Source organism: Spirillospora sp. NPDC047418, from assembly GCF_040643275.1.
Taxonomy (GTDB): domain Bacteria; phylum Actinomycetota; class Actinomycetes; order Streptosporangiales; family Streptosporangiaceae; genus Spirillospora.
Window position 1 is genome coordinate 16,989 of record NZ_JBEYTW010000031.1, and the last position, 55,457, is coordinate 72,445.

A 55,457-nucleotide genomic window follows, 5' to 3' on the forward strand; every position below is an offset into this window, starting at 1 on the left:
ACGGGTCACCGAACAGCCCTGGCTGGACGAGCATCTTCGGCGCGTCGATGGCCCCGAACACGATCTTCGTCTCGAAGGTCGTGGTGTTGAGAGTGGTCGCGTAGGTGATCCTGAGCGGCTCTTCGATCTGCTGGTTGAAGTTTCCGATCTGGAAGCTGCCGCTGGTGACGACGCCCACGTAGCACTGCGAGAAGTGCGGGTTCGCCCCCTCCGGCAACGGCGGGCAGTCGGAGAAGTCGAAACTCCCCGGAATCGGGTCCGGGTTGGCCGCCGCAGCCGGCGACACCAGACCGACAGTGAGCAGCGCCGCGGCAGCAGCCGTGACTGGAAGCGAGAGCCAAGAACTCCGTCTCCGCAAACGGGTGAACTTCACCGGCTTGTCCCTTCTTCGTACCAGGCGAAATGAACACGGAACGCCGACCGGACACCAGGTGACCCACCGACGCGGAACCATCACTCAGATCCCCAGAAGGAGAACTCCTTGATTCCAACTGGAGATTAATCCCACCACAATGAGAACTCAATACGCCGCAACGCCGAAATGTGAAGATCTTTTTGGCCTTGTTACCGACTGCTAATATCGGACCTCTGGACAGGGGCGATATTTTCACCGGACACATATAACCCGCGCGATAGAAGCGCGAGCCGAGCTTGTGCAGTCCCCGTCTGAAACACGGCCGGGAGGCAGAGACGCGGTAAAGCCGTTCATGTGGTTTGACGCAGCGTGGCGGTGCGTTGCGGTTCGCAGGCGCGGCGCCGGCCGGTGGTGGCGAAGCCCGGTATGCCCGGACAGGCAATCGGCGGGTGGGTCCTCGCGACGGCGATGGTGAGCGTGATGACTTCCATCCAACCGCGCGTGGCCCACCCGCCACTTGCGAGTGGCGGGTGGGCCACGCACCGGACCACCGAACCCGCAGTTCACGCCGTCATTTCACGACGTTGGCGGGCAACTGAGTCAGGACCTGGGCCGGTCCCAGATGATCTGCTGCGCCGGAGAGAAGGTGAATTCCTTCCCCACGAGATCGAAGGTAATACGGGTGGTGGGAGTTCTCCTCTCGAAGCCTGGCAAATTGCAGGTCGATTCGGAGGCGACTTCCAGATTGTGGTCTATTACACTGAACTTGCCATCGACGTATTGCCCGCGTATCCGCCCTGGTGACGCGCCTAGTTGACGCTCGATGGGGCTGTACTGGAGTGGACTGTTGATCTGGAACGAGCAGTCAGCGGAGCCATCGCCGTCGGTATCGACGCCGGTGCTGAACATAAACCCATTGATCTCTAGGCGCATCGGATCTTCAAAGATCCGTACCAACAGCCAGATCGGGCCATCCTGCGAGGCTTCCACCACTGGATACTCCGTGCCATCAGATGCCTTGACCTTGCAGTCCTTAAAGGACATCCCGCCCTTGGCCAACATGAAGCGCGACTGCCAGTGCCCGGAGTCGAAGTGGAATCGCATAGTCGCAGATTCGCACCTGAACTGGGCTTGCTCCGGCGAAGTCGCAGGCATCCTGTTGAGAACGAACGGATGCATGGTCGCAGTCGTGTCCCCGGCCGGAATAACGGTGAGGTTCGGAGGTGGCGTGCCCGCCCCATCCACACAATTTGCCCCACCGGCGACGGTGCACCAATGCCCGGTTTCCACACTCGCGTAATTTCCCGACCCGGAAACACTCGCGGTAAGAATCGGGCTCAGGTCCTCCGTGACCCCGCAACCAGAGAATGAAGGAATTTCCAGGCCATCGACAGTGAGAGTCTCCCCCTCATCGAAGTTCAAAATCCCTGTTCGCAAATTACCCAGGAACGCCGAGGCCTTGAACAGGGTCGAACTCGTCATGCACTCATCGCCGAGATCGAGCGGAACCCCGTTGACCTGGGCCTCGACAGCTTTGATCCGAACGTACGAACTGGCTCTGAGCTGATCGGGGGCGATGCCTGGCATCAACTTAGCATGGTCGAACTGCTGAATCAGTCGAAGATTTCCAGTGATCGGGTTCTCTTTCCCAGGCGCACCGACCTGGACGGCCTCGGCCACCGCACGTGTCGGCATGAATCCGAAACCCAAGACCGTAGCGGGAGTGGGGTAGGTACGGTTGACACTGTACCCACGAAGCTCGCGGTAGTTCGGCCCCAGAACTGGGCTGCTAAAGAAATTGGCAGTTGAGAACCTCGCACTGCTCTCCACGGAGATCGGGACAGCATTCCCGACCTTCTTCGCGTTGACGAATCCAGCGCCCTTGATGCAGTACATGGTTCCAGGTTGGTACAGTTCAATGGGCTTAGGGTTTTTCGGAGGTTCTGGAGACTGATAGATCTGCTCGAGTCCGGCATCTTCATGATTGACGGCGTACCGTGGATCCTCCCCGGGAGCGGGGGTAGGGGTGCACAGGTTCTCCTGGGATGCGGCCGGCTGGCTGGACGGTGCGCTCAACGCAGATGGGACCGCCGCCTCGTTCCCACGTCCCACCCGCACAGTCCCGAGCCCGAACTCCTTTTCCGCCGCGCAGTGCAGCGCCGTCTGCACCGCGCCCTGCTCCGCGGCGGTGCCGCCTGTCACCAACGACAGGTCCATCTCCCTGGCCGACCACGACAGACCGCCGGGCGACTGCGGAACCACCGGCGGCGCCACCCCGCTGCCGGTCAAGTGCACGACGCCGTCACCGCGTGACGGTGCGGTCGCCAGCGCGAATGCCGGCCATCCAGCGTGCTGATCGCGACCAGGCTCATGAATGGCGACTCGCATCTCGGCGACTCCGCTGAGCGCGGGTGGGGCTGTGGGCGAGGGTGTGGCACTTGTCATCGGCGGTGCCGCAGACCCACCCAGTGAATCCGTTCGAACTACCTTCACCAGTTCGGGCGGAAGAGCGACGTCGACCTTGACCGTACCCAGTTGGATTGGCTGCCCGGCGATGCCGGACGACGGTGCCGTCGTCTCGATCCGCAGCCCCACTTGGTGTGCTCCAGACTCATCCGAGCACACGAGTCGCATGTCTGCGCCGATGTCGGCTATCGCCGGCGGGATGGCGGCCACCGCTCCGCTGCCCACGATCACGATCGCGAGCGCCGCGACCCGCGCGGCGTTCCTGAACAATCGGTGCATGTCACATCCTTGAATTGACTGGGAGCCGCACCCAGGTGCCAAGCACCCGGGTGCGGCTCAGGCCACGACCGTGCCTCACATCATGGGATGTAGGTGATCGTCGGGCTGATTCCGGCCGCCGGCGGAACAGGCCCGGTCCGCTGCAGCGTGTACGTGGCGACGAGCGCGACCGTTTCGCCCTCCTGGATCAGGCCGGCGCAGTTGTCGGTGCCGTCGCTGGGGTTGTCGTCGTGGACGTCGATTGCCCTCAGGTTGTTGCCGGCGCCGAAGGACACCGAGAGCTCGGCGTCGTTACCCGTGAGCGTCGAGGGGTTGAGGTACTCTCCGTCGATGTAGCCGCCCGTACCGTTGGTACCCGGTCCGCCGATGGTCGCGTAGCACGGAGCTGAAGGCGCGCTCAGCGTGAACTTGACGTTGTTCAGCTTGCCGAGCGTCGTGGCCCCCGTGCCCCCGGGCAGGGCGTCGAAGGTCCACGGCAGGTTCTCCGCCGTCACCTGGGTCGGGAGGAAACCGTTGGTCAGGCACCAGTCGTTCGCGTTGGCGCCAGGCGAGGAGAAGGACACGGAGTCCAGCGTGGCGGCACCGACGGCCGACACGGTGCTGTCCAGGTAGGGCGAGGATGCCGACGAATCGATCGCGGTCTCGCCGGTGGCCACCGACTGCGTGCACTGCAGGCTGGACCCATAGGTCATGCCGTAACCGGTGACGACACCCGAGTTGGTTCCCTGGATGTCGCCGCCGTACTGGATTCTGACCTGGTTCGCCGCCAGGGCCGGCGTGGCCGTCAGGGCGACGGTAGTGGCCGCGACCGCGGTCGCGGCGAGGGCCTTTCGGGTGATCTTTCGCATGCCAGTCTGCTTCCCTTCTGGGAGGTGTAATCAGCTGCTCGTAGGGATACCGACCGCGTTTCTAAGGGACAGGCTCCTTCAAGTCGAAGGGAGCAGAACCCCGAGAGTCGAACTCCTTCAACTCCCGCGCAAGACCACCCAGTCCTGCCGTACTCATATCGAAATATACTTGCTAGTAGTGCACTCTACAAGAGCAGATCGGAAAATCTCCCATTCCGTTCCGCCAATCGTCACGCAATTATCACCGACTTAGTTTCCGATCAAGAATATTTGTCACTTGATTAGTGTCGGCCCCCGGCATCTCTTGCGCTAGGTGATCGTCGGGCTTATTCCGGCTGCCGGCGGGACGGGCCCGGTCCGCTTCAGGTTGTACTGGCCGATGAGCGATACCGGTTCACCCGGCATGTACAAAGCTTCGCAGGAGGGGCCCGAGATGCTGAGTACCGTAAGGTTGCTGACGCCCTGGAAGTCTATGAAGAGGATGGCGTCTCCGCTCGTGAGGGTCGAGGGGTTGAGGTACATGGCCTCGTAGTAGCCGCCCGAACCACCTACGCCTGGTCCACCGATGATCACGTCACACGGGGAGGACTGCATGTGCAACTTGAACTGAATACCAGTCAGTCGGCCGTCCGTCGTCCCTCCCGGGCCCGAGCCCGTGGCGACGAACTTCCACGGCAGGCCCAGCGTCGTCACCTGGGCGTAGACACCATTGCTCCAACACCAGTCGTTCGCGTTGGCACCAGGCGAGGAGAAGGACACGTCGTCCAATGTGGCGATGTTCTCGCCGTCCACGATGCCATCCACCACCGGGCTGCCACTCGTATCCTTCTGGGTCCAGCCGCTGAACGTCGAGGAAGTGCAATTCATGGCGAACCCGCTCCGCGAGCCGTAGGCGCTGATGGGTCCCATGTTGGTTCCCGTGAGATAGCCGCCGTTCTGAATGGTGTAGGTGAGCGGTCCCGCTTCGGCCGGAGCTGTTGCCAAGGCAGCGGTAGTCGCCGTAGCCACGATGGCGGTCACGGCCCTTCGGGAGAGTTTTCGCATGTTAGTTAGGCTCCGAGGGTGTCGATGTTGGCGATCTTCCACTTGCCCTTGGTGTGGATGGCATCGACGGCGAACACTGCCGCTGAGTAACTCGTCTTGTTCTTGTCGGTGCGGGTGTTGCGCTGGTCGGCGAAGACCAGGAGGCGGGCGCGGTCGCCGGTCAGGGACTTCACCGCCGAGTCGGTGACCGCCGTGGTGAGTACCTGCTTCTGCTGCGGCGCCTGCTTGCGCACCAGAGCGAAAAGCTGGTTGTACTGCTGGACGGCCTTTCCGGTGAGCAGTTCCTGTGCCGCCTTCTCCGTCTTGGCCGTGTCGGCGTAGTTGTAGGAGAACACCGTGTTGACGACCGTCGTCACCTGGCCCTTGACCTCGGCGGTGCGGCCGTTGTCGCTGAGGGCGTCGTTCTGCGCGGAGGCCGCGCCGGTCAGGTCGCCTTCCTGGGCGTTGGACCAGGCGGCGACACCGCCGAGCGCTATCGTCAGCGCGCCGAGGAGGACGGCCAGGCGAGTGCGCGCGGTGCCGGGGACGAACCGGCCGACTGAAGTGATCCCTGCCATTCGCTTTCTCCTCCCCGCTCAGGGCGTTCCGGTCGGGGCCTGGCCGAGCATCGACAGTTTCCAGCCGTCCGAGGTCCGGGTGAGCTGGCCGGCCATGCGGCGGGTGTTGTCGACCGGTTTGCCGTCGGCGCCGGTGATGGTGATGCGGACGGCGGCGATCACGGCCGCCTTGCCCGCGCGGGTGTCGAGTTCGGTGAGCCCGGATTCGAGGATCTTCGCGGTGCTGGTCGTCTTCGCCTTCTGCACCTCGGACTTGAGCCGATCGCGGCCCTGCACGATCTGGTCGTAGAGCTGCGCGGTCGCCGAGTCCTGCCACACCTTGAGGCCCGCGTCCACCTGGCGGTAGTCGAGCGTGTTGAGGTTGACGATCTCCTGCCCGGCGACGGCGAGCACCCGGTCCCGCTCGGCGGCGTAGGCCAGCGAATCGTCGCCGGACGCCGCGTGGTACGACCAGCCGAACCAGGCGGCGGCGCCCGCCGCGATCAGTGTCACGAGTGACGCGATCCGGATCAGCGGGTCCTTGGACAGGCGGCGCCGGGGCTTCTCGTCCGTCTTCTCCGCGGACGACTCCGACTCCGGCGCGTCCTCGGGCTTCTTCTCAGAGGACTCGGATTCCGGGGCCTCGGCAGGCGTTTCCGCCTTGCCGGTCTCCTTCGGGGACGGCTCCGGTTCGGGCTGCTCGTCGGCCGGGGCCTCGGGCTCGTCCGCCCGGACCTCGGGCTCCTCCGCCACCGATTCGGCGGTCTTGGTCCTGGTCTTGGTCACCTGAAATCCACCCTTTCCTTTCAGGCGGCCCGGAGGTCGCTGATGCGCCAGCCGTGGTCGTCGCGTGCCGTGACTATGAGCTGGGCCGCGACCGGCGCACCGGTCGGCTTCCCCGCCCGGGTGGTGGTCTGGTCCAGCAGGACCAGCAGGACCGCCGTCCCGTCACGGTTGAGCTTGATCAGTCCGGCCTTCGCCACCTTCGTCGTGAGGGCGAGTTTCATGACCGGAGCGTTCTGCTTGACGAGGCCGAAGAGTTCGCGGTAGTCACGAACGGCGCGGCCGGTGAGGACGGCGTTCGCGGCCCGTTCGGTGGCCGCGGGGTCGGCATAGCTGTAGGTGAAGATCCGCGCGACCTTCGTTGAGACGTCCGCAATGATCTTCTCCGTGCGGGTCTTGTCCACGAGCGCCCGGTTGGCGGCCGGTGACCTCTCGCTTCGCCTGTCGGCCCAGCCGTCGACGGCGAAGGCGGACAGGCACAGCGCCAGGGCGAGGGCCACCGGCCACCCCAGCCCGGCGGCCCGCTCGAGTCGGGAGACAAGCGAGCGCCGGGCGGTCTTTTTCTTCTTCCGCGGGACGGGACGGCGTGGGGGGCTCTCCTCGGTGATGCTCACGACCCGCTCCCTCCGGGTGCCAGCGGTTTCAGCGAGCTGATCTTCCAGATGCCGCCGACCCGCTGCATCCCGACCTCGTAGCGCTTGCGCTGCTCGGTGCCCTGGACCGCGTCGCCGGCCGGTTCGGTGAAGACCCGCACGGAGGCGATGAGAGTGGCGCTGCCCCCCGACCTGTCGAGGTCGGTGACGGCGAGTGCCGTGACCCGCCCCTGCGAGGAGCTCTTCTGCTTCGCGAACCTCGCCTGCGCTTCGGGCATGTCGCGTTTCAGCGCCTCGGCGAACGGACCGGTGGCGACGTCCTGCCAGTGCTGCAGGTCGAGTTCGGCCACCTTCGGGTCGATGCTGTTGACCAGCGCAAGGTCGCGGACGGCGGTCGTGGCCACCTCGTCCCGCGCGGCGGCGAGATCGTGGTCGGCGCCCCGCTGCGACTGGAACAGCGACCACAGCGACAGGCACAGGAAGACCGTGGCGGCGGCCGTGAGGACGTAACCGGCCGGGCGTATCCACCGGATCGCCCAGGCCGGCCGGCGCAGCACGGCCGCCACGCCCGCCACCACGCCCGTCACCGCGTGCCTCCAAGGCCAAGGAGGGTGGCGAGGTCGCCGGACGACGGCGGGCGCGCTCCTGCGGACAGCCCGAGCGATGCGAGCAGGTCGGTCGGCCGTGAGCCGCTCGACGCGCCCGGCTTGACCGCCGCCGGGACGCCCTTGCGGGGCGCGTTCGCGGTGCCGCGCACGTTGATGCCGGTGCGCGGGTCCTCCGCGCAGTGCGCGTCGGTGTTGAACGGCGGTGCGGGCCTCAGGTCGAGGCCGTCGCGGTACCGGGTCTTGCCGTAGCCGCGGGTGCAGGGCTGCGGGTTGAAGAACGTGGTGGCCAGGCCCATCCGGAGCTTGTCGCCGTCCACGATGCTCGGGCCGATGCTCGCGATCATCGGGAGGTTCGCCAGCATCTCCTCGATGGCGCCCTGGCGAGGCTCGGCCACGCGGGCGGTGGTGAGGAGGTTCGCCAGCAGGACGCTGAGGCTCGGGTCCAGGTCGTCGAGCAGACCGGACAGCTCGCTCGCCGCCCCGGGCCCGGACTGGATGACCTCGCGCAGGTCGGTGTCGGAGTCGCGGAGCTGCCGCGCCAGCAGGCTCGAGTTGGACGCGAACGACTTGAACGCCGTCGACATCTCGTTCTGCGTCCGCAGCACCGCCTCCCCGTTGTGGATCAGCGCGCGCGAGTCGGGGAACGCCGCGTCGGACGCCGACACGAACCGGGCGCTGGTGTCGAGGAGCTGCTGCAGGTGCGGTCCCTGCCCGGAGAATGCCAGCCCCATCTCGTCGATGAGGATCTTCGTGTCGTTCAGCGGCAGCGAGGCGGCGAGGTCGTTGACGCTCTTGAGCGTCTCGTTCACCGGCGTCGGCGTGGTGGTCACGCTCCGCGGGATCGTGCTGCCCTGCGCCAGGTACGGCCCTGAGTCGGCGCGCGGTCGGAGGTCGACGTACTGCTCTCCGACGGCGGAGCGGTTCGCGACCACCGCCTGCAGATCCTTTGGGATGTCCGGCGACGAGTTGTCGATCCAGAGTTCGGCGACGACGCCGTCACGGGTGAGGTCGAGCTTGCCGACCTTGCCGATGCTCACGCCCCGGTACGACACCGCCGACCCCTCGAAGAGGCCGCCGGTGCTCGGCAGGTCGAGCCGGACGGTGTAGTACCCGCGCAGCCCGACATAGCGGCCAAGGTCGGCGTAGTTGGTTCCGATGTAGGCGAGGACCACCACCGCGATGACGGCGAAGATGACGATCTTGATGCGGGTGACCGCGGTCAGCATGTCAGTCCTCCCCCAGTGTCGGCAGCGGGAGGGCCGGCTCGCTGCTCGGGCTCTCGTTCCGGGGCGCCCGGCTCGGCGCGACCGGTTGGGGTGCCTGCGGCGTGGGCGTCCCCGCGTCCGGGGCCTCCGCACCGGGCACTGCGGCCTGGGTGCCGGCGCGGGCCGCCGTGTCCGGGCACGGCTTCGGCAACGGGCCGTGATAGTCGGATGTCCCGGCGAGCGGGCCGGTCTTCGCATCCGCCGGGTCGTCGTCCTGCTTCGCGGTCTTCCGCAGGCCGCTGTCCTCCTCGCCGCGCTTGAAGAGGTCGACCTCTTCCACCGGTGGGATGACGCAGTCGAAGCCCTTGGCGGCGATGACGGTGATGTAGCCGTTGAGGTAGTCGCCCTTGACCGCCTTCAGCACCTCGTCCGTGAACGGGTACGTCAGCAGGATCTCCAGCGACTTCGGCAGGTCGCGGCCGGAGTCGGCGAGCTTGCGCAGGATGACCGACAGCGACCGCAGGTCCGCGGCCGTGTCGTCCTTGCTGGCGTTGATCGTCTTGACGGCGACGTCGGACAGCTTGTCCAGCCTGCGCAGCATCTCGACGAGCTGGCCGCGCTGCTCGTCCAGCACCTTCAGGCCGGGCGACAGGTCGCCCAGGACGGTCTCGACCTGCCCGTTGCGGGACGCGACCGTGGACGACAGCCGGTTGAGGCCGTCGAGCGCGTCCACGATCGACTGCCGGTTGCGGTCGAGCGTCGACGTCAGCTTGTTCAGGTTCTCCAGCGCCGACCGGACCTTGTCCTCCCGCCCGTTGAGCGCCTTGTTCAGCTCCGTGTTGATCGTCCGGATCTGCGGGAGCCCGCCGCCCGACAGCAGCAGCGACAGGGCGCCGAAGACCTCTTCGACGTCGGCGTTCTTCGTCGTCCGGGACACCGGGATCACGGCGCCGTCGGTGAGCCGCTGCGGGGACGGGGCCGTCGCGGGGGCGGCGAGCTTGATGTACTTCTCCCCCAGCAGGCTCGACTGCTCCAGGTTCGCGGTCGCGTTCGCGGGCAGGTGCACGTCGCCGTTGACGATGAGCGTCACCTCCGCCTGCCACGCCCCCTTCGGCAGCGACACCTTCTTCACCCGGCCGACCGGGACGTCGTTGACCCGGACGGCGGCCTGCGGGACGAGGTTCAGCACGTCCTCGAACTGCACCTTGACCGTGTAGGGGTGGTCGCCGAGGTCGGCGCCGCCGGGCAGCGGGATGTCCTCGATCTGAGTCGAGCAGCCCGCCGCCAGCACGGCGCCGGCGGTGAGGGCCGCGACGAGCTTGGGCACCCGCATCAGCGGTCTCCCTTCCCGGCCGTGCCGGTGTAGATCTTTCCGGCGGGCGGCAGCGGCAGCGCCGGGGCACCGGTCTCCCGCGCCGGCGAGGCGGCGACCAGGCCGCCCTTGCTGAGGCGGTCGCACTGCTCGCGGAGCATCCGCGTCGCGGACGCCGCCGCCGCGCACACCGGCTGCAGGTTCGCGGCGGGCGGGTCGACGCCCGGCTGGTCGAGGCTGCCGAACGCCTTGGTGATCTCCAGGAGGTTGCCGCGCGCCATCAGCGTGCGGGTCTTCGGGTCGTAGGCGTTCAGCGCGTTCTGCGTCACCAGCGGCGCGGTGTCGAGGAGCTCCGACAGGGACGCCCGCTGGTCGACGAGGATCTGCGTGACGTCGGCGAGCTTGCCGACGTTCTTCTTCAGCGCCGCCCGGTTGTCCTGGATGAACCCCTTCACCTCGGCGAGCGCCCGCGCGAGGCTCCGCAGCGCCGCGCCGAGCTCGTCGCGGTCGGCGGCGAGGAACCGGCTCACCTCGGCGAGCTGGTTCTCCGCCAGCCGGATCTGCCCGTCGTTGGCGCGGAGCATCTCGCTGAACTTGTTGAGGTTGCTGACCGTGGCGTACAGGTCGCCGCTGTTGTCGTCGAGCGTCTGGGACGCCTTGCCGAGGTCGGCGATCATGTTGTTGAGCGCCTTGCCGTTGCCGCCGAGGTTGGCGGCGCCGACGTGGATGACGTCCGACAGCGCGCCCTGCGCGTTCAGCCCCTGCGGGCCGAGGTCGCCGGAGATCTTCCGGACGGCGTCGTAGAGCTGGTCGAGCTCCAGCGGCGTCGCGGTGTGCTGCGTGTCGATCGACGCGCCGTCGGCCATCTTCGCGCCGCCGCTGTAGGCGGGGTCGAGCTGGACGTACCGGTCCGACACCAGGTTCGGCGCGATGACGATGGCGCGGGCGGCGGCGGGGACGTCGACGTCGTCGTCCACGCGCATCTCGACCTTGACCTTGTCGCCGAGCGGTTCGATCGAGTCGATCGACCCGACCTTCACGCCGAGGACGCGGACGTCGGAGCCCGGGTAGACGCCGATCGCGGTGGTGAAGTACGCGGTGATCTTGTGCGTGGGCCCGCCGCTCAGCAGCGGGACCAGCGCGATCGCGATCAGCAGCACGAACACCGCGATCAGCGCCTGCACGACCCGCGTCCGGTGGTCGCGGATCGGCGAGCCGAGCTTCGGCAGCTTCACCGTGCGCGTCGTGGGGGACGCCATGTCACCGTCCTCCCGTCAGGTGCGGCGGTTCGCAGGCTTTCCCGGACGGCTGCCAGCGGCCGTTCTCCAGGTACTCCCTGGGGACGGTGCCGCACAGGTAGCCGTCCACCCAGCGGCCGTTGCCGGTCGCGTTGCCGAGGACCCGGATGTAGGGGACGGCGGTCTCCAGCACGCGCTCCAGGCTCTTCTGGTTGCGCTGCAGGATGTCGGTGACCCGCCCCAGTGACTCGAGCGTCGGGCCGAGCGTGCGGCGGTTGTCGTTGACGAGGCCGACCAGCTCGTTCGAGAGCCGGGTGGTGCCGACGAGCAGCGCGTGGATGGAGTCGCGCCGCCGGCGCAGCTCGCCGAGCAGCAGGTTGCCGTCCTTGAACAGCGTCTCGAACTGGCCGTTCTGCGCGGCGATCGTGCCGGACAGCTGCTTGGTCCCGGCGAGCAGCCGGGACAGCTCGGCGTCCCGCGACGCGATCGTGTTCGACAGCGCCGACAGGCCGTGCAGCGCGACCTTGACGCTCGCCGGGGTGTCCTCGAACGTCGTGGAGATCGTCTCCAGGCTCTGCGCGAGCTTGGCGGTGTCGAGGTCCTGGAACGTCCGGCCGAGGTCCTGGAAGGCGGTCGTGACGTCGTAGGGGGCGATGGTCCGGTCGAGCGGGATCGGCTTGTCCGGGTCCTGCTTGCGGTAGCCGAGCGGGTCGAGCTGGAGGTACTTCGACCCCAGCAGCGTCTTGATCATGATCATGGCGCGGGTGGAGTTGCCGACCCAGGTGTCCTTGACCCGGAACGTCACCTCGACCTTGTCGCCCTTGAGCTCGACGGCGGTGACCTTGCCGACCTTCACGCCGGCGACGCGGACCTCCTGGCCGTCCTTCAGCCCGGCGGCCTCGGAGAAGTACGCGCTGTAGGTCGTCCCGCCGCCGATGACGGGCAGCTCGTCGGCGCGGTAGGCGAGCATGCCGAGGACGAGCAGGAGCACGATGCCGACGGCGGCGATGCCGATCGGGTTGCGCTCGCGCAGCGGCTTGAGCCGCGGCCGGCCCTTCGCCGGGCGCGGCAGCGCGCGCGGCAGCGGCGCTCCGGGCCGGCCCGGGGTGGGGCCGCCGCCGGGCGGTCCGGTCGGGGTCGGTCCGCCCGGCGGCGGAGTCGGCGGCGTGGGCGGAGTCGGCGGTGTGGGCGGCGTCGGGGGTGTCATCCGCGGCACCTCCCGTCCTTGTCATCGATCGGGATGCCGGTCGGCGGCGGCTGTTTCGACAGGTCCGAGCCGGCGTAGCTGACGCCGATCAACGTCACCTCGCACTGGTAGAAGTTGACCCACGAGCCGTAGGAGGCGAGGCGGCCCAGCGTCGCCATCTTCTGCGGCGACCGCTGCAGGAAGCGCTCCAGCAGCGGCTCGTCGCGGTTGAGGTTGTCGCTGAGCCGGCCGAGCTGGACGATGTCGTCCTTCAGCGGGTCGCGGGTGACCTGGAGCAGGCCGGCGGTCGCGGTGGTCAGGTCGGCGATCGACCCGAGCGCCTCACCGATCGGCTTGCGGTCGGTCGCGAGGCCGGAGGTGAACCGGCGCAGCGTGCTGATCAGGTCGACGAGCTGCTCGTCCCGCCCGTTGATCGTCTGGACGATGCTGTCCAGGTTCGTGATGACCTGGCCGATCACCTTGTCCTTGGCGGCGAGCGTGTTCGTCAGCTGCCCGACGGTGCGCAGCAGGCTCTCGACGGTGCCGCCCTCGCCCTGGAGCACCTTGACGATCGACTCCGACAGCTTGTTGGCCTCCCCCGGCGACAGCGCCTGCATCAGCGGCTGGAAGCCTTGGAACAGCTGGGTGAGGTTGAGCGTGCCGTTGGTGTGGTCGACGGGGATCGTCCCGCCGGGCTTCAGCATCTGGCCGGGCGAGCCGGTGCCCTGGGCGAGCTCGACGTAGCGTCCGCCGACCAGGTTCAGGTACTTGACGGCGGCGGTCGCCGACGCGGGGATCTGCCGGTCCCGGTCGACGGAGAACTTCACCCGGGCGAGCCGGTGGTCGCTGACCTTGATCTCGTCGACCTGGCCGACCTCGACGCCCGCGATCCGCACCCCGTGCCCCGGGTGCAGCCCGGCGACGTCGGTGAACTTGGCGTAGTAGGTGATGCGGTCGCCGCTGGTGGCGCCGGTGATGCTGGACGCCAGCAGCGCCGTCGCCAGCACCGTCACCACGATGAAGATCAGCGAGCTGACGAGCGGGAAGCCCATGCCCTTGATCCCCTGGCCGGTGAGCCTCACTTGACCGTCACCTCCGTGCCCCGGTAGATCGGCCCGACCAGCACGCTGGACCAGTCCGGCAACTGCTCGGGCACCTCGTCGAGCGACGGTCCCGCCAGCTCGTTGACCAGGTCGTTCTCCGACGCCGAGTTCGCCGGGCCGAGCCCGCTGCCGGCCGCGCCGCCCGTGCCCGGGACGCCGCCGGCGGGCAGCACCCGCACGCCGTTCCCGGTCGCCAGGTACGGGACGCTCGGGCAGTGCGGCCCGTCACCGCCGTCGTAGCGGGGCGCGTCCTTGCCCGGGACGTAGCGGCCCTTGCTCTTGAGCGGCACGACGATGCCGTGGACGCCGTGCTCGTCGGTGCCCTTCCCGAGGACCTTGTTCATCGTCGGGATGAAGTCGGCGAGCATCCGGAACGTGCAGGGCGCCGCCGGTGCGTAGCGGCGCATCACGTCCAGGCTCCCCCGGCTCTCGGTCGCCAGCGCGATGATGATGCCGGAGTTGGCGTCCAGGAAGTCCTGGAAGTCGGCGGACGTCCCCGACACCGCGTTGTAGAGGCTCGCGAGCGCGATGCGCTGCTCGACGAACGTCCGGCTGGTGACGGTGAAGTCGGTGAGCGCCTGCAGCAGGTCCGGCGCGGCGTCGGCCGCGTTCTGGGAGAACTTCGCCAGCTCCTCCAGGTTCCGGGTGAGCGCCGGCACCTCCGGGTTCAGCTTGGTCAGGTACGCGTCGAGCTGCTCCAGGTTCGCGCCGATCTGGTCGCCGCGGCCCTCCAGCGCCCGCGACATGGCGTTCAGCGTCGCCGACAGCTTCGCGGGCTGCAGGGTGTCCAGCAGGTCCATGGTGTGGTTCAGGACCTCCGACAGCTCCACCGCGTTCTGGCTGCGGTCCTCGGAGATCACCGCGCCGTCGGCGATCGGCGCGGCCGCCGTCCCCTGCGGCGGGACGAGCGACACGAACCGGGCGCCGAACACCGTCGTCGGCAGCAGCCGCGCCTGGACGTCGGACGGGATCCGGTCGGTCATCCCCGGTTTCAGCGCCAGCTCCAGCTTCGCGCCGGACCCGTCCGCCTTGATGGAGCGGACCTCGCCGACCACGACGCCGCGGACCTTCACGTCCGCCATCGGGTGCATCTCGTGCCCCGCCGTCGAGGTCTGCAGCGTCACCATCGTCGCGTCGGTGAACTGCTTGTCGTAGATCGCGATCGACAGCCAGATCAGCAGCGCCGGGACCAGCAGGAACACCACCCCGGTGAGGCGCTGCCCGACCACGTGCCGGGTCGTCCGTCTCGCCATGTCAGCCCGTCACCTTCACCGTCGTCGTGGCCCCCCAGATGGCGAGGCTGGCGAAGAAGTCCGTCACGCTGATCAGCACGATCGCGGTGCGGACCGCGCGGCCGACGGCGATGCCCACGCCGGCGGGGCCGCCGACCGCGCGGTAGCCGTAGTAGCAGTGCGCCAGCACCACCATCACGCTGAAGATCAGCACCTTGATGAACGACAGCACCACGTCCTCGGGGGCGAGGAAGATGTTGAAGTAGTGGTCGTAGGTGCCGGCCGACTGGCCGTTGATCCAGATCGTCACCTGTCTGGACGCCAGATACGAGCTGAGCAGCCCGATGCCGTACAGCGGGATGATCGCGACCGTGCCCGCGATGATCCGGGTCGTGACGAGGTAGGGCACCGACTGGATGCCCATGCCCTCCAGCGCGTCGATCTCCTCGTTGATCCGCATCGCGCCGAGCTGCGCGGTGAACCCGGCGCCGACCGTGGCCGACAGCGCGAGCCCGGCCACCAGCGGCGCGATCTCTCGGGTGTTGAAGTAGGCCGACACGAACCCGGTGAACGCCGCCGACCCGATCTGGTCGAGCGCGGCGTAACCGGACAGGCCGACGACGACGCCGGTGAAGACCGTCATGCCGATCATGACGCCGACGGTGCCGCCGATGACGGCGAGCGCGCCGCTGCCGAACGCGACCTCGCCGAGCAGCCGCAGCGACTCGCGCAGGTAGCGGCGCAGCGCGCGCGGCGTCCACAGCAGCGCCCGGACGTAGAAGCCGAGCTGGTCGCCGGGCTGGTCCAGCCACGAGACGAGCTTCACCGGCCGGAGGCGGCGAGCCCCGGGGACCGCCATGTCACGCTCCCTTCGGGGGGACGACCTGCAGGTAGATGGCCGTCAGCACGAGGTTGACGAAGAACAGCATCAGGAACGTGATGACCACCGACTGGTTGACCGCGTCCCCGACGCCCTTCGGGCCGGGGCTCGGGTTCAGGCCGCGGTAGGCGGCCACGACCCCGGCGATGAACCCGAAGAGCAGCGCCTTGAGCTCGCCGATGTAGAGGTCGGGCAGCTGCGCGAGCGCGGAGAACGAGGCGAGGTAGGCGCCGGGCGTCCCGTCCTGCAGCAGCACGTTGAAGAAGTAGCCGCCGGCGACGCCGACGACCGAGACCAGGCCGTTCAGCAGCACCGCGACCGCCATGCAGGCGAGCACCCGGGGGACGACGAGGCGCTGGATGGGCGAGACGCCCATCACCTCCATCGCGTCCATCTCCTCGCGGATCGTCCGGGAGCCGAGGTCGGCGCAGATCGCCGACCCGGCCGCGCCGGAGATCAGCAGCGCCACGATCAGCGGGCTCGCCTGCTGCACCACCGCCAGGACGCTCGCGCCGCCGGTGAGCGACTGCGCGCCGAGCTGCTTGGCCAGCGACCCGACCTGCAGCGAGATGACCGCGCCGAACGGGATCGACACCAGCGCGGTCGGCAGGATCGACACCGACGCGATGAACCAGAACTGCTGGACCAGCTCGCGGAGCTGGAACGGCCGTCGGAACGACAGCGCCAGCACGGTCGCGGCGAGCGCGAACAGCCGCCCGGTCTGGCGCAGCGCGCCGGCGCCGGGGACGGCGGCGTCAGGTGCGGCCACGCGCGTCTCCTTCTGCTGGGACGGGCACGCGCGCGTCGCCGCGCCGTGCGGTCGGGTCACCGGTCGGCGACCGGTCAGTTCGCATCGGCGCTGCCCTCCTGCATGTGCCTGCGGTTGGCGTAGATCGCCTGCTGGGCCTGGTAGGACAGGCGCGGCATCATCGCGTCGACCGCCATCGCGTGCCGGCGCTCGCCCTGCCGGGGCGGGGTGCCGGGGGTCGGGCGCAGCTGCGGCGGGATCTCCAGGGTGCGGTGCGTGCGCGCCGGGGCGGCGGCCTCGGCGGCCAGCAGCGCGGCGTCCTTCTCCTCCGACATCCCGATGGGGCCGTGGGTGTCGCCGTGCAGGAACTGCAGGACGGCCGGCTCCTCGCTGGTGAGCAGCGCCTCGCGGGGGCCGAACGCGACGAGGTCGCGGCGGTACAGCATGCCGATGTTGTCGGGGACGGTCGCGGCGATGTCGATGTTGTGCGTGACGATCAGCATCGTCGCGTCGATCCGCGCGTTGACGTCGATGAGCAGCTGGGAGATGTGCGCGGTGCGGACCGGGTCCAGGCCGGAGTCCGGCTCGTCGCACAGGATGATCTCCGGGTCGAGGACGAGCGCGCGGGCGAGGCCGGCGCGCTTGCGCATGCCGCCGGAGATCTGGCCGGGCAGCTTGCGCTCCTCGCCGCCGAGGCCGACCATCTCCATCCGCTCCAGCACGATCCGCCGGATCTCCGACTCCTTCTTCTTGGTGTGCTCGCGCAGCGGGAACGCGATGTTGTCGAAGAGGGGGAGGGAGCCGAACAGGGCGCCGTCCTGGAACATCAGCCCGAAGCGCTTGCGGGCCTCGAAGACCTCGCGGTCGCGGTCGTTGACCATGTCGATGCCGTCGATCATGACCCGGCCCTCCTCGGGCTTCAGGAGACCGACCAGCGACTTGAGGAACACCGTCTTGCCGGTCCCGGACGGCCCGAGCAGGACGCTCACCTCACCCGGGGGGAGGGTGAGGGTGACGTCCTGCCAGATCGTCTGCCGGCCGAATACCTTCGTCAGCCCCTCGACGACGACTTCAATTCCCAACGACACCACGCTCGCAAAAATAAGGAGGTTGCGAGGACGCTACGGCGCAATAGACGCGGCGTTCAATAGCCTGCACGAACTTATTGGCACAATCCGGTAAATGGCGGCCCGAATTTGTCACCGGCTTAGTGTTCGATCTCGCCGGATCCGTCGCCGGTGATTACCGACGGGTAGGATGGCGGGGGGACGCCGGGGGCGGCCCGGCGGCGCCGAGGCCCGGCGGGCGCGGGGTTTGTCACCCGTCCAGCAACCGAACGTCGTTCTTGTCACATCGCGCGCAAAACCGCGCCGTCTCTCGTCCGATCGAACGGGAAGCCCTTGCCAGCCGGGACTGGCGACTTTATGTTCGCGGTGTCCTCGATCCCGCCCCGGATGTTGCTTCCCGCTCGGCGCAACGCCATCCGGTGCCACCGTCCCCGCCGGGCGGCGGCCCGGCGTCCGGCCGGCCTGATGCGGAGGTTTGGTTACCCATGGTGCAGGCTTTGGAATTGTCCGGACACGAAACGAGTCAGATCCGCTTCCAGGATTTCCTCGACTTGCTGCGCGCGGAACTGGGCGGCGTCACCGACGAAGTCGTCAGCGAGATCAAGCGCAACATCCCCGAATACGACCGGCCGGATCCGACCTACGACCAGACCCTCCACCTCTGCACCGACATCCTGCTGCCGACCTTCCTGGACTGGGTCGCCGACCCGGCCGCGTGCACCAACCAGCGCGACGAGACGTGCCGGACCCTCGGCCGCTTCGAGGCCCTGGAGGGACGCAGCCTCGACCACCTCCAGGCCGCGGCCCGGATCGCCTTCCACGTCGCCTGGCGCCGCACGGCCGTCCTCGCCGAGCGCGAGCGGGTCCCCACCTCCGTCGTGGCCAGCGCCGTCGACGCCATGCTCGTCTACCTGGAGGAGGCCGTCGCCCAGGCGCGGCTCGGCTACCAGCAGGCCACCGGGCACGCGGACGTGCGGCGGCGCGAGGAGCGGCGCCGGCTGCTGCACCTGATCCTGCAGCGGCCCGCCGTCGTCCCCGAGGCGATCGAGGACCTCGCCAAGTCCGCCGGCTGGTGGCCGCTGCCCGCCGAGGCCACCCTCGTCGCCATCGCGGCCGACGCGCCGTGCACGCGCTCGGCGCTGGACGCCGACGTCCTCGCCGACTTCGACTCGGCGGAGCCGTGCCTGCTCGTCCCGGGGCCGCTCACCGCGGACCGGCGGACCATGCTGCGCGCCGCCCTGTCGGACGCCAGCTGCGTGCTGGGGCTCACCCTGCCGCTGGAACGGGCCACCCACTCGCTGCGCTGGGCGCGCAGCGTCCTCGGCCTCGCCGCGGAGGGCGTCATCCCGGACGGGTCGCTCATCCCCTGCCAGAACCACCTGATGACCATGTGGTTGCTGTCGGACCCGCCGCTGGTCGAGGAACTCACCCGGCGACACCTGGAGCCGCTGCGGGACGTCTCCGACGGCCAGCGCAAGCGCCTCGTGGAGACCCTCGCCGAGTCCGTCACCACCCGCGCGACCGCCGTCGACATCGGCGAGCGGCTCAAGATCCACCCGCAGACCGTCCGGTACCGGCTCCGCCAGCTGGAGGGGTACCTCGGCGACAGCCTCGACGACGCCGACACCCGGTTCTCCCTCGACGCGACCCTGCGCGCCGCGAGCCTGTACCGGCGCCGCCACCTCGGGCGCAGAAAGCCCTGATCCCGGCGGGGACGCGACCTTCCGTCCGGGGTCGGTGGGGTTCGGGTCACACGGGGCGGCATGGCCCGTTATCCTGACCTTCTGGTTACCGGTTCCTGACGGGAAGTCGAAGGAGTCCATGCCGACGTCGACCTGGTTCCGCCTCAACGTCGCCAAGCGCGAACGGGTGCTCGAGGTGGCGATGCGCGAGTTCGGGGAGCACGGGTACTCGACGGGCAGCCTGAACACGATCGCGCGCGAGGCCGGGATCGCCAAGGGCTCCCTGTTCCAGTACTTCAGCGACAAGCTGGAGTTCTTCGCGTTCGTGTGCGACGAGGCGTCCCGCCGCGTCCGCGAGGAGATGGAGCGGCGCATCGAGCGCATCTCCTTCGACCAGTCCTTCGACGAGTGGCTGTTCGACGTCCTGTGCGACTGGACCGAGTACATGGCCGACCACCCGCTGGAGCGCGGCGTCACCGCGGCGACGAACTTCGAGCTCGACAACAGCGTCCGGTCGGTGGTGCGCGACACCGCGAACCAGCACTACCTGCAGGTCATCCACCCGACGCTGGAGCTGCGGAAGGCGCAGGGCGCCATCCGCGAGGACGCCGACCTCGCCGTCCTCGCCACCTGGCTGATGACGATGCTGCCGTTCCTGGCGCTGGCCCCCTACTACGACGGCCTCGACCCGATCCACGACCTGCGCGGCCGCGGCCCGGCCGAGCAGCGGCCCGTGATCCGGCAGCTCGTCGCGGGCTTCCGGCCCATGTTCGCGCCTGAGAAGTAGCCGCACCCGAGAAGTGGCCGCCGCCGAGCGACGCGTCCGGGACGCCGCGCGGCGCCCCGGACGGTCTTTCGCTCAGTGTGTGATGAGGTACTCGTCGGGGTCGGCCTTACGGGAGCCGGCCCAGAACTCGAAGGTGTGCCCCGGCCACAGGGTGCGGTTGACGCCCTGTTCGTCCAGGTACCAGCTGCTGCAGCCGCCCTCGTTCCAGACGGCGCGGCGCAGCCGCTTCTGCATGCGGTCGTTGAAGCGGCGGGCCGCCGCCGGCTTCGGCTCGATCGCGTCGGCGCCCGCGTCCTGGAGGAGGCGCAGGCAGCTCAGCACGTGCCGGATCTGCACCTCGATCATGAAGACGACGGAGTTGTGGCCGAGACCGGTGTTCGGGCCGAGCAGCATGAAGAAGTTCGGCATGCCGGGGACGGTGGTGCCGTGGTGCGCCTCGATGCCGTCCGCCCAGATCTCCTGGAGCTTGGTGCCGCCGCGGCCGGTCACGCGCAGCTCGTTGAGGGCGTCGGTCACCTTGAAGCCGGTGCCGTAGACGATGCAGTCGACCTCGTACTCGCGCCCGTCGGCCGTGACGATCGAGTTCTCCCGGACCTCGGCGACCGCGGACGTCTCCAGGTGCACGTTCGGGCGAGTGAGCGCCGGATAGTAGTCGTTGGACAGCAGGATCCGCTTGCAGCCGATCGTGTAGTCCGGCGTCACCTTCGCGCGCAGCTCCGGGTCGGCGATCTGCTTGCCGATGTGCCGGCGGGCGATCTTCTCCTGCGGGGTCGACAGCCGCGGGTCGATGGTGAAGCCGACGGCGCGGGCCTCCAGCGCCCAGTAGATGCCGTTGCGGAAGGAGCGGGCGGCGCCCGGCAGCCGCTTGAACGCCGCGCGCACCGGGGCGGGGATCGACACGTCGGGCTTCGGCTGGATCCACGGCGGCGTCCGCTGGAAGACGACGAGGTCGGCGGCCCGCTTCGCGACCTGCGGGACGAACTGGATCGCGGACGCGCCCGTCCCGATGACGGCGACGCGCTTGCCGGCGAGGTCGTAGGAGTGGTCCCACTCGGCGGAGTGGAACGCGGTGCCCTGGAACCGCTCCATGCCCGGCAGGTCGGGGAAGGACGGGACGTGCAGGGCGCCGATGCCGGACACGATGGCCTTCGGGGTGAGGACCGTCCCGTCCGCGAGCGCCACGTCCCAGCGCCTGGCGTCGTCGTCGTACTCCATGGACTCGACGTGCGCGCCGAACCGGATGTGCTCGCGGACCCGGTACTTGTCGGCCGTCCGCTCCATGTAGGCGCGGATCTCCGGCTGCGGCGCGAACATCCGCGACCAGCCGGGGTTCAGCTCGAACGAGAAGGAGTACATGTGCGAGGGGACGTCGCAGGCGCACCCGGGATAGGTGTTGTCGTGCCACGTCCCGCCGAGCGCGTCGCTCTTCTCCAGCACGACGAAGTCGTGGAAGCCGTTCTGCTTGAGCCGGATCGCCATGCCGAGGCCGGCGAAGCCGGAACCGATGATGACGATCGCCGGGGCACGCTCGCTCATAACCCATCCTCTCGCGTAACCTACTTCGAGTAAGTTACCTGGAGTAGGTTACTGACGGTAGGTCCAACAGAGAGGTTTCCCCTGTGAGTGCCGCCACACCGCCCGCTCCCCGCCGCAAGCGGATGTCCCGGGCGGCGCGCGAGCAGCAGATGCTGGACGTGGCGGAGGAGGTGTTCGGCGAGCGCGGCTACCAGGCCACCTCGATGGACGAGATCGCCGAGCGCTGCGGGGTCTCCAAGCCGATGCTCTACGAGTACTTCGGCTCCAAGGACGGCCTGCTCGTGGCCTGCGTGAGCCGGTCCAAGGCGGAGTTGCTCGACGTGACGCAGAAGGCCATGGCGGGCGCCACCGACCCCGAGGACATCCTGTGGCGCGGCATGGTCGCCTACTTCTCCTTCATCGACGCCCACGGCAACTCGTTCTCGATGCTGCTGCGCGAGCCGACGGCCGCGTCCCCGGAGACCGCCGAGGCCGTCGAGGCGACCCGGCGGCAGCAGAGCACGCTGATCGCCGGGGTGCTCACGACGTTCGCGCCGTCCGCGCCCGCCGACGCGATCGAGGCGTACACGCAGATCATCATGGGGGCGAGCGAGCGGATGGCGCTGTGGCTGACCAGCCGTCCCGACGTGTCGGCGGAGGACGCGGCCCGGCACATGACCGACTTCTGCCGGCGGGGCCTCAGCCCCTACCTGACCCCGGTTCCGCCGCCGGTCCGCGCGGAAGCGCCTCCAGCGCCGCGATGAGCAGGTCGAGGCCGAACTCGAAGTCGCTGTCGGGGTCGTGCGCGGCCAGCTCGGGGCCGTAGGCGATGACGTGCCGGAACTCGTCCGGGTCGAGGTGGTTCCACGACTCGACGCCGGTCTCCTCCAGGTGCCCGAGCATCTTCTCCATGCCGGCCTCGCGCATCTGCGCGCCGATCGCGTAGGCGAGCAGCGCCCGCATGATGCGGACGGCGGTCGCGGCGTCGAACCCGGCCGCGTCCGCGAGCGCGAGGGCCCGCTCCATCGGCCGCAGGCCCGCCGCCGTGTCGACCTTGTGGGTGAGGACGATCGTCATGCTGCGCGGGTAGTCGTGCGCGACCTTGCGGAAGGCCCGGACGAGGGCCCGCGCGCCCTCCTGCCACGACTGGGCGGGGTCGTCGCCCAGCTCCAGGCCCGCGACGACCCGGTCGGCGACGCCCTCCAGCAGCGCGGTCTTGTTCGGGACGTGGTTGTAGAGCGACATCACGGCGACGTCCAGCTCGGCCGCGACGCGGCGCATCGACAGCGCCTCCGCGCTCTCCCGCTCGATCAGCGCGACCGCGGCCTGCACGATGCGGTCCCGGGTCAGCGCCGGACGCGGAGTGTCGGCCGCGCGCGGGGTGTCGGAGGTCACCCATCGCTCCTCTCTGCGTCGTTGACAGGGGTAAGTGTCCCATGACACCGTACGTACATCGTACGTGAGACGTACAGCGTACGTTCGCGCTTCGGGGAGGAGTGCCCATGGCGACCCACGACCTCTACACCGACCCCCTCCCGTCCGATTCCTGGACCGTGCCGATGGCCGGAGACACCAGGTTCACCTGGGAGTACGACGACGGCCGCGACCGGCTCCTCGCCCTGTACCAGAAGGGCAAGGACAAGCAGTGGGACTCCGTCAAGCGCATCGACTGGGACCTGGAGGTCGACCCGCACAACGTCCTCGGCGTCCCCGACCAGTCCCTCGCCATCTACGGGACCAAGTACTGGGACAAGCTGTCGGAGCGGGAGCGCGGCGAACTGCGGCAGCACTCCACGTCCTGGCAGTTCTCCCAGTTCATGCACGGTGAGCAGGGCGCCATGGTCACCGCCGCGCGGATCGTGGAGTCGGTGCCCGACCTCGACTCCAAGTTCTACTCCGCCACCCAGACGATGGACGAGGCGCGGCACGTCGAGCTGTTCACCCGGTTCCTGCACGACAAGGTCGGGATGGTCTACCCGATCAACACCAAGCTGCAGGACCTGCTGGACGAGACCCTCACCGACTCCCGCTGGGACATGCCCTACCTCGGCATGCAGGTGCTCATCGAGGGCCTCGCGCTCGCCGCGTTCGGCGTCATCCGCGACATCACGACCAAGCCGCTGCCGAAGCAGATCCTCGCCTACGTCATGCAGGACGAGGCCCGGCACGTCGCGTTCGGCCGCCTCGCGCTGCGCGACTACTACAAGCAGCTGTCCCCGGCCGAGCTCCGCGAGCGCGAGGACTTCGTCATCGAGGGCTGCTACCTGATGCGCGACCGCATCCGCGGCCGGGAGATCTGGACCAACTTCGGCATCGAGCCGGCGGAGGTCGACGAGCTGATCGAGAACTCCCCCTACATGCGGATGTTCCAGAGCCTGCTGTTCAGCCGGATCGTCCCGTGCGTGAAGGACATCGGGCTGTGGAGCGAGCGGATCCAGCAGACCTACGACGACATGGGCGTCCTCGACATGTCCAAGGCCGACCTGGACGCGCTCATGCACCAGGACGAGGAGATCGCCGAGAAGCTCGACACCGAGCGGTTCGCCGCCGAGGAGGCCGCCCGCAAGGCCGAGGTCGACGCCGTCATCGCCGACGCGGCGGCGGGCTGAGTACGTTTGGATCACTCGATCCTCGATCACTCGGTCCGTACATCTCGGAGGTCTGGATGCCACTCGCGCATTTCGATGGAGCGCTCGCCGTCGTCACCGGAGCCGGCAGCGGCATCGGCCGCGCCATCACGCTCGCGCTGGCCGGGAGCGGGGCGAGCGTCATCGCGGCCGACATCGACCTGGCCGCCGCCGAGCGCACCGTCGCCCGCGCCAAGTCGGTCGGCACCGGCGGCACCGCCTACCGGGTGGACGTGTCCGACGCCGCCGCGATGGAGGCGTTCGCCGCCGAGGTGAAGGAGGCGCACCGCGTCCCCGACATCGTCGTCAACAACGCCGGGATCGCGGTCGCCGGCTCCTTCCTCGACACCGAGCTGGACGACTGGCACCGGGTCGTCGACGTGAACCTGTGGGGCGTCATCCACGGCTCCCGCCTGTTCGGCAAGCAGATGCGCGACCGCGTCCAGGCCCTCCCCAACAAGCCCGACAAGCCGAACCTCGGCGGCCACATCGTCAACATCTCCTCCGCGTCGGCGTTCGCGCCGTGGCGGGTGATGCCCGCCTACTGCACGACGAAGGCCGCCGTCCTGATGCTGAGCGAGTGCCTGCGCGCCGAACTGGCCGGCTCCCGCATCGGCGTCACCGCCGTCTGCCCCGGCTTCGTCAGCACCGACCTGGTCAAGCACGGCACTTTCGCCGACGGGAGCACCGGGTCCCCGGACAGGCTGAAGCAGCGCGGCCAGAAGGCCATCCAGTTCCGCAACTACCCGCCGGAGAAGGTCGCCGAGCGGGTCGTCGACGCCATCGTCAAGAACAAGGCCGTGGTCCCGGTCAACTTCGAGGGCCACCTCCTGCACGTGCTCTCCCGCGTGTCCCCCGCCGCCGTCCGCCTCCTGGCCAGAATCCCCGCACCCCAGGGCTGACGCCCCCCGCCGGGCACGGCCCCCGACTCTCCGAGGTGAAGGATCGATGCCCCCCGATGTGCTGCTCAGCGACGGCCGTCCGCGTACGTGGACGGCGCAGATCAGGTGCAAGGACGGCGACCACACGCTGGAGCTGACACATCGGGAGGTGGTCGCCGAGCGCCTGCTGCGGACGTCCCGCAAGCACTCGTTCGACCCGGACACCGACGTCGACTGGGACGCGCCGCAGGACCCGGACGCGTTCTACATGCCGCCGCAGCTCGTGTCGATCTACGAGACGCCGCTGTGGGACGCGCTGACGCACCGGCAGCGGGTCGAGCTGACCAAGCGGGAGATGTGCAGCATCGCCTCGTTCGGCATCTGGTCGGAGATGCTGCTCATGCAGTCGCTGGTGATGCACGCCTACCGGCACCGCTACGACAGCGACCACGTGGCGTACGCGCTGACGGAGATCGCCGACGAGTGCCGGCACTCGAAGATGTTCGGCCGGATGGTGCGGACGTGCGGGCTGCGCACGCACCGGCCGCGGGCGCTGGAGTACCACTCCGCGAAGCTGCTCGGGGCCGTCTACGACCCGATGCCGATGTTCGCGGGCACCCTCGTCGTGGAGGAGTTCACCGACGCGTTCCAGCGGCTGACGTTCCCGGACGAGGGCGTGCAGCCGATGATCCGGCAGGTCACCCGGATCCACGTGATCGAGGAGGCGCGGCACATCAAGTACGCGCGCGAGGAGCTGAAGCGCCTCGTCGCGGACGCCCCGGCGCTCCAGCGGCGGGCGGCGGCCTACAGCATGGCGCAGGCGACGCGGCTGCTCTGCGCCCAGGTGGTCCACCCGTCCTGCTACACGGCGGTGGGGCTCGACCCGAAGCTCGCCCGGCGGGTGGCGGCGCGCAGCCCGCACCGGCGGGCGACGATGGCGTGGTCGTTCCGCAAGTGCACCGCGTTCTTCGACGAGGTCGGCTTCCTGGACGGGCGGGCCCGTGACGTGTGGATCCGTTCGGGTCTGCTGGAGTCGTAACACGTTCTACCCGGGCGGCCATTTATCTCGACGTCGAAACGCTTTTTAGAAAGCAGTTCGGTAATGCCGGAGATTGGTCCGGGCGGCGACATGCCAAGGGCCGCGGAGCGGGGGTCCACTCCGCGGCCCGTCGGGGGTACATGTGCGCCTGCCTGGGACTATCTCACCCAGGACACTCCAACCGATTGCACGGTCACGACGTCGCCTCCTCCTCCCAGGCGTTCCCAGTACGCCGATCGAGTGCCTGGCGCGGGAGCATGATCGGCATACCGCCTCCCCTTTACCGAATCACCTTAGAAGGTGCTGACAGAAAATATGCCATGATCGGCCGAATCAGGTCAGAAATCATTTAGCGCGGTGCGGACTTCGCGCGCGGCGGCGGTCGCGGTGCCGAGGATCGCGCGCTGCCGCTCCGCCCGCTCGGCCTTCGCGGGCGCCTGCTCGCTGTAGCTGACCGTGAAGACCGCGTTGCGGACCCGGGCCGTGACCTGCCCGACCACGGTCGGCTGCCCCTCGTCGGCCTTGAACCAGCGGTACGCCTCGTCCCCGACGCCGCCCTCGCGCTCCAGCGCGATCGTCCGGACGAGCGGCGCGTCGTGCGCCTGCGTCCACTGCGCGTCGTAGTAGCTCTCGGCGTCCCGGACCGGGGTCGCGGTGTAGGCGGGCGCGTACAGCCGCGCCTCCACCCGCAGCCAGCGGAACGCCGACCCGGTCGAGGTGTACGTGCACGTGGTGAGCGTCGAGTTCGCGCTCTGCCGCTTCGCCGCCTTGGGGACCGCCTTCTCGACGGTGCCCGCCGAGACCGTCCCGCAGGGCGGCGGCAGCGCCCTGACGATCTGCTGCGCGGGCTCGGACGCCTCCGGCGTGCTGTGCCGCGGCACCACGGCCGCCCGGTCGGTGCCCCCGTTCTCGCCGGGCACCACCAGGAACACCGCGACCGCGGCCGCGGCGAACGCGGCGGCCGCCACGAGCAGCACGACCAGCCGCCTCGGCCGGCGCCCCGGCGACGGCGGCTCCGGCCCGGCGTAGGGCCGGTGGAACGGTTCGACCGGACGCTGCAGCCCCACGTCCCGCTCCTCACTTCCCCGTCGCGTCATGGCCCGCCTCCCGTCAACGTAGTCAGGCGCGCCGCCCCTGACCAGGCCCCCTGACGGTGCCGATTGTCAGACCCCGGGGTCACTATGGAGGGGTGCTGATCGCTGACATCGCGCGGACGTCGGGGGCGGTGGCGGGCACCTCGGGCCGGAAGGCCAAGGTAACCGCGCTCGCCGAGTGCCTGCGCCGCGCCGACGCCGACGAGGCCGCCACCGTGGTCGCCTACCTGTCGGGTGAGCTGCCGCAACGCCAGATCGGGGTGGGGTACGCCGCGTTGCGGGACGTCCCGCCGCCCGCCGCCGAGCCGTCGCTGACCGTCCCGGAGGTGGACGCGGCCTTCACCGGGATCGGCGCCGTGTCCGGGCCCGGCTCGGTGGCCCGCCGCCGCGAGCTCGTCGCCGGTCTCCTGGCCCGCGCCACCCGCCCCGAACAGGACTTCCTCATCAGGCTGCTGGCGGGCGAACTGCGCCAGGGCGCGCTGGACGGCGTCATGGCCGAGGCGATCGCGGCGGCGGCCGAGGTGAAGCCCGCCGAGGTGCGCCGGGCGTTCATGCTGCGCGGCTCGCTGGGCCCGGTCGCCACGGCGGCCCTCGCCGACGGCGTCGCCGGCCTGCGCGCCTTCACCCTGCAGGTCGGCCGCCCGATCAAGCCGATGCTGGCCGCGTCGGCACCGTCCATCGACGACGCGTTCGCCAAGCTCAAGGCGGAGGCCGCCGTCGAGTGGAAGCTCGACGGCATCCGCGCCCAGGTACACGTCTCGGGCGACGAAGTGCGCGTCTTCACCCGCACCCTGGACGAGATCACCGCCCGCCTCCCCGAGGTGGTCGAGGCCGTCCGCCGGCTCCCCGTGCACGCGGCCGTCTTCGACGGCGAACTCATCGCCCTGCGCCCGGACGGCCGTCCCCACCCCTTCCAGGTGACCGCCGCCCGCACCGCGACCCGCACGGCGAAGAACACCGACCCGGTCCCGCTGAGCGTCTACCTCTTCGACGTCCTCTACCTGGACGAACACCCGCCCGCCACGGCCGGCGCAGCATCAGGGGACCTGCTCGACGCGCCGGGGGTGGAGCGGAACGCGGCGCTGGCGCGGATCGTGCCGGAGGAGCTGCGGATGCCCCGGGTGGTCACCGGCGATCCGGTGCGGGCCAAGGAGGTGTTCGACGAGGCCGTGGCGCGTGGGCATGAAGGCGTCGTGATCAAGTCGCTCGACACGCCCTACACGGCCGGGCGGCGGGGTGCGGGGTGGATCAAGGTGAAGCCGCGGCACACGCTCGACCTCGTCGTGCTCGCCGTGGAGTGGGGCCACGGGCGGCGGCGGGGGCTGCTGTCCAACCTGCACCTCGGCGCACGCGATCCCGAGACGGGCGAGTTCGTGATGCTCGGCAAGACGTTCAAGGGCCTCACCGACGAGCTGCTCGCCTGGCAGACCGAGAAGCTCCGCGCGCTGGCCGTTCGCGAGGACGACTGGACGGTGCACGTCCGGCCCGAACTCGTCGTGGAGATCGCGTTCGACGGCGTCCAGCACAGCCCTCGCTACCCCGGCGGCATCGCGCTGCGCTTCGCGCGCGTGCTGCGGTACCGCCCCGACAAGTCCGCCGCCGATGCCGACACGATCGACACCGTCCGCGCCGTCGCCCCCGTCATGGATTAAGAACGCCACGGCCCGCTCGGACCGCACCGGCGCACTCCCGGATCGGACCGCCCCGGTCGGCTCGCGGCCCGGTCGGCACGCGGCCCGGTCGGCACGCTGCCCGGTCGGCACGCTGCCCGGTCGGACCGTATGGGCGGGTGGGGTGTCTGGTCGGGGGGTTAGGGAGGGTCTTCGCCTGTGCTCGGTGGCTTTTCGCCCAGGGGGGCCGGTTCGGTGGGGTTCGGGGCGGGTGGGAGGCGGCCGGCGGGGCGGAAGCGGGGGAGGAACTCGTCCCGGCGGCGGCTGGTGCGGCGGGCGGCGGCGCGGGCGCGCATGCGGGACGCGGCCCGGCCGGTCGCCCGCGGCGACGAGGCGCGGGCGACCGTCAGGCGGCGGCCGGCGCGTTCGTCCGGGCGGGCGGCCTCGTCGCTGCGGGCGGTCGCCCTCTCGGCGGGCGTCGCGGCGCGGCGGGCGGCTCTGCGGGCGGCGCGGCGCTCGGCGCGGCGTTCCGCGCGGGCGGCGGCCTTGCGCTCGTCGCCGGCCCGGGCGCGGCGCTCGGCGCGGGCGGCGGCGCGGCGCTCGGCGCGGTCCAGGCGGCGGAGGCGGGCGCGCTCGGCGGCGTCGGCGCGGCGCTGCAGCAGGTCGGGCGGGATGAGGTCGTGCCGTCCGGCGATGAACTCCTGCACCCAGATCTTGCCGCGGATCAGCGGGCGGCGGAACTGCCGCTCCCGCCGGACGGCGCGCCGGTGGCGGCGGGAGTCGGGGGCGTAGCGCCAGCGCGCCCAGGGCGAGCCGGGGCGCGCCACCCGGATCGCGCCGACGATCAGCAGGGCGGGCATGAACAGGCCGATGAGGCCCGTCCAGATCTTGCCCTTGAGCAGGGTGATCATCGCGAAGACCAGGTTGATGACCAGGGACACGACGTAGACGCGGGTCAGGATGCCCGTGCCGGGGTCGGGGGCGATGCCCTCGTAGCCGAGCGGGCGGATGCCGAGCAGCAGCAGCCCCGTCACCGCGATCGCGACGAACACCGCGTCGACGGACGCGCGGCCCTTCTCCGTCCAGTAGACGTCGCTGAGGTGCAGGATCAGCGCGAACTCGTCCAGGACGAGCGCGGAGCCCATCCCGAACACGACGGCGGCGGCCACGCTGAGGCCCGTGTAGGCGTCCGGGACGGCGAGGCTGCCCACCCCGCCCGCCAGCATCAGCACCACGCCGAACACGACATGGTGGATGTGCAGGTCGCCGGCGGTCACGTTGCTGAACCACCAGCGCACGTCCGCCCGGATCAGCCGCACGTTGACCCGCGTCAGCACGAACGTCACCAGGAACGCCACGAAGAAGCCGAACAGCGGGAGCCGCCCGGCCGCCACGATCCGCTCGTCGAACATCTCGATCATCTGCCCCCCGCTGCCTCCATGATGCACCGTGACATGCGCGGATATCGTTGGACCCGGCCGGTCAAGGACGATCGAGGGGAACATCACCGTGAGCCGTACCGTGGACCGCTGCGACCCGGGCTACCGGGCGTGGATCGCCGAGGCGATCCGGCTCGTCGACGCCGACGCCAACCGCAGCGCGGACACGCACCTGCACGTGTTCCCGCTGCCACCGGAGTGGGGCATCGACCTGTATCTGAAGGACGAGTCCGTCCACCCGACGGGTTCGCTGAAGCACCGGCTCGCGCGGTCGCTGTTCCTGTACGGGCTGGCGAACGGCTGGATACGGCAGGACACGACGATCATCGAGGCGTCCAGCGGGTCCACGGCGGTGTCGGAGGCGTACTTCGCGCGGCTGCTCGGCCTGCCGTTCACCGCGGTGATGCCCGCCTCGACCAGCCCGGAGAAGATCCAGCTGATCGAGTTCTACGGGGGCCGCTGCCATCTGGTGGACGACCCGTCCGCGATCTACGACGAGTCGCGGCGGCTCGCGGCCGAGTGCGGCGGGCACTTCATGGACCAGTTCACCTACGCCGAGCGCGCGACGGACTGGCGCGGCAACAACAACATCGCCGAGTCGATCTTCGAGCAGATGCGGCTGGAGCGGTTCCCCGAGCCGTCCTGGATCGTGGTCGGCGCGGGCACCGGCGGGACGTCCGCGACGATCGGCCGGTACGCGCGCTACCAGCGGTTCCAGACGCGGCTCGCGGTCGTCGACCCGGAGGGGTCGGCGTTCCACGGCTCGTTCGCCGACGGCGACCCGGAGCGGACGGCGGCGGGCTCGCGGATCGAGGGCATCGGCCGGCCCCGCGTCGAGCCGTCGTTCCTGCCGACGGTCATCGACCGGATGATCCGGGTGCCGGACGCGGCGTCCGTCGCGGCGATGCGCTGGACGGGCGCGGTCAGCGGCCGCGACGTGGGCGGCTCGACCGGCACCAACATGTGGGGCGCGGCGGAGCTGATCGCGGAGATGCGGGCGCGCGGCGAGCACGGCAGCGTCGTCACGCTGATCTGCGACGGCGGCGAGCGCTACGCCGGCACCTACGGGTCGGACGCGTGGCTCGCGGAGCAGGGCCTCGACATAGCGCCCTTCCTGGCCGCGCTGAACGGCTTCGCCAAGACGGGCGAGATGCCCGTTATCCCGTGACGGTGACGGGGTTCACCAGGTCGGCGTAGATCAGCAGGCCGCCCATGACGATCAGCACGACCGCCATCACGTACGTCACCGGGAGCGCCTTGGCGACGTCCACGTAGCCGGGGTCGGGCCTGCGGAACACCTTGGCGAACGCCTTCTTGACCGCCTCCAGCAGGGCGCCGGCGATGTGGCCGCCGTCCAGCGGCAGCAGCGGGATGAGGTTGAACAGCCCGACCGCGAGGTTCAGCGACCCGAGCAGCATGACGAAGAACGACACCTTCTCGGCACCGGTGTAGTCCTGGGAGGCGGCGACCTCGCCGCCGATCCGGCTGACGCCGACGACGCCGACCGGGCCGTTCGGGTCGCGCTTCTCGTCGCTGAACGCGGCGTTCCACACGCCGACCATCTTCTGCGGCATCCGGACGAGCGCCTCGGCGGTGCGCGCGGTCAGGTCGCCCATCGTGCTCGCGACCGCGCCCGGCCCCTGCCGCTCCATCGCCTGGATCGGGGTGATGCCGAGGAACCCGACGTTGACGACCTTGTCGTGGTCCTTCAGGTCGTACATCTGGTTGCGGGTGATCGGGACGTTCAGCTTCACGTCCTGCCCGCCGCGCTCGACGGTCATCGGCACGGTCTTGCCGCCGTTGTCGCGGATCAGGACCTGCAGCTTCTCGTAGTCGCCGTCGATCTTCCGGCCGTCGAACGCCACGATCCGGTCGCCGGCCTTGAGCCCGGCCTGCGCGGCGGGCGTCGGCGTCGCGTCCTTCGGGCATTCCGTCGTCTGGGACTGGCTGGCGGGCACCATGCATGCGAGGACCTCGCCGATCACCGGCTGCGACCGCATCGTGCCGATGCCCATCAGCAGGATCGCGAAGAACATCACCGAGAGCACCAGGTTCATCGCGGGCCCGCCGAACATGATGAGCAGCTTCTGCCACCACTTCTTGGCGTAGAACACGCGGTCCTCGTCGCCGGGCCGGATCTCCTCCAGCGCGGCGCCGCGCGCCGACTCGATGAGGCCCTGCCACGGGCCGGTGCTGATCTGCCGGACCTGCCCGGGGGCGTCGCCCTTGCGCGGCGGCAGCATCCCGATCATGCGGATGTAGCCGCCGAGCGGGATCCACTTGACGCCGTACTCGGTCTCGCCTTTGCGCTTGGACCACATGGTCGGGCCGAAGCCGACCATGAACTGGGTCGTCCGCACCTTGAAGAGCTTGGCGAACGAGAAGTGGCCGAGCTCGTGCAGCGCGATGGACACCAGCAGGCCGAAGAACAGGATCAGCATCCCTGCCAGGTAGACCATCCGGCAATGCCCCTCAGCTAGTGCGCCCGCGCTCAGCACGGGTGATCTCGACGACCAACTTAGAGTACGTGATCGGCCCCGGTCCGGTTTAAGTCAACCGAGGAAGCCGCGCAGGAGGGCGGCCGTGCCCTCCAGGTGCTCGGCGACAGCCCGGCGGGCGGCCTCCGGGTCGCCGGCGAGGACGGCGTCGACGATCGCGGCGTGCTGGAACGACGCGTGCTCGATGTTCGGGCCGAGCACGGGGATGGCGTTGAGCAGGTCGGTGACCCGCATCCGGGCGTCCGCGCAGGCCGCCGACAGCAGCGCCGACCCGGTCATCTCGGCGACCGTGAGATGGAAGAGCGTGTCGAGGCGACGGTACTCCTGCGGCCCTGCCGCGTTTAGCTCGGCCAGCCGGGTGCGCAGCGTCGCGCGCTGCGCCTCGGTCAGCGGGGTCGTGGCGAGGATCTGCGCGGCACCGGTCTCCACGGCCATGCGGAAGGTGAGCGTGTCGTTGAGGCCGTCGCCCATCTGCGCCAGCGCGCGCTTCAGGTCGGACTGGCGGGGCTTGGGGCGCGTGTAGGTGACGAACGTCCCGCCGAACCGTCCGCGCCGCGACTCGACGTACCCCTCCTGCTGGACGGCCCGGATCGCCTCCCGCAGCGTGACGCGGCTCACCCCGAGCAGCGGCGCCAGCTCGCGCTCGGGCGGCAGCCGCTCGCCCCGGTCGACGACGCCGAGCTTGATCGCCTGGAGCAGCCGCTCGACGGTCTCCTCGAACGCGTTGCCGGCCCGGACCGGACGGAACACCGCGCTGTGCGCGAGGTCGGGCAGGGCGCTCGCCGCGGGGTCGGGCAGGTCCGGCGGGTCCGGGTCCGGCTCGGTCATGACCGTCCTTCGGGCCGCGGGGAGTCTGAAAGGTCCACGTTACATGCGCGTCTCATCGCGATCAGGGTCTTGACGGGAGGCCGCCCGTAAATATTAATGGTCTGTCGTTAGCCCATTAAGGGCGGCACGAACCCCCTGGACGAGGAGGTGCTCGTGAGCATCGACGAGCACAAGGCTTCCGCCGGCCCCGACCCCATGTCCGACGACGAGAAACGGCTGCACGAGCTGGGCTACGCCCAGGAGCTCAGCCGGTCCATGTCCGCCTTCTCCAACTTCGCCGTCTCGTTCACCATCATCTCGGTGCTGAGCGGCTGCCTGACGTCCTACACGATCGGCCTGCGGGGCGGCGGCCCCGTCGTCATCACCTGGGGCTGGCTCGGCGTCGGCGCCATGACCCTGCTGGTCGCGCTCGCCATGGCCGAGGTGTGCTCCAGCTACCCGACCGCCGGAGGCCTCTACTACTGGGCCGCGAAGCTGGCCAAGAAGAACGGCCCCGCGTGGTCGTGGTTCACCGGCTGGTTCAACTTCATCGGCCAGGTCGCCGTGACCGCGGCCATCATCTACGGGTCCGCCGCGTTCCTGAACCCGCTGCTCGACCTCCAGTTCGGGTTCGACGTGTCGCTGGGGCACACGTTCGTGCTGTTCGCGATCCTGCTCGTGGTGCACGCCCTGCTGAACCAGTTCGGCGTGAAGATCGTGTCGCTGCTGAGCAGCGTCAGCGTGTGGTGGCACGTCCTCGGCGTCGCGATCGTCGTCGGGGTGCTGGCGTTCAAGCCGTCCCACCACCAGACGGTCGGGTACGTGTTCACCGAGTTCGTCAACGAGACCGGCTGGCAGTACGGCATGTACGCGGCGCTGATCGGGCTGCTGCTGTCGCAGTACACACTGACGGGATACGACGCGTCCGCGCACATGACGGAGGAGACGCACGACGCGGCGCGGTCCGGGCCGAAGGGCATCGTGAACTCGGTGCTGATCTCCGTCGTGGCCGGCTGGATCCTGCTGCTCGGCGTCACGTTCGCCATCCAGGACTACGGCAAGGCCCTCGAGGGCGGGCCCGCCGAGATCTTCATCGCGGCGACCGGCGAGACGACCGGCAAGCTGCTGATCCTGGTCTCGTTCGGCGCGCAGTTCTTCTGCGGCATGTCGTCGGTGACGGCCAACTCCCGGATGATCTACGCGTTCTCGCGGGACGGTGCGCTGCCGTTCTCGTCCTTCTGGCACCGGATCAACAAGCGCAGCCGGACGCCCACCAACGCGATCTGGCTGGCCGCCGGCGGCGCGTTCGTCCTCGCGCTGCCCGCGATCTGGAACATCACCGCCTACCTCGCCGTCACCTCGGTCGCGGTCATCGGCCTCTACATCGCCTACGTGATCCCGACGTTCCTGCGGCTGCGGCAGGGCGACGACTTCAAGGCCGGGCCGTGGAACCTCGGCCGCTGGAGCAGGCCGATCGGGACGCTCGCCGTGGTGTGGGTGCTGTTCGTCTCGGTGGTGTTCATGCTGCCGCCCGCGAACCCGATCACCAGGGACTCCTTCAACTACTCCCCCGTCGCGATCCTGGTCGTGCTCGGCGGCGCCGGGCTGTGGTGGCTGCTCTCGGCGCGCACGTGGTTCAAGGGCCCGAAGGTGCAGGGCAGCGCCGAGGAGCTCGCCGCCATCGAGAAGGAACTCGAGCAGCTGGGTTAGGAGAACCGTGACCACATCGCTCACCCTCGACGAGCTGCGCGGGCTGGCGGAGAGCGGCCGGGTCGACACCGTCATCGTCGCGATCACCGACATGCAGGGGCGCCTCCAGGGCAAGCGGCTCTCGTCCCGCTTCTTCCTGGAGGAGGCCGCCGGGCACGGCTCGGACGGCTGCGACTACCTGCTGGCCGTGGACGTCGACATGAACACGGTCGACGGGTACGACATGTCGTCCTGGGACACCGGCTACGGCGACTTCGTCATGCGTCCCGACCTCGGCACGCTCCGGCTGATCCCGTGGCAGGAGGGTGCGGCCCTCGTCCACGCCGACATCGTCGCCGAGGACGGCACCGACGTGGCGCCCTCGCCCCGGCAGATCCTGCGCCGCCAGCTCGCCCGGCTGGCCGAACGGGGCTGGGGCGCCTACGTCGGGACGGAACTGGAGTTCATCGTCTACAAGGACTCCTACGAGGACGCCTGGAACAAGGCGTACCGGAACCTCACCCCGGCCAACCAGTACAACGTGGACTACTCCCTGCTCGGCGGCGCCCGCGTCGAGCCGCTGCTGCGGCGCATCCGCAACGGGATGACGGGCGCGGGCATGTACGTGGAGTCGGCCAAGGGCGAATGCAACCTCGGGCAGCACGAGATCGCGTTCCGCTTCGACGAGGCGCTGCGGACGTGCGACAACCACGTCCTCTACAAGACCGGCGCCAAGGAGATCGCCGCCCAGGAGGGCATGTCGATCACCTTCATGGCCAAGCCGAACGAGCGGGAGGGGAACTCCTGCCACGTCCACCTGTCGCTGCGCTCGTCCGACGGGACGCCCGTCCTCGCCGGGGACGGGCCGCACGGGCTGTCGCGGCTCGGCGCGCACTTCATCGCGGGCCAGCAGGCGTGCCTGCGCGACTACACCCTGCTCTACGCGCCCAACATCAACTCCTACAAGCGGTACCAGCCCGGCTCGTTCGCGCCGACGGCGATCAAGTGGGGCATCGACAACCGGACGTGCGCGCTGCGGCTCGTCGGGCACGGGCCGTCGCTGCGCATCGAGAACCGAGTGCCCGGCGGCGACGTCAACCCGTACCTGGCCGTCGCCGCGATGATCGCGTCCGGCCTGCACGGCATCGACCACGAACTGGAGCTGGAGGAGCCGTTCGTAGGCAACGCCTACACGACGGACGCCGCGACGGTCGTGGGCACACTCCGCGCCGCCGCCGACGACTGGAGCCACAGCTCCCGGGCCCTGGACGCCTTCGGCAAGGAGGCAGTAGAGCACTACAAGAACTACGCGACCGTAGAGCTGAAGGCATACGAAAGGGCGATAACGGACTGGGAGATGTACCGAGGCTTCGAACGACTCTGACGTTGACCTGCGGCGTGTTGTTGTTATGAGCCCCCTCAAAACAACAACACGCCGCAGATCAACGAGGGGAGGAGGGGTGATGGCGGTGTTCGAGGTGGTTGATCCGGCTACCGAGGAGGTCGTTGAGCGGGTGCCGCTCGCCTCTGTTGCGGAGGTTGATTCCGCTGTTGCGGTGGCTCGGCGGGCCTTTGCGGGGTGGCGGGACGTGGCGCCTGGGGATCGGGGGCGGTTGCTGCGGGCGTTCGCCGAGGTCGTGGACGCCCATGTCGACGAGCTGGCCGAGCTGGAGGTGCTCAACGCCGGGCATCCGATCGGGCAGGCGCGGTGGGAGGCCGGGAACCTGCGGGACGTCCTGCGGTACTACGCGGCGGCGCCCGAGCGGCTCGCCGGGCGGCAGATCCCGGTGCCGGGCGGGGTCAACGTCACGTTCGCGGAGCCGCTCGGCGTCGTGGGGGTCATCGTCCCGTGGAACTTCCCCATGCCGATCATGGGGTGGGGGCTGGCGCCGGCGCTCGCGGCGGGCAACACCGTGATCGTGAAGCCGGCCGAGCTGACGCCGCTGACCGCGCGGCGGGTCGGCGAGCTGGCGCTGGCGGCGGGCCTGCCGGAGGGCGTGGTGCAGGTGCTGCCGGGCGCGGGCCCGGTGGCGGGACGGCGGCTGGTCGGGCACCCGGACGTCCGCAAGATCGTCTTCACCGGGTCGACGCGGGTCGGCACCGAGATCATGGCGGCGTGCGCGCCGGGCGTGAAGCGGCTGACGCTGGAGCTCGGCGGCAAGAACGCCAACATCGTGTTCGCGGACGCCGACCTGGAGAAGGCCGCCGCGACCGCGCCCTACGCGGTGTTCGACAACGCCGGGCAGGACTGCTGCTCGCGGTCCCGGATCCTCGTCCAGCGCCCGGTGTACGACCGGTTCATGGAGTTGCTCGAACCGGCCGTGCGGAGCGTCGTGGTGGGTGATCCGCGGGACGCGAAGACCGAGGTCGGGCCGCTGATCAGCGCGGCGCACCGGGAGAAGGTCGCCTCGTACGTCCCCGATGACGCGCCCGTGGCGTTCCGCGGGCCGGCGCCGGAAGGGCCCGGGTTCTGGTTCGCGCCGACCGTGCTCGCCGGGCCGTCGTGCGCGGAACTGCCCGCGTGGCGGGACGAGGTGTTCGGCCCCGTCGTCACCGTCCTCCCGTTCGAGGACGAGGCCGACGCGTTCCGCCTCGCCAACGACACCCCCTACGGGCTGTCCGGCTCGATCTGGACGCGGGACGTCGGGCGGGCCTTCCGCGCCGCCCGCGCCGTCGAGGCCGGGAACCTGTCGGTGAACTCGCACTCGTCCGTCCGGTACTGGACGCCGTTCGGCGGGTTCAAGCAGTCGGGCCTCGGCCGCGAGCTGGGCCCGGACGCCCTCGGCGCGTTCACCGAGACCAAGAACGTCTTCATCGCCACTTCGGAGGAGTAGGTGACATCGATGCAGCGTCTGGAGGGCCGGGTGGCCGTCGTGACCGGCGGTGCGAGCGGCATCGGCCTCGCCACCGCGCGCCGCTTCGCGCAGGAGGGCGCCCGGGTCGTCGTCGCGGACGTCGACGAGACCGCCGGCAAGACCGCGGCCGACGACCTGGACGGCCTGTTCGCCAAGGTGGACGTCACGAGCGAGGAAGAGGTCGAGGCGCTGTTCCGGACCGTCCACGAGACGTACGGGCGCATCGACGTCGCGTTCAACAACGCGGGCATCGCGCCACCGGACGACGACTCGATCCTGGAGACCGGCCTGGACGCGTGGAAGCGGGTCCAGGACGTCAACCTGACGAGTGTGTACCTGTGCTGCAAGTACGTCATCCCGTACATGGTCGAGCAGGGGAAGGGCTCGATCATCAACACGGCGTCGTTCGTGGCGGTGATGGGCGCGGCGACGTCCCAGATCTCCTACACCGCGTCCAAGGGCGGGGTACTGGCGATGTCGCGGGAGCTGGGCGTGCAGTTCGCGCGGCAGGGCGTCCGGGTGAACGCGCTGTGCCCGGGGCCCGTCAACACGCCGCTGCTCCAGGAACTGTTCGCGAAGGACCCGGAGCGGGCGGCGCGGCGGCTCGTCCACATCCCGGCGGGACGGTTCGCGGAGGCGTCGGAGATCGCCGCCGCCGTCGCGTTCCTGGCGTCGGACGACGCGTCCTTCATCACGGCCTCGGAGTTCCTCGTGGACGGCGGCATCTCGGGCGCCTACGTGACCCCCCTTTGATGCGGGCTGCTAAATCGGGCGAGCGTCATTGGCACGTGCCTGAATAGCCGGGCGACGCCCCACCCGCGCATCATGGGCTGATCTCACCCCGTCTGCCCGGAGGTCCACCTTGAAGCGCGGTCACGTAGGCATGCTGGTGCTCGTACTGGCGCTGAGCGGATGCGGCGGCTCCGACGGCGGGGACGCGGGCGCGTCGCCGCCGCCCACGCCGGCGGCCTCCGCACCGGCTTCGGCGCCGTCCGGCGCGTCGCCCGGCCGGGCCGGCACGCCGGCGCCCGAGGTGTCGAGGGCCACCGAGAAGTTCAACAACTGCATGACCAGGCAGGGTGTCGAACTGCCGAGCCCGAACCCGTCGACCACGCCCGACAAGAAGGACCTCGAAAAGATCAAGGCGGCCCTGCGGACGTGCGTGAAGTCGATGTCGGCGTCGCCGCCGCCGGCGGGCTGATCGGCGGGTGGTCGCGGGGCGGGGCCGCTGCTAGATTGGCGGCCAGCCGATGATCCCGTGCGGGAGAGTCCCATGCAGCCGGTGTGGGACGCCGAAGGAGCAAATCCTCCCCGGAACCTCTCAGGCCCACGGACCGCACGGGCAAGGCGACCTCTGGAAAGCGGGGACCCGGTCCCCCGCCGAAGGTGAAAACCCGCCGCCGCGCGGCGGGCGAAGCTCTCAGGCGCAGATGACAGAGGGGGAGGCACCGTAACGCCCGGTGCGCGAGTGGGACGATGGACCACGCGCGCCCGCGACGAAGGAGCCGAACCCATGTCCGCCGACCCGACCGCCGACTCGTCCGCCGATCCGAAGACCACGCCGCTGCACGACGTCCACCGCGACCTCGGCGCGAACATGGTCGACTTCGCCGGCTACCTGATGCCGCTGCGCTACCAGAGCGAGACCGCCGAGCACCAGGCCGTCCGCACCGGCGCCGGGCTGTTCGACCTGTCGCACATGGGGGAGATCTTCCTGTCCGGGCCGGGCGCGGGCGCCGCACTCGACTACGCGCTGGTCGGGAACCTGTCGCCGATGCCGATCGGCAAGGCCCGCTACACGATGATCTGCGCGCACGACGGCGGCGTCCTCGACGACCTGATCGTCTACCGGCTCGCCGACGAGACCTGGATGGTCGTGGCGAACGCCTCGAACACCGACGTCGTCCGAGACGCGCTGGTCGAGCGGGCCGCCGGCTACGAGGCCGCCGTGGACGACCGCACCGACGCGTACGGGCTGATCGCCCTGCAGGGGCCGCGCGCCCAGGAGATCCTCGAAGGGTTCACCGACGCGCCGGTCGCCGACCTCAAGTACTACGCCATCCTCGCCGGACGGGTCGCGGGCGCCGACGCGCTGATCGCCCGCACCGGGTACACGGGCGAGGACGGTTTCGAGCTGTTCGTGGACGCGTCCGACGCCGTCGCGGTGTGGCGGGCGTTCGCCGCCGTGGACGGGGTCGTCCCGGCGGGGCTCGCGGCGCGCGACTCGCTGCGCCTCGAAGCGGGCATGCCGCTGTACGGCAACGAGCTGACCGCCGAGACGACGCCGTTCGAGGCGGGCCTCGGCCGGGTCGTGAAGCTGGACAAGGCGGTCGATTTCGTGGGCAAGACCACCCTGGCGGCGCAGGCGCAGACCCCGCCTGGCCGTAGGCTCGTGGGACTGGTCGCGCGCGGGCGTCGCGCGCCGCGGAAGGGGTACCAGGTCGTCACGTCCGGCGGCACGCCGTGCGGGGTCGTGACGAGCGGCGCCCCTTCGCCCACACTGGGCAAGCCGATCGCCCTGGCCTACCTCGACAGCGGCGTCGAGCCGACGGGCCTGGCCGTGGACGTCCGCGGCCGGCCCGAGCCGGTGGACGTGGTCGACCTGCCGTTCTATACGCGTTCCTGAAAGAGAGAGAATCGTGAGCGTTCCGGAGCAGCTCCGCTACAGCGAAGAGCACGAGTGGGTGTCCGGCCTCGGCGGCGAGGACGGCATCGTCACCGTCGGCATCACCGCGCACGCCGCCGACGCCCTCGGAGAGATCGTCTACCTCGAGCTGCAGCCGGCGGAGGGCGACACCGTCGAGGCGGGCGAGCCGTGCGGCGAGGTCGAGTCCACCAAGTCGGTCAGCGACCTGTACTCCCCGGTCAGCGGCGAGATCACCGCGATCAACGGCTCCGTGGTGGACGAGCCGAAGGTCATCAACGACGACCCGTACGGCGAAGGCTGGCTCTTCAAGGTGCGGATCTCCGACGAGCCGGGCGACCTGCTCGACTCGGCGGCCTACGCGAAGCTGATCGAGGAAGCATGAGCCTCTACGACTCCCTCGCGGCAGCCGACCCGGAGGTCGCCGAGGCCGTCGGCGCGGAGCTGCGCCGCCAGCAGTCCACGCTGGAGATGATCGCGTCGGAGAACTTCGCGCCGGTCTCGGTGCTGGAGGCGCAGGGCTCCGTCCTGACCAACAAGTACGCCGAGGGCTACCCGGGCAAGCGGTACTACGGCGGCTGCGAGTACGTCGACGTCACCGAGCAGCTCGCCATCGACCGGGCCAAGTCGCTGTTCGGCGCCGAGCACGCCAACGTCCAGCCGCACAGCGGCGCGCAGGCCAACACGGCGGTGTACTTCGCGCTGCTGCAGCACGGCGACACGATCCTCGGGCTCGACCTCGCGCACGGCGGCCACCTCACGCACGGGATGCGGCTGAACTACTCCGGCAAGACGCTGAACGTGGTGCCCTACCACGTCCGGGCGGAGGACGGCCTGGTCGACATGGACGAGGTCGCCACGCTCGCGGCGGAGCACCGTCCGAAGATGATCGTGGCGGGCTGGTCGGCGTACCCGCGGCAGCTCGACTTCGCGGCGTTCCGGGAGATCGCCGACTCGGTCGGGGCGCTGCTCATGGTCGACATGGCGCACTTCGCGGGCCTGGTCGCGGCGGGGCTGCACCCGTCGCCCGTCCCGTACGCCGACATCGTCACGACGACCACGCACAAGACGCTCGGCGGCCCGCGCGGCGGGCTGATCCTCGCCCGCGAGGAGTACGGCAAGAAGATCAACTCGGCGGTGTTCCCCGGCATGCAGGGCGGCCCGCTGGAGCATGTGATCGCCGCCAAGGCCGTCTCGCTGAAGATCGCCGCGTCGGAGGAGTTCCGCGACCGGCAGGCGCGGACCGTGGAGGGCGCGAAGCTGCTCGCCGAGCGGCTCCTCGCCGAGGACTCGGCCAAGGCCGGCGTGAAGGTCCTCACCGGCGGGACGGACGTCCACCTCGTCCTGGTCGACCTGGTCGACTCCGAGCTCACCGGACGCGACGCCGAGGACCGGCTGCACGACGTCGGCATCACGGTGAACCGCAACGCGGTGCCGAACGACCCGCGCCCGCCGATGGTCACCTCCGGCCTGCGGATCGGCACCCCGGCGCTCGCCACCCGCGGCTTCACCGCCGCGGACTTCGCCGAGGTCGCCGACGTCATCGCGCTGGCCCTCCAGCCGTCCTTCGACCGCGACGCCCTGGCCGCCCGGGTGAAGGCCCTCGCCGACAAGCACCCCCTGTATCCGAACCTGTGACGTCTACGCGCCCCCTCCCCCTTCCGGGAGGGGGCGCAGCTACAACGAGGTAGCTCATGGCCATCAGCGTTTTCGACCTGTTCAAAATCGGGATCGGCCCTTCGTCGTCCCATACCGGTGGCCCGATGGCGGCGGCACACCGTTTCGCCCGCGGTCTGGAACGCGACGGCCTGCTGGAGAAGACCGCGTCCGTCCAGGTCGTCCTCTACGGTTCGCTCGGCCTCACCGGGAAGGGCCACGGCAGCGACAAGGCCGTCATCCTCGGCCTGGAGGGCGACAAGCCCGAACTGGTCGACGTCGACCGGGTGGACGAGCGCCTGGCGGCGATCCGCGAACGCGGAATGCTGCGGCTCTTCGGCGACCACGACATCCCTTTCGTGGTCAACGAGCACCTCCATTTCGAGCGCAAGGAATCGCTCCCCGGCCACCCCAACGGAATGCGCTTCACCGCCCTTGGCGACTCCGGCGAGGAACTGCGCTCGAAGGTCTACTACTCGGTCGGCGGCGGCTTCATCGTGGACGAGAACGCCACCGGCGCCGACCGGATAAAGCCGGACGACACCGTCCTCCCCCACCCCTTCGACACGGCCGCCGACCTCCTTGACCGCTGCCGCGAAACGGGCCTGTCCATTTCGGCGCTGACGCTGGAGAACGAAAGGGCGTTCGGCCGGTCTCCCGAGGAGATCCGCGAGGGGCTGCTGAACCTGTGGCAGGTGATGCGGGCCTGCGTGACGCGGGGGTGCGCCCGCGAGGGCCTCCTTCCCGGCGGCCTGAAGGTGCGCCGCCGCGCACCGCAGCTCCACCGCCAGCTCTCCACCGAGAAAGCCTCCGATCCCCTTTCCGCGATGGACTGGGTCACCCTTTTCGCCCTCGCCGTCAACGAGGAGAACGCCGCCGGCGGCCGCATCGTCACGGCCCCGACCAACGGCGCCGCCGGGATCATTCCGGCCGTCCTGCACTACTACGACCGGTTCCTGCCGAGCGACGACGACGGCATCGTCCGGTTCCTGCTGACAGCGGGCGCGATCGGCGTCCTGTTCAAGCAGAACGCGTCCATCTCCGGCGCCGAGGTCGGCTGCCAGGGCGAGGTCGGCTCCGCCTGCTCCATGGCCGCCGCCGGCCTCACCGAGATCCTCGGCGGCACCCCGGAGCAGGTGGAGAACGCCGCCGAGATCGGCATCGAGCACAACCTCGGCCTGACCTGCGACCCGGTGGGCGGCCTGGTCCAGGTCCCCTGCATCGAGCGCAACGCCGTGGGCGCCATCAAGGCCATCAGCGCCGCCCGCATCTCGCTGCGCGGCGACGGCCGCCACTTCGTCACGCTCGACAAGGCCATCAAGACCATGCGCGACACCGGCCGCGACATGCTCGACAAGTACAAGGAGACCTCGCGCGGCGGCCTCGCCGTCAACGTCATCGAATGCTGATCGGCCCGCCCAGTCAGCCGTTCCCGGACATGTCCGCGAGGCGGCGGGCGAGGCGGGCGGTGGCGTCGCGCAGTTCCGGCGGCTCCAGGATCTGCGCCGGAAAGCCGAGGCGGGCGATGTGCACGGCGAGCCAGTCGAGGTCGTCGCCGCCGACGGTGAGCAGGCACCAGCCGTCGCGGTCGTCCTCGACGCGTCCCACCTGGGGCGGTATCAGCTCACGCACCTGGTCGGACGTCGCGTGGAGCCGGACGCGGGCGAGGTGGCGGTAGGGCGCCTCGGTCACCGAGCGCTGGACGTAGGCGACCGGGTCCGGATGCTCCCTCGGCCGGAAATGCCAGGTCGTCGGCGCGGCGTCGCGCATCCGGTCGAGGCGGAAGGTGCGCCAGTCGCCGCGGTCGACGTCCCAGGCCATCAGGTACCAGCGGCGGGCGGTGGCGACCATCCGCACCGGCTCCACCGTGCGCTCCCGCTCCGCGCCGCCGCGGGCGGCATACCGGAACCGGACCCGGACAGCGTCGCGGCAGGCCCGCGCGAGCGTCACCAGCAACTCGGCGTCGACCTCGGCGCCGGGGCCGACGAGGGTCTCGGTGGCGCCGCGCACGGCCCGGACCTCGGCGCGCAGCCGGGGCGGCATCACCTGGTCGAGCTTCGCGAGCGCCCGCAGCGCGGCCTCGCCCGTCCCGGCGACGGTGCCGCCCGACGCCAGCCGCAGGGACACCGCCGTCGCGATCGCCTCCTCGTCGTCCAGCAGGAGGGGCGGCAGCCGGGTGCCCGCGCCGAGCCGGTACCCGCCGCCGACGCCCGCCGTCGCGTGGACGGGGTAGCCGAGCGCGCGGAGCCGCTCCACGTCGCGGCGCACCGAGCGGTCGGTGACCCGGAGCTGCTCGGCGATCTCGGCGGCGGTCCAGGACGACCTGCGCTGCAGCAGTGCCAGCAGCCGCAGCACGCGCTCGGTCGTCCCCTCGGCGGTCACGCGGTTCATCGTTCCACAGATCGCGGAACGTACCTGTCCGCAATCGGGGGAAGACTCGCGTCATGGATCGGAACACGTTGCTCCGGGACCAGCTCAGCTGGCACTGGGACCACCAACTCCGCGCCCGGCTCGACGGGCTCGGCGACGACGAGTACTTCTGGGAGCCGGTCCCCGGCTGCTGGAGCGTGCGCCCGCGCGGCACCGGCACCGCGCCGGTGCGGGCGGGATCGGGCGCGATGACGATCGACTTCGCGTTCCCGCCGCCCGACCCGCCGCCGTTCACGACGATCGCGTGGCGGCTCGGGCACGTCATCGTCGGCGTCCTCGCGATGCGCAACGCCTCGCACTTCGGCCGCGCGCCCGTCGACTACGACTCGTTCGAGTACGCCGAGACCGCTTCTGACGCGCTGGCCCAGCTGGACGCCGAGTACGCGGCGTGGCTGGCCGGCGTCGAGTCGCTCGGCGAAGACGGTCTCTCCCGCCCGTGCGGCGAGGCCGAAGGGCCGTTCGCCGCCGATCCCATGGCGAGACTCGTCCTGCACATCAACCGGGAGCTGATCCACCACCTGTCCGAGGTGTGCCTGCTCCGTGACCTCTACCCGCACAGGAAGGCGAGCTGACATGGCCCGCGAAATCCAGATCACCTTCGACTGCGCCGACCCCGCCGGGCTGGCCGCGTTCTGGGCCGAGGCCCTCGGCTATCGGCTCCAGGACCCGCCCGGGACCTTCGCGTCCTGGGACGAGGCGCTGGACGCGATGGGCGTCCCGCCGGAGAACCGCAACGACGCCTCGGCGGTGACCGACCCCGACGGCGCCGGGCCGCGGCTGTTCTTCCAGCGGGTGCCGGAGGGCAAGCAGGCCAAGAACCGCGTCCACCTGGACGTGCGGGCCGCCCCCGGCCTGGACGGCGACGCCCGGATGAAGGCGCTGGAGGCGGAGGCCGAGCGCCTCGTCTCGCACGGCGCCGCCCGCCTCCGGCGGCACGAGCCCTCGCCCCCGCTCGGCGCCGGCCACATCGTGATGGCCGACCCCGAGGGCAACGAGTTCTGTCTCGACTGACCGTCCGGGTGCGCCCGCGCCGAGGGGGCGGGGTTGACCTTGACGCTGGCGGCAGGGTTCGAGAGTGGGCGCATGGAGAAGCGCGCACAGCAGAGAGTCGCCATCGTCACCGGTGCGGGGACGGGGATCGGACGTGCCACCGCACGGATGTTCGCGGCCGAGGGGACACGGGTCGTCGCCGTCGGCAGGCGGGCAGAGCCGCTCGCGGAGACCGCCGGCGGCTACGACCTCGTCCACCCGCTGGCCGCCGACATCACCGGGGAGGGCGCGGCCGAGGAGATCGTGCGGCAGGTGATGGACGTCCACGGGCGCCTCGACGTCCTGGTCAACAACGCGGCGATCGTGCGGAACGGAGCGCTGGGCGCGCTGACGCCCGAGGCCATGGACGCGCAGTTGGCGACGAACCTCGTCGCGCCGGCCCTCCTCGCGCAGGCGGCGCTGCCCGTGCTGGACGACGGCGCGGTCATCGTCAACGTCAGCACGTCCATCGGGCAGCGGGCGTGGCCGGGCAACGCGTTCTACGCGGCGACGAAGGCGGCGCTGGAGCTGCTCACCCGGACCTGGGCGGTGGAACTCGCGCCGCGCGGCGTCCGGGTCGTGGCGGTGGCGCCCGGCGCGATCGGCACCCCGATCGGGCGGCACCAGGGACTGTCGGACGATCAGCTCGCCGCCGTCCGGGCGTGGCAGATCGAGCACACGCCGCTCGGGCGGATCGGGCGTCCCGAGGAGGTGGCATGGGCGATCACGCGGCTGGCCGCACCGGAGGCGTCGTTCGTAACGGGTGCGGTGTTCCCGGTCGACGGCGGTGCCGTCGTCGCCTGACCGGCATGTGAAGATCGTGTGCATGCGCATCGGTGAGCTGGCCCGGGTCGCGGGGACGACGCCGCGCGCCCTGCGGCACTACGAGGAGGCGGGGCTGCTCACGTCCCGCCGGGCGGCCAACGGCTACCGGATCTACGACGAGGGCGCGGCCGTGCGCGTCGGGAACATCCGGTACCTGCTCGCGGCGGGGCTCACGCTCGACGATGTCCGGGCGTTCTCGGCGTGCCTGGACGGCGATGTGGCGGCCGCGCCGCCGGCCGAGGGGAAGCTCCGGATCGCGCTCGACCGGCTCGCCGTGCTGGACGAGCGCATCGCCGCCCAGACCGAGGCCCGCGACCGGCTCGCCGCCGCCCTGCGCGAGGCGGCCGGACGGATCGCCCGTCCGGTCGCCTGACCTCAGCGGAGCGGGATGTCGGTCCCGCGCTCGCTCTCGGGGCGCGGGCCGTGGATGCGCCGGTCGGCCTCCTCGATGGGCACGTCGTTGATGCTCGCCTCGCGGCGGCGCATCAGCCCGTGCTCGTCGAACTCCCACAGCTCGTTGCCGTAGCTGCGCCACCACTGGCCGCCGCCGTCGTGCCACTCGTACTGGAACCGGACGGCGATCCGGTTCTCGCGGAAGCCCCACAGGCTCTTGCGCAGCGCGTAGTCGAGCTCCTTCTCCCACTTCCCGGTCAGGAAGGCGAGGATCTCGTCCCGTCCGGTGACGAAGCGGTCGCGGTTCCGCCAGACGGAGTCGGACGTGTAGGCGCCCGCCACCTTGTGCGGGTCGCGGGTGTTCCAGGCGTCCTCGGCGGACTGCACCTTCTGCCGGGCGGTCTCCTCGGTGAACGGCGGGTAGGGCGGGCGGTCCTCGGGCATCACAGCCTCCTCATATTGAGAACGTACGTTCTCGATCAATGTCGCCTAATCTAGGGAACGACCGTTCTCAACGTCAAGCGGGAGTCGTCGATGCCGGCCGCCATCACCGAGGAGCAGCAGTCCCTGGACCGCCGGGCACTGCTGGACGCCGCGGAGGACCTCTTCTACCGGCAAGGCATCCAGGCGGTCGGCATGGACGACCTGCGAAGCGCCGCCGGCCTGCCCCTCAAGCGCATCTACCGGCTGTTCCCGACCAAGGAGGCGCTAATCGTCGCCATGCTGGAGCGCCGCGACCTGCGCTGGCGCGGCGACCTGGCCGCCCACCTGGACACGGTGCCCGACCCACGCGAACGCGTCCTCGCGCTGTTCGACTGGCTCGGCGCCTGGTTCGCCGAACCCGGCTTCCGCGGCTGCGCCTGGGTGAACGCCCACGGCGAACTCGGCCCGACCGCCCCGGCGATCACCGAGGCGGCCCGCTCCCACAAGCGCGCCTTCCACGCCCAGGTCACCGCCCTGGTCAACCCCGTCGCGCCGTCCGCCACCGAATCGATCTACCTGCTGGCCGAGGGCGCCATCGTGGTAGCCGGCATCCACAACGACCCGGCCGCGGCGGCGCGGGCGCGGGCGGGCACCCGCGCCCTCCTGGACGCGGCCGGGTCAGGGCGTGCGGGTGCCGCGGCCGGTGGGTGAGTGGGCGCCCATGCGGGCCTCGTTGCCGCAGTGGCTGCAGATGACCATTGGGCTGAGCGTGTCGCCACACGAGTGCTGCCAGCGGACGGGCGGGTCGTCCGGATGCAGGTGCCGGTCGCCCCACCGCATCAGGACGAGCAGCACGTCGCACAACTCCAGGCCCGCCGGCGTCAGGTAGTACTCGTGGCGCACCGGGTGGTCGCTGTAGCGTTCGCGCCGGACGATGCCGTTCGCCTCCAGCTTGCGGAGCCGGGACGCGAGGATGTCGCGGGACGCGCCCGTGTTGCGGACGATCTGATCGAACCGCCGCACACCGTAGCTCAACTCCCGGATCGCGAGCAGGCTCCAGCGCTCGCCGACCAGGTCCAGGGTGTCGGCGACCGAGCATTCGCGCGGATCGGCGTCCTTCGGCATGCCTCGCAGCCTAGCCACCGGTCAGAGCCGCTCGACGATGGTGGCGTTGGCCAGCCCGCCCGCCTCGCACATGGTCTGCAGCCCGAACCGTCCGCCGCGGTCTTCGAGGGCGTGCAGGAGCGTCGTCATGATGCGGGCACCGCTGGCGCCGAGCGGGTGGCCGATCGCGATCGCGCCGCCGCGCACGTTGACCCGCGCCAGGTCGGCGCCGGTCTCGCGCTGCCAGGCCAGGACGACCGGCGAGAACGCCTCGTTCACCTCGAACAGGTCGATGTCGTCCAGCGTGAGGCCGGCCCGCCCGAGCACCTTCGCGGTCGCCGGGATGATCGCCGTCAGCATCAGCAGCGGGTCGTCGCCGGTCACGGCGAACGCGTGGAACCGCGCGCGGGGACGCAGGCCGAGGCGCTCGGCGACGTCCGCGCCCATGACCAGGACGGCGGCGGCGCCGTCGTTGACCGGGGAGGCGTTGCCCGCGGTGACCTTCCACTCGATCTCGGGGAAGCGCTCGGCCATCCGCTCGTCGTAGTAGGCCGGCTTGAGCCCGGCGAGGATCTCCGGTGACGTCCCGGGGCGGACGGTCTCGTCCCACTGCCCCGCCCAGGCGACCTCCCGGTCGAACTCGCCGTTCTTCCACGCCTCGGCGGCGCGCCGGTGCGACTCGTAGGCGTAGGCGTCCAGTTCCTCGCGCGCGAACCCCCAGCGGGCGGCGATCAGCTCGGCGCTGATGCCCTGCCCGACGAGCCCGTCCGGGTACCGCTCGGCCAGCATCGTCCCGTACGGGTTGCTCCCCGGCAGGACGCTCGACCCCATCGGCACCCGCGACATCGACTCGACACCGCACGCGATCGCGATGTCGTAGGCGCCGCTCTGCACGCCCTGCGCCGCGATGTGCAGGGCCTGCTGGGACGATCCGCACTGCCGGTCGACGGTCATGGCGGGGACGCTCTCGGGGAACCCGGCCGCGAGCACGGCCGTCCGCGTGAGGTTGAGCGCCTGGTCCCCGACCTGCGTGACGACGCCCCCGATGACGTCGTCGACGTCGCCCGGCTCGATCCCGGCCCTTTCAACCAACACCGTGAGCGTCCGCGCCAGCAGATCGGCCGGAAGCTCCTCGTGCAGGACCCCGTTCGCCTTCCCCTTGCCCACCGGAGTCCGCACGGCCTCCACGATCACCGCATCCCGCACCACAACCACCTCCGTTGCGTTTTCCAACTCACCCCCTCAGTATCCGCCTACCGAGTTGGAAAACACAACCCACCGCCTCCTTTGGCCTACCTCACACCCGGCAGAGGGCCGCGTCAGAGCTTCCCAGCGATCAGCACTGCACGGTGCCCACCGATCCGCCGACCGAACTCCTCGACGAACTCCGCCCGAAATGGCGGCCAGTTCCAGAACGTGAACCCCAGATACCCGAGAGCGAAGTAGTCGTCGGCCCACTCCCACGCCGCCGGCTCGACAGGACGTGCGCAGGACGGGCACGGCATGACCGCGTCACGCCCTTCCGTCCATCCGCCCAAGACCTTGGAGAACGGCTCCCATGCCTCGTTGACGAATGCGAAGTCGTCATCGACGAACCGGAATTCCGTGCCGCAGTGCGGGCAGGCGGCCGCCCACGGCTCCCCCTGCCCCGCGTCGAACACGGTGCGCCCGGTCTGGACGTCCAGACCGTTGCTCCACAGCCCCTGCCAGCCCGGACACCCGTCGCCGTCCACCACATCGCCCGCACGAGGCCCGGGCGGATGACCAAGATCAGCCCCCAGCACGCAGTCGGTACGCTCCGCCAGCACGAACCCCGCCGAGATCAGCCAGTCCCGCACCTCCAACGCCAGCCGCTCCGCCTCCGCGGCACCCGCCTCCACGTCCACCAGCGTCTGGAAGTAATCACCCATGGCGCCGCACCATAACGCCCGCCTCCGACGTCCACCCCGCCGCGCTCGACCGCCGACCCAGCGCCGCGACCACGTTGAGCGTTTATCTGTGGGTCTTCGTCTACCCGGTGGTGTTAGGGGTGGCGGCGATCGTCGTGGTCGGGGGCAATAGCAAACCCGGGGGCCGCGGGTGGTGTGCCGTGGTCCCCGGGGTTTCGGGCCGCTCAGCGGGAGGGGCCCATGCCGTGGGCTGACTGCCCCTGGGTGGAGCCGCCCGATTGTTCGCGGTGGGACAAGTGCGCCTCCTCGATGCCCTCGACTATGAGCTTCACTTCGGACATTAGCCGCGTGTGCAGATATAGCCGACCAATAGGGTTCAAAGGTGGCGTCAAACCGCACACGGAAACGCCCGGACTCGCGTCCGGGCGCTGGTTGCGGCGGCTAGCGGCCCTTGAACATCGCGCGCATCTTGCGGGCGGCGTCCCCCGGTTTCCCCTTGCGGGGCGCGCCCGTGGCGGATTCGGCGCGGGGCGGCGGCGGGTCCTCGCGCTCCGGTTCGGTCTTCGCCCTGCCCTCGGACTTGCCAGGCTTCTCGGTCACGACAACTCCCCGATGTCGCATGCACTGTCGTCCCGTTGGTACCCCGTCTAGCCGGGATAGAAGCGCACTTCCGGACGTCCGACCTGACCATAGTGGGGTTTGCGGTGCGCCAGGCCGTTCTGCGCCAGGTACTCCAGGTAGCGGCGGGCGGTGACGCGGGAGACGCCGGTGAGGTCGGCGGCCGCGGCGGCGGACAGGCCGTCGGACGCGGCGTTCAGCACGTCCGTCACGGCCTGGAGCGTCTCGCCGCTCATGCCCTTCGGCACCGCGCGGTGGTCGGGGGTGCGGAGGGTGGCGAGCATCCCGTCCACGTCCGCCTGGCCGCTGACCTCGCCGGCGCCCACGGTCTGCGCCCGGAAGCGGGCATAGCGGTCGAGCTTGTCGCGCAGGGACGCGAACGTGAACGGCTTCAGGAGGTACTGCACGACGCCGACCGAGACGGCCGAGCGGATCACCGCCAGGTCGCGGGCCGAGGTGACGGCGATGACGTCCACGTCGCGGCCCCCGGCGCGGAGCGCGCGGCAGACGGTGAGGCCGTGCGTGTCCGGCAGGTAGAAGTCGAGGAGGACGACGTCGACCGGCGCGCGCTCGCAGAACCGGAGCGCGTCGGCCCCCGAGTGGACGACCCCGGCGACGGCGAACCCGGCGACCCGCTCGACATAGGTGCGGTGCGCCTCGGCGGCGACCGGGTCGTCCTCGACGATGAGCACTTCGATCATGGGTTGTCCAGGGGGAGTCGGACGGTGAACACTGCGCCGGTGTCGTGCCCCACGCGGACCTCGCCGCCGCGCCGCCGGACGGTCTGGCCGACCAGCGCGAGACCGAGCCCGTGCCCGACCGGCCAGCCGCCGGACGTCTTGGTCGTCCACCCGCGCCGGAACATGTCCGGCACGGCGGACGGTTCGATGCCCGGTCCGCTGTCGGACACCCGCAGCAGCAGCGTACCGGCGTCCTCGCGGGCGCTGACGACGACCCGGGGCGACCGGACGGGCGCGTTCTCGACGGCGGCCTCCACCGCGTTGTCGATCAGGTTGCCGAGGATCGTGACGAGGTCGCGGGCCTCGACCGTCCCCTCGATCGCGGTGTCCTCGGTGATGACCAGCTCGACGCCCCGCTCGGCCGCCTCCGCGGACTTGCCGAGCAGCAGCGCGGCGAGGACGGGCTCGGTGACGGAGTCCACGACCCGGTCGGTGAGGCGCTGCGCGGTCGCGAGTTCGGCGGTGGCGAACTCGACGGCCTGGTCGGGACGGCCGAGTTCGACGAGCGACACCACGGTGTGCAGGCGGTTCGCGGCCTCGTGGGCCTGCGAGCGCAGCGACTCGGCGAACCCGCGGACGCTGTCCAGCTCGCCGGTCAGCGTCTGCAACTCGGTGTGGTCGCGGAAGGTGACGACGTTCCCCATCGCCCGGTCGCGGGACCGGACGGGTGAGGTGTTCACCACCAGCACGCGGGTGTCGCCGACGTGGATCTCGTCCGAGCGGGGCTCCGGCGCGACGAGGGTGGCGACCAGCTCGGCGGGCAGGCCGAGGTCGGTGACCCGCCGTCCGCGCACGTCGGACGCGGCCCGGACCGGTGACCGGCCGGACCGCCGCCGCGCCCGCGCCCGCCCCCGGCCGGCCGGCCGGTGGGCGCGCAGGTCGAGCAGGTCGAAAGCGGCGTCGTTGCACAGCACGACGCGGCCCCCGCGGTCGAGGATCAGCAGCCCCTCGCGGACGGCGTGCAGGATCGCCTCGTAGTACTCGAACATCTCCCGCAGCTCGCCGGACGCCGCCCCGCGCGTCTGCCGGCGCAGCCGGGCGGAGACGAGGTAGCTGCCGGCCATCCCGGCGGCGAGCACGACGCCGGCGACGACGGCGAGGGCGATCAGCCGCTGCTGCAGCCGGCCCGTGATCACCCGCACGGTGATGCCGACCGCGACCAGCGCCACGACCTCGTGCCGGTCGTCGAAGACGGGCGCGACGGTCCGGACGGACGGGCCGAGCGTGCCGGTGTAGGTCTCGGTGAACGTCCGGCCGGCCACGGCGGGCGCGGTGTTGCCGACGAAGTGCCCGCCGATCCGGGACGGGGTGGGATGGGTGTAGCGGATCCCGTCCGGGCTCATGATCGTGATGAAGTCGACGCCGGTGTCGTGCCGGACGCGCTCGGCGTACGGCTGCAGCAGCGCGCTCGGGTCCGGCGCGGCGAGCGCCGCCCGGACGTTCTGCGCGTCGGCGATGCTCACCGCGACCGCCGTGACGGTCTGCCGCGCGCCGTCGTCGGCGGAGCGCCCGGCGTCCAGGTAGGCCAGCACGACGCCGGCCGCGACGAGCAGCCCGACGACCGCGGCCTGCAGCACCAGCAGCTGCCGGGCCACGCTCCAGTTGCCGGGCACCGCCCAGCGGGGACGCCGCATCGGCCCACGCACCTCCTCGGAACACGCCGTGAACGAAATGTACACAAGCGTGACGGCCGTCACAGGGACGCGCATAGTGGCGGTTGCAAGGATCACAGCCCCGCCGCTCACGCTCCCGACCCGCGACCCTCCCCCCACCGCGGGTGCCCGCTGTGTGCATGCGCCGCCCGTCCCGGCGCATGGGCGCCCGCCGACGAGCGAGCGCCCGTCCCCACCCGGGACGGGCGCCGCTCCTCCCCCGCCAACTCCTATCGCAGGGTCAATCGTGTCCGTTCCCGGTGCCCGTCCGCCGAGGAGGACACCGTGCCCCGTCCAACCGGCCCGCAGGCCGGGCACGGTCAGGCGATGAGGGCTCGGTCGTCCGGTGCCAAGCGCCCCGGCACCGGACGGCCGTTCGGGTGTCAGGCTGTTTCGGGTTGGGGGTGGTGGCGGCGGGGGCGGGTGAAGAGGGGGCGGAAGCGGATGACCACCGGCAGGTCGGGCATTCCGATCGCGCGGCGGTAGCGTTCGACCGGGCCCGCGCCCAGTTCGCCGTACACCTCTCCGACGAGGGTGTCGCCGGCGCAGGACACGTTCAGCAGGAGGCGCGGCCTGTCGGCCGTGCCGGTGAGGCGGATCCGGACGTCCTCGACGCCGGGCAGCGCGCGCACGTCCCGGTCGAGGTGGCCGGTGGCCGTCCGCGCCCGGACGCGGGTCTCGGCGTCCAGGTCGGGCCACCGCTGGTGGACGAGGGTCCGGCCCTGCAGGACGAGCCACAGCTGGCCGGCGAGGGCCAGCAGTTCGGCGGCGGCCGCCGCGGCCGGCAGGAACCAGCCGGTGCCGCCGGCGAAGCGCACCGCCGCCGGGTCGAGCAGCGGCCTGCCCGACAGGGCGCCGAACGCGTCGAACGCGCCCAGCCCGAGGGCGGCGGCGGAGGCGCCGGCCAGCAGCAGCACCGCCCCGGTCATCGCGATCGCGATCCGCATCGTCAGTCCTTCCGCCAGCCGAGCCGGACGTCGACCGGCGGCCGGTGCATCGGCTCGATCCGGTCCAGGCGCGCCTCGACGGCGGCCCGGACGAGGTCGGCCAGGTTCGACGGGTTCCGGTAGTGGGTGCCGGCCCGGACGAGCAGGCTCCGCCGGAACACCGACAGGCCGCGGACGCGGGCGCGCTCGATGCCGGGGACCTCCAGGGCCGCGTCGGCGAGCGCCCGGCGCAGCGCGGCCCGCCCGATGAGGCCGGCCTGGCGCGGGTCGGAGCCGTCCAGCGGTATCCCGCGCAGCCGGCCGGGCAGCGCGGCGACCAGGAACGCGGCGCCGAGCACGGCGGCCGCCCCCGCGACGACCAGGACGTCCGGGTCGCGCCAGGTGTGCCGGCGCAGGACGTCCAGCAGCGTCGCGACGCCCGGCACCGGATGCACGGCGGATCCGAGCGCGGCGGCCAGCAGCTCGATCGCCGCCACCCCGCCCGCCGTCGTCACCAGCAGCGCCGCGGCGAACCCCGCGACCGCGCGGCGGGGCCGGAACGCGCGGACCGCCAGCCGCCGCGCCTCCCGCCTGCCGCGCTCCTCCTCGATCAGGTCCTGCACCAGCGCCTCGGCCATAGCCACCCCCGTGAGCCATCGGCACGTCCGACATCCTCACTCATCGTGAGGCATGACCACGCGGAGTGAAACTCGCCATGCCGACATCTCACGGAAAACCGCAGGTCAGCGTCAGCGCGGGGAAAGGGTCAGCGAAAGACGACCGTGCGGTCGCCGTTGAGCAGCACCCGGTGCTCGGCGTGCCAGCGGACGGCGCGGGCCAGCGCCAGGCACTCGACGTCGCGCCCGACCGCCACGAGCTCCTCCGGGCTCTGGGTGTGGTCGACGCGCGCGACCTCCTGCTCGATGATCGGGCCCTCGTCCAGGTCGGCGGTGACGTAGTGGGCCGTGGCGCCGATCAGCTTCACGCCGCGCGCGTGCGCCTGGTGGTAGGGGCGGGCGCCCTTGAAGCTCGGCAGGAACGAGTGGTGGATGTTGATGATCTGCCCCGGCAGCTTCGCGCAGAAGTCGTCGGAGAGGATCTGCATGTACCGGGCGAGGACGA

Annotated in this window: 57 protein-coding genes, 1 pseudogene and 2 riboswitches (1 of these 60 only partly in view); of the genes and pseudogenes, 22 read left to right on the forward strand and 36 right to left on the reverse strand. The window is 70.6% G+C overall.

Going from position 1 to position 55,457, the window contains the following annotated elements:
• The 18 genes and pseudogenes from ABZ806_RS20540 to ABZ806_RS20625 form a co-directional block, all read right to left on the reverse strand.
• Nucleotides 1–373, reverse strand: a pseudogene (locus tag ABZ806_RS20540) (hypothetical protein); the annotation flags it as partial.
• 332 nt (nucleotides 374–705) lie between these two features.
• On the reverse strand, nucleotides 706–846 hold the full coding sequence (locus ABZ806_RS20545) for a hypothetical protein (RefSeq protein WP_500218921.1): 141 nt from the start codon (nucleotides 844–846) through the stop codon (nucleotides 706–708).
• A gap of 109 nt (nucleotides 847–955) precedes the next feature.
• On the reverse strand, nucleotides 956–3,100 hold the full coding sequence (locus tag ABZ806_RS20550; protein WP_500218922.1) for a hypothetical protein: 2,145 nt from the start codon (nucleotides 3,098–3,100) through the stop codon (nucleotides 956–958).
• Nucleotides 3,101–3,180: 80 nt separating this feature from the next.
• Entirely contained in the window at nucleotides 3,181–3,948 is a 768-nt protein-coding gene (locus ABZ806_RS20555; RefSeq protein ID WP_500218923.1) for a hypothetical protein, read from the reverse strand.
• Nucleotides 3,949–4,257: 309 nt separating this feature from the next.
• Nucleotides 4,258–4,968: a hypothetical protein gene (locus ABZ806_RS20560; protein WP_500218924.1), complete on the reverse strand. Its 711-nt coding sequence runs from the start codon at nucleotides 4,966–4,968 to the stop codon at nucleotides 4,258–4,260.
• A 29-nt stretch (nucleotides 4,969–4,997) separates the two neighbouring features.
• On the reverse strand, nucleotides 4,998–5,549 hold the full coding sequence (locus ABZ806_RS20565; RefSeq protein WP_500218925.1) for a hypothetical protein: 552 nt from the start codon (nucleotides 5,547–5,549) through the stop codon (nucleotides 4,998–5,000).
• Between the two features lie 18 nt (nucleotides 5,550–5,567).
• A complete protein-coding gene (locus ABZ806_RS20570) occupies nucleotides 5,568–6,314 on the reverse strand; it encodes a hypothetical protein (RefSeq protein WP_500218926.1) in 747 nt (248 codons plus the stop codon).
• A 20-nt stretch (nucleotides 6,315–6,334) separates the two neighbouring features.
• The gene (locus ABZ806_RS20575) at nucleotides 6,335–6,925 is read right to left on the reverse strand and encodes a hypothetical protein (RefSeq protein ID WP_500218927.1); all 591 of its coding nucleotides are present in this window, start codon (nucleotides 6,923–6,925) and stop codon (nucleotides 6,335–6,337) included.
• Entirely contained in the window at nucleotides 6,922–7,491 is a 570-nt protein-coding gene (locus tag ABZ806_RS20580; protein WP_500218928.1) for a hypothetical protein, read from the reverse strand. Before ABZ806_RS20580 ends, ABZ806_RS20575 begins: the two co-directional genes overlap by 4 nt.
• Nucleotides 7,488–8,738 carry an MCE family protein gene (locus tag ABZ806_RS20585; protein WP_500218929.1) on the reverse strand — a complete coding sequence of 417 codons (1,251 nt, stop codon included), beginning with the start codon at nucleotides 8,736–8,738 and terminating at the stop codon, nucleotides 7,488–7,490. Before ABZ806_RS20585 ends, ABZ806_RS20580 begins: the two co-directional genes overlap by 4 nt.
• A gap of 1 nt (nucleotide 8,739) precedes the next feature.
• Nucleotides 8,740–10,050 carry an MCE family protein gene (locus tag ABZ806_RS20590; RefSeq protein ID WP_500218930.1) on the reverse strand — a complete coding sequence of 437 codons (1,311 nt, stop codon included), beginning with the start codon at nucleotides 10,048–10,050 and terminating at the stop codon, nucleotides 8,740–8,742.
• Nucleotides 10,050–11,288 carry an MCE family protein gene (locus ABZ806_RS20595; protein ID WP_500218931.1) on the reverse strand — a complete coding sequence of 413 codons (1,239 nt, stop codon included), beginning with the start codon at nucleotides 11,286–11,288 and terminating at the stop codon, nucleotides 10,050–10,052. Before ABZ806_RS20595 ends, ABZ806_RS20590 begins: the two co-directional genes overlap by 1 nt.
• 1 nt (nucleotide 11,289) lies before the next feature.
• A complete protein-coding gene (locus ABZ806_RS20600; RefSeq protein ID WP_500218932.1) occupies nucleotides 11,290–12,474 on the reverse strand; it encodes an MCE family protein in 1,185 nt (394 codons plus the stop codon).
• A complete protein-coding gene (locus tag ABZ806_RS20605; protein ID WP_500218933.1) occupies nucleotides 12,471–13,535 on the reverse strand; it encodes an MCE family protein in 1,065 nt (354 codons plus the stop codon). Before ABZ806_RS20605 ends, ABZ806_RS20600 begins: the two co-directional genes overlap by 4 nt.
• Nucleotides 13,532–14,809, reverse strand: coding sequence for an MCE family protein (locus ABZ806_RS20610; protein ID WP_500218934.1), 1,278 nt, complete (start codon nucleotides 14,807–14,809; stop codon nucleotides 13,532–13,534). Before ABZ806_RS20610 ends, ABZ806_RS20605 begins: the two co-directional genes overlap by 4 nt.
• Before the next feature lies 1 nt (nucleotide 14,810).
• Nucleotides 14,811–15,647, reverse strand: a complete 837-nt coding sequence (locus ABZ806_RS20615) for an MlaE family ABC transporter permease (RefSeq protein ID WP_500218935.1) — start codon at nucleotides 15,645–15,647, stop codon at nucleotides 14,811–14,813.
• A 1-nt stretch (nucleotide 15,648) separates the two neighbouring features.
• A complete protein-coding gene (locus ABZ806_RS20620; protein ID WP_500218936.1) occupies nucleotides 15,649–16,437 on the reverse strand; it encodes an MlaE family ABC transporter permease in 789 nt (262 codons plus the stop codon).
• A gap of 74 nt (nucleotides 16,438–16,511) precedes the next feature.
• On the reverse strand, nucleotides 16,512–17,498 hold the full coding sequence (locus ABZ806_RS20625; protein ID WP_500218937.1) for an ABC transporter ATP-binding protein: 987 nt from the start codon (nucleotides 17,496–17,498) through the stop codon (nucleotides 16,512–16,514).
• A 488-nt stretch (nucleotides 17,499–17,986) separates the two neighbouring features.
• Here ABZ806_RS20625 and ABZ806_RS20630 point away from each other — a divergent pair, with 488 nt between their 5' ends.
• Both ABZ806_RS20630 and ABZ806_RS20635 read left to right on the forward strand, forming a co-directional pair.
• Nucleotides 17,987–19,186, forward strand: a complete 1,200-nt coding sequence (locus ABZ806_RS20630) for a PucR-like N-terminal domain-containing protein (RefSeq protein WP_500218938.1) — start codon at nucleotides 17,987–17,989, stop codon at nucleotides 19,184–19,186.
• 118 nt (nucleotides 19,187–19,304) lie between these two features.
• Nucleotides 19,305–19,952, forward strand: a complete 648-nt coding sequence (locus tag ABZ806_RS20635) for a TetR/AcrR family transcriptional regulator (RefSeq protein ID WP_500218939.1) — start codon at nucleotides 19,305–19,307, stop codon at nucleotides 19,950–19,952.
• Between the two features lie 72 nt (nucleotides 19,953–20,024).
• On the opposite strand, the gene ABZ806_RS20640 is transcribed toward ABZ806_RS20635, so the two are convergent.
• Nucleotides 20,025–21,488, reverse strand: a complete 1,464-nt coding sequence (locus ABZ806_RS20640) for a flavin-containing monooxygenase (protein WP_500218940.1) — start codon at nucleotides 21,486–21,488, stop codon at nucleotides 20,025–20,027.
• A gap of 83 nt (nucleotides 21,489–21,571) precedes the next feature.
• Here ABZ806_RS20640 and ABZ806_RS20645 point away from each other — a divergent pair, with 83 nt between their 5' ends.
• A complete protein-coding gene (locus ABZ806_RS20645; RefSeq protein ID WP_500218941.1) occupies nucleotides 21,572–22,231 on the forward strand; it encodes a TetR/AcrR family transcriptional regulator in 660 nt (219 codons plus the stop codon).
• Here ABZ806_RS20645 and ABZ806_RS20650 read toward each other — a convergent pair.
• Nucleotides 22,167–22,862 (reverse strand): TetR/AcrR family transcriptional regulator, encoded by a 696-nt coding sequence (locus ABZ806_RS20650; RefSeq protein WP_500218942.1) that lies wholly within the window; start codon nucleotides 22,860–22,862, stop codon nucleotides 22,167–22,169. The two genes, ABZ806_RS20645 and ABZ806_RS20650, sit on opposite strands and share 65 nt — an antisense overlap.
• Before the next feature lie 107 nt (nucleotides 22,863–22,969).
• On the opposite strand from ABZ806_RS20650, the gene ABZ806_RS20655 reads away from it, so the two are divergent.
• The 3 genes from ABZ806_RS20655 to ABZ806_RS20665 are packed head-to-tail and all read left to right on the forward strand — an operon-like array spanning nucleotide 22,970 to nucleotide 26,014.
• Entirely contained in the window at nucleotides 22,970–24,076 is a 1,107-nt protein-coding gene (locus tag ABZ806_RS20655; protein ID WP_500218943.1) for a ferritin-like domain-containing protein, read from the forward strand.
• A gap of 56 nt (nucleotides 24,077–24,132) precedes the next feature.
• On the forward strand, nucleotides 24,133–24,996 hold the full coding sequence (locus ABZ806_RS20660; RefSeq protein WP_500218944.1) for an SDR family NAD(P)-dependent oxidoreductase: 864 nt from the start codon (nucleotides 24,133–24,135) through the stop codon (nucleotides 24,994–24,996).
• Nucleotides 24,997–25,042: 46 nt separating this feature from the next.
• A complete protein-coding gene (locus ABZ806_RS20665; RefSeq protein WP_500218945.1) occupies nucleotides 25,043–26,014 on the forward strand; it encodes an AurF N-oxygenase family protein in 972 nt (323 codons plus the stop codon).
• Nucleotides 26,015–26,352: 338 nt separating this feature from the next.
• Here ABZ806_RS20665 and ABZ806_RS20670 read toward each other — a convergent pair whose 3' ends face one another.
• Entirely contained in the window at nucleotides 26,353–27,111 is a 759-nt protein-coding gene (locus ABZ806_RS20670; RefSeq protein WP_500218946.1) for a hypothetical protein, read from the reverse strand.
• Nucleotides 27,112–27,203: 92 nt separating this feature from the next.
• Between ABZ806_RS20670 and ABZ806_RS20675 the strand changes: the two genes are divergently transcribed.
• Complete coding sequence (locus ABZ806_RS20675; protein WP_500218947.1) at nucleotides 27,204–28,760, forward strand: ATP-dependent DNA ligase; 1,557 nt, start codon at nucleotides 27,204–27,206, stop codon at nucleotides 28,758–28,760.
• 158 nt (nucleotides 28,761–28,918) lie between these two features.
• On the opposite strand, the gene ABZ806_RS20680 is transcribed toward ABZ806_RS20675, so the two are convergent.
• Nucleotides 28,919–30,139, reverse strand: a complete 1,221-nt coding sequence (locus ABZ806_RS20680; RefSeq protein ID WP_500218948.1) for a hypothetical protein — start codon at nucleotides 30,137–30,139, stop codon at nucleotides 28,919–28,921.
• Between the two features lie 88 nt (nucleotides 30,140–30,227).
• Here ABZ806_RS20680 and cds1 point away from each other — a divergent pair, with 88 nt between their 5' ends.
• Nucleotides 30,228–31,325, forward strand: a complete 1,098-nt coding sequence (cds1, locus tag ABZ806_RS20685; RefSeq protein ID WP_500218949.1) for an L-cysteine desulfhydrase Cds1 — start codon at nucleotides 30,228–30,230, stop codon at nucleotides 31,323–31,325.
• Here the strand turns inward: cds1 and ABZ806_RS20690 are convergent.
• Nucleotides 31,315–32,616: a M50 family metallopeptidase gene (locus ABZ806_RS20690; protein ID WP_500218950.1), complete on the reverse strand. Its 1,302-nt coding sequence runs from the start codon at nucleotides 32,614–32,616 to the stop codon at nucleotides 31,315–31,317. The genes cds1 and ABZ806_RS20690 overlap by 11 nt on opposite strands.
• 93 nt (nucleotides 32,617–32,709) lie before the next feature.
• A complete protein-coding gene (locus tag ABZ806_RS20695; protein ID WP_500218951.1) occupies nucleotides 32,710–33,483 on the reverse strand; it encodes a FadR/GntR family transcriptional regulator in 774 nt (257 codons plus the stop codon).
• Between the two features lie 153 nt (nucleotides 33,484–33,636).
• On the opposite strand from ABZ806_RS20695, the gene ABZ806_RS20700 reads away from it, so the two are divergent.
• From ABZ806_RS20700 to ABZ806_RS20715, 4 genes are all read left to right on the forward strand, one after another.
• Entirely contained in the window at nucleotides 33,637–35,172 is a 1,536-nt protein-coding gene (locus tag ABZ806_RS20700) for an amino acid permease (RefSeq protein WP_500218952.1), read from the forward strand.
• 7 nt (nucleotides 35,173–35,179) lie between these two features.
• Nucleotides 35,180–36,535 (forward strand): glutamine synthetase family protein, encoded by a 1,356-nt coding sequence (locus ABZ806_RS20705; protein ID WP_500218953.1) that lies wholly within the window; start codon nucleotides 35,180–35,182, stop codon nucleotides 36,533–36,535.
• 79 nt (nucleotides 36,536–36,614) lie between these two features.
• Nucleotides 36,615–37,985 carry an aldehyde dehydrogenase family protein gene (locus tag ABZ806_RS20710; RefSeq protein WP_500218954.1) on the forward strand — a complete coding sequence of 457 codons (1,371 nt, stop codon included), beginning with the start codon at nucleotides 36,615–36,617 and terminating at the stop codon, nucleotides 37,983–37,985.
• Nucleotides 37,986–37,994: 9 nt separating this feature from the next.
• Entirely contained in the window at nucleotides 37,995–38,759 is a 765-nt protein-coding gene (locus tag ABZ806_RS20715; RefSeq protein WP_500218955.1) for a 3-oxoacyl-ACP reductase, read from the forward strand.
• Between the two features lie 120 nt (nucleotides 38,760–38,879).
• Here ABZ806_RS20715 and ABZ806_RS20720 read toward each other — a convergent pair whose 3' ends face one another.
• Entirely contained in the window at nucleotides 38,880–39,074 is a 195-nt protein-coding gene (locus tag ABZ806_RS20720; protein ID WP_500218956.1) for a hypothetical protein, read from the reverse strand.
• Between ABZ806_RS20720 and ABZ806_RS20725 the strand changes: the two genes are divergently transcribed.
• The 5 genes from ABZ806_RS20725 (at nucleotide 39,073) to ABZ806_RS20745 (ending at nucleotide 43,715) form a co-directional block, all read left to right on the forward strand.
• Nucleotides 39,073–39,207, forward strand: coding sequence for a hypothetical protein (locus tag ABZ806_RS20725; RefSeq protein WP_500218957.1), 135 nt, complete (start codon nucleotides 39,073–39,075; stop codon nucleotides 39,205–39,207). The two genes, ABZ806_RS20720 and ABZ806_RS20725, sit on opposite strands and share 2 nt — an antisense overlap.
• A gap of 50 nt (nucleotides 39,208–39,257) precedes the next feature.
• Nucleotides 39,258–39,353, forward strand: a riboswitch (glycine riboswitch).
• A 4-nt stretch (nucleotides 39,354–39,357) separates the two neighbouring features.
• Nucleotides 39,358–39,446, forward strand: a riboswitch (glycine riboswitch).
• 73 nt (nucleotides 39,447–39,519) lie between these two features.
• Nucleotides 39,520–40,632 (forward strand): glycine cleavage system aminomethyltransferase GcvT, encoded by a 1,113-nt coding sequence (gcvT, locus tag ABZ806_RS20730; RefSeq protein ID WP_500218958.1) that lies wholly within the window; start codon nucleotides 39,520–39,522, stop codon nucleotides 40,630–40,632.
• A 13-nt stretch (nucleotides 40,633–40,645) separates the two neighbouring features.
• On the forward strand, nucleotides 40,646–41,035 hold the full coding sequence (gene gcvH / locus ABZ806_RS20735) for a glycine cleavage system protein GcvH (RefSeq protein WP_500218959.1): 390 nt from the start codon (nucleotides 40,646–40,648) through the stop codon (nucleotides 41,033–41,035).
• Entirely contained in the window at nucleotides 41,032–42,288 is a 1,257-nt protein-coding gene (gene glyA / locus ABZ806_RS20740; protein WP_500218960.1) for a serine hydroxymethyltransferase, read from the forward strand. Before gcvH ends, glyA begins: the two co-directional genes overlap by 4 nt.
• A gap of 56 nt (nucleotides 42,289–42,344) precedes the next feature.
• Nucleotides 42,345–43,715 (forward strand): L-serine ammonia-lyase, encoded by a 1,371-nt coding sequence (locus tag ABZ806_RS20745; protein ID WP_500218961.1) that lies wholly within the window; start codon nucleotides 42,345–42,347, stop codon nucleotides 43,713–43,715.
• A gap of 13 nt (nucleotides 43,716–43,728) precedes the next feature.
• Here ABZ806_RS20745 and ABZ806_RS20750 read toward each other — a convergent pair whose 3' ends face one another.
• Nucleotides 43,729–44,697 carry a helix-turn-helix transcriptional regulator gene (locus tag ABZ806_RS20750; RefSeq protein WP_500218962.1) on the reverse strand — a complete coding sequence of 323 codons (969 nt, stop codon included), beginning with the start codon at nucleotides 44,695–44,697 and terminating at the stop codon, nucleotides 43,729–43,731.
• A gap of 53 nt (nucleotides 44,698–44,750) precedes the next feature.
• Between ABZ806_RS20750 and ABZ806_RS20755 the strand changes: the two genes are divergently transcribed.
• The 4 genes from ABZ806_RS20755 (at nucleotide 44,751) to ABZ806_RS20770 (ending at nucleotide 46,963) form a co-directional block, all read left to right on the forward strand.
• Complete coding sequence (locus ABZ806_RS20755) at nucleotides 44,751–45,308, forward strand: DinB family protein (protein WP_500218963.1); 558 nt, start codon at nucleotides 44,751–44,753, stop codon at nucleotides 45,306–45,308.
• Between the two features lies 1 nt (nucleotide 45,309).
• On the forward strand, nucleotides 45,310–45,747 hold the full coding sequence (locus ABZ806_RS20760) for a VOC family protein (RefSeq protein WP_500218964.1): 438 nt from the start codon (nucleotides 45,310–45,312) through the stop codon (nucleotides 45,745–45,747).
• A gap of 72 nt (nucleotides 45,748–45,819) precedes the next feature.
• Nucleotides 45,820–46,569 carry an SDR family NAD(P)-dependent oxidoreductase gene (locus ABZ806_RS20765; RefSeq protein ID WP_500218965.1) on the forward strand — a complete coding sequence of 250 codons (750 nt, stop codon included), beginning with the start codon at nucleotides 45,820–45,822 and terminating at the stop codon, nucleotides 46,567–46,569.
• Nucleotides 46,570–46,591: 22 nt separating this feature from the next.
• Nucleotides 46,592–46,963 carry a MerR family transcriptional regulator gene (locus ABZ806_RS20770; protein ID WP_500218966.1) on the forward strand — a complete coding sequence of 124 codons (372 nt, stop codon included), beginning with the start codon at nucleotides 46,592–46,594 and terminating at the stop codon, nucleotides 46,961–46,963.
• Between the two features lie 2 nt (nucleotides 46,964–46,965).
• Here the strand turns inward: ABZ806_RS20770 and ABZ806_RS20775 are convergent, their stop codons facing one another.
• Entirely contained in the window at nucleotides 46,966–47,427 is a 462-nt protein-coding gene (locus ABZ806_RS20775) for a nuclear transport factor 2 family protein (RefSeq protein WP_500218967.1), read from the reverse strand.
• 90 nt (nucleotides 47,428–47,517) lie between these two features.
• Between ABZ806_RS20775 and ABZ806_RS20780 the strand changes: the two genes are divergently transcribed.
• Nucleotides 47,518–48,117 carry a TetR/AcrR family transcriptional regulator gene (locus ABZ806_RS20780; protein ID WP_500218968.1) on the forward strand — a complete coding sequence of 200 codons (600 nt, stop codon included), beginning with the start codon at nucleotides 47,518–47,520 and terminating at the stop codon, nucleotides 48,115–48,117.
• Here ABZ806_RS20780 and ABZ806_RS20785 read toward each other — a convergent pair.
• From ABZ806_RS20785 to purU, 9 genes are all read right to left on the reverse strand, one after another.
• Nucleotides 48,085–48,531, reverse strand: a complete 447-nt coding sequence (locus ABZ806_RS20785) for a winged helix-turn-helix transcriptional regulator (protein ID WP_500218969.1) — start codon at nucleotides 48,529–48,531, stop codon at nucleotides 48,085–48,087. The genes ABZ806_RS20780 and ABZ806_RS20785 overlap by 33 nt on opposite strands.
• 21 nt (nucleotides 48,532–48,552) lie before the next feature.
• Nucleotides 48,553–49,716, reverse strand: coding sequence for a thiolase family protein (locus tag ABZ806_RS20790; RefSeq protein ID WP_500218970.1), 1,164 nt, complete (start codon nucleotides 49,714–49,716; stop codon nucleotides 48,553–48,555).
• Between the two features lie 113 nt (nucleotides 49,717–49,829).
• A complete protein-coding gene (locus ABZ806_RS20795) occupies nucleotides 49,830–50,420 on the reverse strand; it encodes a hypothetical protein (protein ID WP_500218971.1) in 591 nt (196 codons plus the stop codon).
• A gap of 420 nt (nucleotides 50,421–50,840) precedes the next feature.
• Nucleotides 50,841–50,999, reverse strand: a complete 159-nt coding sequence (locus tag ABZ806_RS20800) for a hypothetical protein (protein ID WP_500218972.1) — start codon at nucleotides 50,997–50,999, stop codon at nucleotides 50,841–50,843.
• A 47-nt stretch (nucleotides 51,000–51,046) separates the two neighbouring features.
• On the reverse strand, nucleotides 51,047–51,718 hold the full coding sequence (locus ABZ806_RS20805; protein WP_500218973.1) for a response regulator: 672 nt from the start codon (nucleotides 51,716–51,718) through the stop codon (nucleotides 51,047–51,049).
• The gene (locus ABZ806_RS20810) at nucleotides 51,715–53,391 is read right to left on the reverse strand and encodes a sensor histidine kinase (protein ID WP_500218974.1); all 1,677 of its coding nucleotides are present in this window, start codon (nucleotides 53,389–53,391) and stop codon (nucleotides 51,715–51,717) included. The genes ABZ806_RS20805 and ABZ806_RS20810 overlap by 4 nt, the downstream gene beginning before the upstream one ends.
• A gap of 401 nt (nucleotides 53,392–53,792) precedes the next feature.
• Nucleotides 53,793–54,356, reverse strand: coding sequence for a hypothetical protein (locus ABZ806_RS20815; protein ID WP_500218975.1), 564 nt, complete (start codon nucleotides 54,354–54,356; stop codon nucleotides 53,793–53,795).
• A gap of 2 nt (nucleotides 54,357–54,358) precedes the next feature.
• Entirely contained in the window at nucleotides 54,359–54,973 is a 615-nt protein-coding gene (locus ABZ806_RS20820; RefSeq protein ID WP_500218976.1) for a DUF6286 domain-containing protein, read from the reverse strand.
• A 128-nt stretch (nucleotides 54,974–55,101) separates the two neighbouring features.
• Nucleotides 55,102–55,457, reverse strand: partial view of a formyltetrahydrofolate deformylase gene (gene purU / locus ABZ806_RS20825; protein ID WP_500218977.1) — the final stretch only. Its footprint extends 493 nt past the window's final position; 356 of the gene's 849 nt are visible here — the last part of the coding sequence; the start codon falls outside the window, past its right edge; its stop codon occupies nucleotides 55,102–55,104.

Coding starts and splice junctions, on each gene's coding strand:
- ABZ806_RS20770 (WP_500218966.1), top strand. CDS start 46,592: ATGCGCATCGGTGAGCTGGCCCGGGTCGCGGGGACGACGCCGCGCGCC.
- ABZ806_RS20660 (WP_500218944.1), top strand. CDS start 24,133: ATGCCACTCGCGCATTTCGATGGAGCGCTCGCCGTCGTCACCGGAGCC.
- ABZ806_RS20600 (WP_500218932.1), bottom strand. CDS start 12,474: ATGACACCCCCGACGCCGCCCACACCGCCGACTCCGCCCACGCCGCCG.
- ABZ806_RS20775 (WP_500218967.1), bottom strand. CDS start 47,427: ATGCCCGAGGACCGCCCGCCCTACCCGCCGTTCACCGAGGAGACCGCC.
- glyA (WP_500218960.1), top strand. CDS start 41,032: ATGAGCCTCTACGACTCCCTCGCGGCAGCCGACCCGGAGGTCGCCGAG.
- ABZ806_RS20820 (WP_500218976.1), bottom strand. CDS start 54,973: ATGGCCGAGGCGCTGGTGCAGGACCTGATCGAGGAGGAGCGCGGCAGG.
- ABZ806_RS20635 (WP_500218939.1), top strand. CDS start 19,305: ATGCCGACGTCGACCTGGTTCCGCCTCAACGTCGCCAAGCGCGAACGG.
- ABZ806_RS20655 (WP_500218943.1), top strand. CDS start 22,970: ATGGCGACCCACGACCTCTACACCGACCCCCTCCCGTCCGATTCCTGG.
- ABZ806_RS20805 (WP_500218973.1), bottom strand. CDS start 51,718: ATGATCGAAGTGCTCATCGTCGAGGACGACCCGGTCGCCGCCGAGGCG.
- ABZ806_RS20695 (WP_500218951.1), bottom strand. CDS start 33,483: ATGACCGAGCCGGACCCGGACCCGCCGGACCTGCCCGACCCCGCGGCG.
- ABZ806_RS20760 (WP_500218964.1), top strand. CDS start 45,310: ATGGCCCGCGAAATCCAGATCACCTTCGACTGCGCCGACCCCGCCGGG.
- ABZ806_RS20550 (WP_500218922.1), bottom strand. CDS start 3,100: ATGCACCGATTGTTCAGGAACGCCGCGCGGGTCGCGGCGCTCGCGATC.
- ABZ806_RS20755 (WP_500218963.1), top strand. CDS start 44,751: ATGGATCGGAACACGTTGCTCCGGGACCAGCTCAGCTGGCACTGGGAC.
- ABZ806_RS20590 (WP_500218930.1), bottom strand. CDS start 10,050: ATGCGGGTGCCCAAGCTCGTCGCGGCCCTCACCGCCGGCGCCGTGCTG.
- ABZ806_RS20610 (WP_500218934.1), bottom strand. CDS start 14,809: ATGGCGAGACGGACGACCCGGCACGTGGTCGGGCAGCGCCTCACCGGG.
- ABZ806_RS20690 (WP_500218950.1), bottom strand. CDS start 32,616: ATGGTCTACCTGGCAGGGATGCTGATCCTGTTCTTCGGCCTGCTGGTG.
- ABZ806_RS20810 (WP_500218974.1), bottom strand. CDS start 53,391: ATGCGGCGTCCCCGCTGGGCGGTGCCCGGCAACTGGAGCGTGGCCCGG.
- ABZ806_RS20585 (WP_500218929.1), bottom strand. CDS start 8,738: ATGCTGACCGCGGTCACCCGCATCAAGATCGTCATCTTCGCCGTCATC.
- ABZ806_RS20745 (WP_500218961.1), top strand. CDS start 42,345: ATGGCCATCAGCGTTTTCGACCTGTTCAAAATCGGGATCGGCCCTTCG.
- ABZ806_RS20680 (WP_500218948.1), bottom strand. CDS start 30,139: ATGATCGAGATGTTCGACGAGCGGATCGTGGCGGCCGGGCGGCTCCCG.
- ABZ806_RS20725 (WP_500218957.1), top strand. CDS start 39,073: ATGACCAGGCAGGGTGTCGAACTGCCGAGCCCGAACCCGTCGACCACG.
- ABZ806_RS20545 (WP_500218921.1), bottom strand. CDS start 846: ATGGAAGTCATCACGCTCACCATCGCCGTCGCGAGGACCCACCCGCCG.
- ABZ806_RS20765 (WP_500218965.1), top strand. CDS start 45,820: ATGGAGAAGCGCGCACAGCAGAGAGTCGCCATCGTCACCGGTGCGGGG.
- ABZ806_RS20640 (WP_500218940.1), bottom strand. CDS start 21,488: ATGAGCGAGCGTGCCCCGGCGATCGTCATCATCGGTTCCGGCTTCGCC.
- ABZ806_RS20665 (WP_500218945.1), top strand. CDS start 25,043: ATGCCCCCCGATGTGCTGCTCAGCGACGGCCGTCCGCGTACGTGGACG.
- ABZ806_RS20715 (WP_500218955.1), top strand. CDS start 37,995: ATGCAGCGTCTGGAGGGCCGGGTGGCCGTCGTGACCGGCGGTGCGAGC.
- ABZ806_RS20785 (WP_500218969.1), bottom strand. CDS start 48,531: ATGCCGAAGGACGCCGATCCGCGCGAATGCTCGGTCGCCGACACCCTG.
- ABZ806_RS20815 (WP_500218975.1), bottom strand. CDS start 54,356: ATGCGGATCGCGATCGCGATGACCGGGGCGGTGCTGCTGCTGGCCGGC.
- ABZ806_RS20555 (WP_500218923.1), bottom strand. CDS start 3,948: ATGCGAAAGATCACCCGAAAGGCCCTCGCCGCGACCGCGGTCGCGGCC.
- ABZ806_RS20780 (WP_500218968.1), top strand. CDS start 47,518: ATGCCGGCCGCCATCACCGAGGAGCAGCAGTCCCTGGACCGCCGGGCA.
- ABZ806_RS20565 (WP_500218925.1), bottom strand. CDS start 5,549: ATGGCAGGGATCACTTCAGTCGGCCGGTTCGTCCCCGGCACCGCGCGC.
- ABZ806_RS20750 (WP_500218962.1), bottom strand. CDS start 44,697: ATGAACCGCGTGACCGCCGAGGGGACGACCGAGCGCGTGCTGCGGCTG.
- gcvT (WP_500218958.1), top strand. CDS start 39,520: ATGTCCGCCGACCCGACCGCCGACTCGTCCGCCGATCCGAAGACCACG.
- ABZ806_RS20595 (WP_500218931.1), bottom strand. CDS start 11,288: ATGGCGTCCCCCACGACGCGCACGGTGAAGCTGCCGAAGCTCGGCTCG.
- ABZ806_RS20720 (WP_500218956.1), bottom strand. CDS start 39,074: ATGCAGTTGTTGAACTTCTCGGTGGCCCTCGACACCTCGGGCGCCGGC.
- ABZ806_RS20615 (WP_500218935.1), bottom strand. CDS start 15,647: ATGGCGGTCCCCGGGGCTCGCCGCCTCCGGCCGGTGAAGCTCGTCTCG.
- ABZ806_RS20795 (WP_500218971.1), bottom strand. CDS start 50,420: ATGGGTGATTACTTCCAGACGCTGGTGGACGTGGAGGCGGGTGCCGCG.
- ABZ806_RS20670 (WP_500218946.1), bottom strand. CDS start 27,111: ATGACGCGACGGGGAAGTGAGGAGCGGGACGTGGGGCTGCAGCGTCCG.
- ABZ806_RS20710 (WP_500218954.1), top strand. CDS start 36,615: ATGGCGGTGTTCGAGGTGGTTGATCCGGCTACCGAGGAGGTCGTTGAG.